The 57671-nt window shown below is 47.5% G+C and carries 56 protein-coding genes and 2 pseudogenes (1 of these 58 cut by a window edge); 32 read left to right on the plus strand and 26 right to left on the minus strand.

The window, feature by feature from the left end; translation table 11 throughout:
* Window positions 1-972 precede the first annotated feature (972 nt).
* From NST07_RS17960 to NST07_RS18000, 9 genes are all read left to right on the plus strand, one after another.
* Entirely contained in the window at window positions 973-1965 is a 993-nt protein-coding gene (locus tag NST07_RS17960; RefSeq protein ID WP_342479895.1) for a hypothetical protein, read from the plus strand.
* Window positions 1966-2164: 199 nt separating this feature from the next.
* On the plus strand, window positions 2165-2941 hold the full coding sequence (locus NST07_RS17965; protein WP_342479896.1) for a zinc-finger-containing protein: 777 nt from the start codon (window positions 2165-2167) through the stop codon (window positions 2939-2941).
* A 498-nt stretch (window positions 2942-3439) separates the two neighbouring features.
* Window positions 3440-4120 (plus strand): hypothetical protein, encoded by a 681-nt coding sequence (locus NST07_RS17970; protein ID WP_342479897.1) that lies wholly within the window; start codon window positions 3440-3442, stop codon window positions 4118-4120.
* A complete protein-coding gene (locus tag NST07_RS17975) occupies window positions 4117-5532 on the plus strand; it encodes a contractile injection system protein, VgrG/Pvc8 family (RefSeq protein WP_342479898.1) in 1416 nt (471 codons plus the stop codon). The genes NST07_RS17970 and NST07_RS17975 overlap by 4 nt, the downstream gene beginning before the upstream one ends.
* A 101-nt stretch (window positions 5533-5633) precedes the next feature.
* Window positions 5634-6878, plus strand: a complete 1245-nt coding sequence (locus tag NST07_RS17980; protein WP_342481957.1) for a pentapeptide repeat-containing protein — start codon at window positions 5634-5636, stop codon at window positions 6876-6878.
* Window positions 6850-7380, plus strand: coding sequence for a hypothetical protein (locus tag NST07_RS17985; RefSeq protein ID WP_342479899.1), 531 nt, complete (start codon window positions 6850-6852; stop codon window positions 7378-7380). The genes NST07_RS17980 and NST07_RS17985 overlap by 29 nt, the downstream gene beginning before the upstream one ends.
* A gap of 5 nt (window positions 7381-7385) precedes the next feature.
* A complete protein-coding gene (locus tag NST07_RS17990) occupies window positions 7386-7802 on the plus strand; it encodes a DUF4280 domain-containing protein (protein WP_342479900.1) in 417 nt (138 codons plus the stop codon).
* A 35-nt stretch (window positions 7803-7837) separates the two neighbouring features.
* Window positions 7838-10729, plus strand: a complete 2892-nt coding sequence (locus NST07_RS17995; RefSeq protein ID WP_342479901.1) for a contractile injection system protein, VgrG/Pvc8 family — start codon at window positions 7838-7840, stop codon at window positions 10727-10729.
* A 14-nt stretch (window positions 10730-10743) separates the two neighbouring features.
* Entirely contained in the window at window positions 10744-11262 is a 519-nt protein-coding gene (locus NST07_RS18000; protein WP_342479902.1) for an immunity 42 family protein, read from the plus strand.
* Window positions 11263-11454: 192 nt separating this feature from the next.
* On the opposite strand, the gene NST07_RS18005 is transcribed toward NST07_RS18000, so the two are convergent.
* Window positions 11455-11733 (minus strand): hypothetical protein, encoded by a 279-nt coding sequence (locus NST07_RS18005; protein ID WP_342479903.1) that lies wholly within the window; start codon window positions 11731-11733, stop codon window positions 11455-11457.
* A gap of 109 nt (window positions 11734-11842) precedes the next feature.
* Between NST07_RS18005 and NST07_RS18010 the strand changes: the two genes are divergently transcribed.
* Both NST07_RS18010 and NST07_RS18015 read left to right on the plus strand, forming a co-directional pair.
* Window positions 11843-13000, plus strand: coding sequence for a hypothetical protein (locus NST07_RS18010; protein WP_342479904.1), 1158 nt, complete (start codon window positions 11843-11845; stop codon window positions 12998-13000).
* Between the two features lie 22 nt (window positions 13001-13022).
* Complete coding sequence (locus NST07_RS18015) at window positions 13023-13517, plus strand: hypothetical protein (RefSeq protein WP_342479905.1); 495 nt, start codon at window positions 13023-13025, stop codon at window positions 13515-13517.
* Window positions 13518-14815: 1298 nt separating this feature from the next.
* Here NST07_RS18015 and NST07_RS18020 read toward each other — a convergent pair.
* Window positions 14816-15463, minus strand: a complete 648-nt coding sequence (locus NST07_RS18020; protein WP_341093530.1) for a FusB/FusC family EF-G-binding protein — start codon at window positions 15461-15463, stop codon at window positions 14816-14818.
* A 608-nt stretch (window positions 15464-16071) separates the two neighbouring features.
* Between NST07_RS18020 and NST07_RS18025 the strand changes: the two genes are divergently transcribed.
* Complete coding sequence (locus NST07_RS18025) at window positions 16072-16290, plus strand: SDR family NAD(P)-dependent oxidoreductase (RefSeq protein ID WP_341093531.1); 219 nt, start codon at window positions 16072-16074, stop codon at window positions 16288-16290.
* Between the two features lie 61 nt (window positions 16291-16351).
* A pseudogene (locus NST07_RS18030) lies at window positions 16352-16546 on the plus strand (SDR family oxidoreductase); the annotation flags it as partial.
* Window positions 16547-16847: 301 nt separating this feature from the next.
* Here the strand turns inward: NST07_RS18030 and NST07_RS18035 are convergent.
* Window positions 16848-17192, minus strand: a complete 345-nt coding sequence (locus NST07_RS18035) for a hypothetical protein (protein ID WP_341093533.1) — start codon at window positions 17190-17192, stop codon at window positions 16848-16850.
* A gap of 136 nt (window positions 17193-17328) precedes the next feature.
* Between NST07_RS18035 and NST07_RS18040 the strand changes: the two genes are divergently transcribed.
* Window positions 17329-17670: a ribosomal protein L7/L12 gene (locus NST07_RS18040; RefSeq protein ID WP_341378783.1), complete on the plus strand. Its 342-nt coding sequence runs from the start codon at window positions 17329-17331 to the stop codon at window positions 17668-17670.
* A gap of 84 nt (window positions 17671-17754) precedes the next feature.
* Here the strand turns inward: NST07_RS18040 and NST07_RS18045 are convergent, their stop codons facing one another.
* The 5 genes from NST07_RS18045 to NST07_RS18065 form a co-directional block, all read right to left on the minus strand.
* On the minus strand, window positions 17755-18393 hold the full coding sequence (locus NST07_RS18045; RefSeq protein WP_341093536.1) for an ABC-2 transporter permease: 639 nt from the start codon (window positions 18391-18393) through the stop codon (window positions 17755-17757).
* Complete coding sequence (locus tag NST07_RS18050) at window positions 18386-19255, minus strand: ABC transporter ATP-binding protein (RefSeq protein ID WP_341093537.1); 870 nt, start codon at window positions 19253-19255, stop codon at window positions 18386-18388. The genes NST07_RS18045 and NST07_RS18050 overlap by 8 nt, the downstream gene beginning before the upstream one ends.
* A complete protein-coding gene (locus NST07_RS18055) occupies window positions 19252-19632 on the minus strand; it encodes a GntR family transcriptional regulator (RefSeq protein WP_038592576.1) in 381 nt (126 codons plus the stop codon). The genes NST07_RS18050 and NST07_RS18055 overlap by 4 nt, the downstream gene beginning before the upstream one ends.
* Window positions 19633-19796: 164 nt before the next feature.
* Window positions 19797-20477 (minus strand): succinylglutamate desuccinylase/aspartoacylase family protein, encoded by a 681-nt coding sequence (locus NST07_RS18060; RefSeq protein ID WP_341093541.1) that lies wholly within the window; start codon window positions 20475-20477, stop codon window positions 19797-19799.
* 169 nt (window positions 20478-20646) lie between these two features.
* Window positions 20647-21945 carry an alpha-glucosidase/alpha-galactosidase gene (locus NST07_RS18065; protein WP_341378786.1) on the minus strand — a complete coding sequence of 433 codons (1299 nt, stop codon included), beginning with the start codon at window positions 21943-21945 and terminating at the stop codon, window positions 20647-20649.
* A 273-nt stretch (window positions 21946-22218) separates the two neighbouring features.
* On the opposite strand from NST07_RS18065, the gene NST07_RS18070 reads away from it, so the two are divergent.
* The gene (locus NST07_RS18070) at window positions 22219-23079 is read left to right on the plus strand and encodes an AraC family transcriptional regulator (RefSeq protein WP_341378788.1); all 861 of its coding nucleotides are present in this window, start codon (window positions 22219-22221) and stop codon (window positions 23077-23079) included.
* 56 nt (window positions 23080-23135) lie between these two features.
* Here the strand turns inward: NST07_RS18070 and NST07_RS18075 are convergent, their stop codons facing one another.
* Entirely contained in the window at window positions 23136-23396 is a 261-nt protein-coding gene (locus NST07_RS18075) for a hypothetical protein (RefSeq protein ID WP_341093545.1), read from the minus strand.
* Between the two features lie 369 nt (window positions 23397-23765).
* Here NST07_RS18075 and NST07_RS18080 point away from each other — a divergent pair, with 369 nt between their 5' ends.
* Window positions 23766-23987, plus strand: a complete 222-nt coding sequence (locus NST07_RS18080; RefSeq protein WP_342479906.1) for a hypothetical protein — start codon at window positions 23766-23768, stop codon at window positions 23985-23987.
* Between the two features lie 73 nt (window positions 23988-24060).
* Here NST07_RS18080 and NST07_RS18085 read toward each other — a convergent pair whose 3' ends face one another.
* Together NST07_RS18085 and NST07_RS18090 are read right to left on the minus strand one after the other, a co-directional pair.
* Window positions 24061-24384 carry a YolD-like family protein gene (locus NST07_RS18085; RefSeq protein ID WP_341093549.1) on the minus strand — a complete coding sequence of 108 codons (324 nt, stop codon included), beginning with the start codon at window positions 24382-24384 and terminating at the stop codon, window positions 24061-24063.
* A gap of 189 nt (window positions 24385-24573) precedes the next feature.
* Window positions 24574-24972: a hypothetical protein gene (locus tag NST07_RS18090; RefSeq protein ID WP_341093551.1), complete on the minus strand. Its 399-nt coding sequence runs from the start codon at window positions 24970-24972 to the stop codon at window positions 24574-24576.
* Between the two features lie 234 nt (window positions 24973-25206).
* On the opposite strand from NST07_RS18090, the gene NST07_RS18095 reads away from it, so the two are divergent.
* Together NST07_RS18095 and NST07_RS18100 are read left to right on the plus strand one after the other, a co-directional pair.
* Window positions 25207-25398, plus strand: a complete 192-nt coding sequence (locus NST07_RS18095) for a hypothetical protein (RefSeq protein ID WP_341093553.1) — start codon at window positions 25207-25209, stop codon at window positions 25396-25398.
* 360 nt (window positions 25399-25758) lie between these two features.
* Window positions 25759-26367, plus strand: a pseudogene (locus tag NST07_RS18100) (C45 family peptidase); the annotation flags it as partial.
* On the opposite strand, the gene NST07_RS18105 reads toward NST07_RS18100, so the two are convergent.
* Window positions 26310-26837, minus strand: a complete 528-nt coding sequence (locus NST07_RS18105) for a GrpB family protein (RefSeq protein WP_341093555.1) — start codon at window positions 26835-26837, stop codon at window positions 26310-26312. The pseudogene NST07_RS18100 and the gene NST07_RS18105 overlap by 58 nt on opposite strands.
* Before the next feature lie 167 nt (window positions 26838-27004).
* Here NST07_RS18105 and NST07_RS18110 point away from each other — a divergent pair, with 167 nt between their 5' ends.
* From NST07_RS18110 to NST07_RS18130, 5 genes are all read left to right on the plus strand, one after another.
* Window positions 27005-27175, plus strand: coding sequence for a hypothetical protein (locus tag NST07_RS18110; protein WP_341093556.1), 171 nt, complete (start codon window positions 27005-27007; stop codon window positions 27173-27175).
* A gap of 162 nt (window positions 27176-27337) precedes the next feature.
* Window positions 27338-28273 (plus strand): LacI family DNA-binding transcriptional regulator, encoded by a 936-nt coding sequence (locus NST07_RS18115; protein WP_342479907.1) that lies wholly within the window; start codon window positions 27338-27340, stop codon window positions 28271-28273.
* 55 nt (window positions 28274-28328) lie between these two features.
* The gene (locus tag NST07_RS18120) at window positions 28329-29588 is read left to right on the plus strand and encodes an MFS transporter (protein ID WP_341093559.1); all 1260 of its coding nucleotides are present in this window, start codon (window positions 28329-28331) and stop codon (window positions 29586-29588) included.
* An 18-nt stretch (window positions 29589-29606) separates the two neighbouring features.
* Entirely contained in the window at window positions 29607-30392 is a 786-nt protein-coding gene (locus NST07_RS18125; protein WP_342479908.1) for a GNAT family N-acetyltransferase, read from the plus strand.
* A gap of 86 nt (window positions 30393-30478) precedes the next feature.
* Window positions 30479-30826: a DUF4190 domain-containing protein gene (locus NST07_RS18130; RefSeq protein ID WP_342479909.1), complete on the plus strand. Its 348-nt coding sequence runs from the start codon at window positions 30479-30481 to the stop codon at window positions 30824-30826.
* 86 nt (window positions 30827-30912) lie between these two features.
* Here NST07_RS18130 and NST07_RS18135 read toward each other — a convergent pair whose 3' ends face one another.
* The 5 genes from NST07_RS18135 to NST07_RS18155 all read right to left on the minus strand — a co-directional run bounded on the left by NST07_RS18135 (window position 30913) and on the right by NST07_RS18155 (window position 37176).
* Window positions 30913-32121 carry a response regulator gene (locus NST07_RS18135; protein WP_341093563.1) on the minus strand — a complete coding sequence of 403 codons (1209 nt, stop codon included), beginning with the start codon at window positions 32119-32121 and terminating at the stop codon, window positions 30913-30915.
* A complete protein-coding gene (locus NST07_RS18140; RefSeq protein WP_341093564.1) occupies window positions 32118-33884 on the minus strand; it encodes a sensor histidine kinase in 1767 nt (588 codons plus the stop codon). The genes NST07_RS18135 and NST07_RS18140 overlap by 4 nt, the downstream gene beginning before the upstream one ends.
* A gap of 77 nt (window positions 33885-33961) precedes the next feature.
* Window positions 33962-34786 (minus strand): carbohydrate ABC transporter permease, encoded by an 825-nt coding sequence (locus NST07_RS18145; RefSeq protein ID WP_340898057.1) that lies wholly within the window; start codon window positions 34784-34786, stop codon window positions 33962-33964.
* A 17-nt stretch (window positions 34787-34803) separates the two neighbouring features.
* Window positions 34804-35694 (minus strand): sugar ABC transporter permease, encoded by an 891-nt coding sequence (locus tag NST07_RS18150; RefSeq protein ID WP_038592609.1) that lies wholly within the window; start codon window positions 35692-35694, stop codon window positions 34804-34806.
* Between the two features lie 117 nt (window positions 35695-35811).
* Complete coding sequence (locus NST07_RS18155) at window positions 35812-37176, minus strand: extracellular solute-binding protein (protein WP_341093566.1); 1365 nt, start codon at window positions 37174-37176, stop codon at window positions 35812-35814.
* Window positions 37177-37680: 504 nt separating this feature from the next.
* Here NST07_RS18155 and NST07_RS18160 point away from each other — a divergent pair.
* A complete protein-coding gene (locus tag NST07_RS18160) occupies window positions 37681-38904 on the plus strand; it encodes an IS110 family transposase (protein WP_342479910.1) in 1224 nt (407 codons plus the stop codon).
* Window positions 38905-39096: 192 nt separating this feature from the next.
* Here NST07_RS18160 and NST07_RS18165 read toward each other — a convergent pair whose 3' ends face one another.
* Window positions 39097-39969 carry a hypothetical protein gene (locus tag NST07_RS18165; protein ID WP_341093567.1) on the minus strand — a complete coding sequence of 291 codons (873 nt, stop codon included), beginning with the start codon at window positions 39967-39969 and terminating at the stop codon, window positions 39097-39099.
* A 121-nt stretch (window positions 39970-40090) separates the two neighbouring features.
* Between NST07_RS18165 and NST07_RS18170 the strand changes: the two genes are divergently transcribed.
* Window positions 40091-41032, plus strand: coding sequence for a zinc-binding dehydrogenase (locus tag NST07_RS18170; protein ID WP_342479911.1), 942 nt, complete (start codon window positions 40091-40093; stop codon window positions 41030-41032).
* Window positions 41033-41396: 364 nt separating this feature from the next.
* Here NST07_RS18170 and NST07_RS18175 read toward each other — a convergent pair whose 3' ends face one another.
* The 5 genes from NST07_RS18175 to NST07_RS18195 form a co-directional block, all read right to left on the minus strand.
* Complete coding sequence (locus NST07_RS18175) at window positions 41397-43595, minus strand: DEAD/DEAH box helicase (RefSeq protein ID WP_341093569.1); 2199 nt, start codon at window positions 43593-43595, stop codon at window positions 41397-41399.
* Window positions 43592-44911: an ATP-binding protein gene (locus tag NST07_RS18180; protein WP_342479912.1), complete on the minus strand. Its 1320-nt coding sequence runs from the start codon at window positions 44909-44911 to the stop codon at window positions 43592-43594. Before NST07_RS18180 ends, NST07_RS18175 begins: the two co-directional genes overlap by 4 nt.
* An 8-nt stretch (window positions 44912-44919) precedes the next feature.
* Entirely contained in the window at window positions 44920-46509 is a 1590-nt protein-coding gene (locus NST07_RS18185; RefSeq protein ID WP_342479913.1) for a TerB N-terminal domain-containing protein, read from the minus strand.
* A 195-nt stretch (window positions 46510-46704) separates the two neighbouring features.
* Window positions 46705-47916 (minus strand): MFS transporter, encoded by a 1212-nt coding sequence (locus tag NST07_RS18190; RefSeq protein WP_341093575.1) that lies wholly within the window; start codon window positions 47914-47916, stop codon window positions 46705-46707.
* An 80-nt stretch (window positions 47917-47996) separates the two neighbouring features.
* A complete protein-coding gene (locus NST07_RS18195) occupies window positions 47997-48764 on the minus strand; it encodes a DUF1836 domain-containing protein (RefSeq protein ID WP_341093577.1) in 768 nt (255 codons plus the stop codon).
* A gap of 115 nt (window positions 48765-48879) precedes the next feature.
* On the opposite strand from NST07_RS18195, the gene NST07_RS18200 reads away from it, so the two are divergent.
* Window positions 48880-50202 (plus strand): hemolysin family protein, encoded by a 1323-nt coding sequence (locus NST07_RS18200; protein WP_341097687.1) that lies wholly within the window; start codon window positions 48880-48882, stop codon window positions 50200-50202.
* Window positions 50203-50267: 65 nt separating this feature from the next.
* Here the strand turns inward: NST07_RS18200 and NST07_RS18205 are convergent, their stop codons facing one another.
* The gene (locus NST07_RS18205) at window positions 50268-50807 is read right to left on the minus strand and encodes a GNAT family N-acetyltransferase (protein ID WP_342479914.1); all 540 of its coding nucleotides are present in this window, start codon (window positions 50805-50807) and stop codon (window positions 50268-50270) included.
* Window positions 50808-50843: 36 nt separating this feature from the next.
* Window positions 50844-51197, minus strand: a complete 354-nt coding sequence (locus NST07_RS18210) for a VOC family protein (RefSeq protein WP_341093580.1) — start codon at window positions 51195-51197, stop codon at window positions 50844-50846.
* 145 nt (window positions 51198-51342) lie between these two features.
* Between NST07_RS18210 and NST07_RS18215 the strand changes: the two genes are divergently transcribed.
* On the plus strand, window positions 51343-52695 hold the full coding sequence (locus NST07_RS18215) for a TrkH family potassium uptake protein (protein ID WP_341093582.1): 1353 nt from the start codon (window positions 51343-51345) through the stop codon (window positions 52693-52695).
* 84 nt (window positions 52696-52779) lie between these two features.
* On the opposite strand, the gene NST07_RS18220 is transcribed toward NST07_RS18215, so the two are convergent.
* Window positions 52780-53058: a hypothetical protein gene (locus NST07_RS18220; RefSeq protein ID WP_038592629.1), complete on the minus strand. Its 279-nt coding sequence runs from the start codon at window positions 53056-53058 to the stop codon at window positions 52780-52782.
* Between the two features lie 163 nt (window positions 53059-53221).
* On the opposite strand from NST07_RS18220, the gene NST07_RS18225 reads away from it, so the two are divergent.
* The 5 genes from NST07_RS18225 to NST07_RS18245 all read left to right on the plus strand — a co-directional run.
* Window positions 53222-54454, plus strand: coding sequence for an aminopeptidase (locus NST07_RS18225; protein WP_341093585.1), 1233 nt, complete (start codon window positions 53222-53224; stop codon window positions 54452-54454).
* 32 nt (window positions 54455-54486) lie between these two features.
* Entirely contained in the window at window positions 54487-55716 is a 1230-nt protein-coding gene (locus NST07_RS18230; protein WP_341093586.1) for an aminopeptidase, read from the plus strand.
* 286 nt (window positions 55717-56002) lie between these two features.
* Entirely contained in the window at window positions 56003-56176 is a 174-nt protein-coding gene (locus NST07_RS18235) for a hypothetical protein (RefSeq protein ID WP_156130888.1), read from the plus strand.
* A 233-nt stretch (window positions 56177-56409) separates the two neighbouring features.
* Complete coding sequence (locus tag NST07_RS18240; RefSeq protein ID WP_341093589.1) at window positions 56410-57069, plus strand: TetR/AcrR family transcriptional regulator; 660 nt, start codon at window positions 56410-56412, stop codon at window positions 57067-57069.
* Window positions 57070-57181: 112 nt separating this feature from the next.
* On the plus strand, window positions 57182-57671 hold the beginning of the coding sequence (locus NST07_RS18245) for a choline esterase (RefSeq protein WP_342479915.1). Its footprint extends 656 nt past the window's final position; 490 of the gene's 1146 nt are visible here — the first part of the coding sequence; its start codon is at window positions 57182-57184; the stop codon falls past the right edge of the window.

Genomic DNA, 57671 nt, shown 5'->3' on the forward strand with positions numbered 1-57671 from the left:
CAGGCTTCAAAAAGGCTGCTGCACTTTATGAGCTTACTTCTATAGACATATGTACAAAATTCACTGTAAGGTTTAGTAGATGATACCCCTAATCTATTTGCGAAATATAAGCATCTTATATATTGTGTCACAAAAGGAGGGGTCCATTCACAGGGATAAGGGTAGGTAGAGAAGTCTATTAAGTAACCGGAGCGCCGTCAACAAACCTGGAAAGGCTGTAAGGAGCAGTGGAGATCGGACTTAAGTAGTGGCCAGGAGTAACGTCCACTTGACTACTAGTCGTCCCGCTTGAAGATTCGGGCGCCGTACCTTCACTTCACAAGAGTATTCAGGAGCGGAAGCAGAGCTCAGGAAGCGGCCCTATTAGTTTTCACGGTGGACTCAATCAGGGAGCACGAAATAGGATCGGTCGCATAGAACTGAAAAGGACCAAGTCGAAAAGGAGGCGGAATTGCTGCTGCGATATATTGCGAAGGTGAGAGAATGTCTGGCAGCTGAGATAGACGCCTGTGTCATTTTATTCATTTTCCGAGCTCGATGACTGCCATCTGCATTACCATTAGCGAAAATAGTCAACGATAAACGGCTAGGAGAAAATCTACTGAATAGCCCGGTGCTTTCAAGAGAAACCGGGGTATGGCGAACCGACAACCAGACGCTGACAACTGCGACGTAAAATGTCACCCACTGTACTGGGGGAAGAAAAAGTATTCGATGACACAGCATTCTAGAGAAGAAACCGAAATGGAAATAGATTCCTGAGGTGACTCCTCATTTGCATTCGCTTTTACCCTGAAGGCCGCGGCCGGGATACCGATTTCTTGTCGCAAAGGGGACCTACCGGTTTGTATAAAGATTTATCCATGACTAATACTAACTAAATAATCCCATATATGATCAAAATTAATGGTATCCACAATACGTATCTACTATAATTGTTTATAGTGTGGAATATGTGGGGGTGTTTTTTTAATGAAAATTAGCAAAGTTATTAGTTTACTTATACTGAGTCTGGCTATAAGTAGTTGCTCGAATAGTTCAAGCATAAAAAAAAATGTGGATACTGTTACAAACTCTTCAGATAATGTAGCTTCTTCAGGTCAAAATGAACTCTATCAGTACATAAGAGATCAGAAATGGGAAGAAGCAAAACAATTTATACTTAACGTAAATAATTTGGATATTAAGGATCTCGATCTATTAAGTTCTTATGTTGAAATTAGAATTGAATCTGCTAATTTAAGCAGTAGCACCGAAACGCCAAAATTATACGAACCTATATTGGCAAGGATTAATAAGTTAAATATTGAGGGCTACACCGGAGAATTTAAAGATCAAATGAATGCCTTTTATTTAGCTTTTCAAAAAGAAAGAATAGATTATTATGAACTTACTTCTAAAAAAGCTGAACTAGATAGAGAAGAACAAGACAAGATTAAGGCTAAAAAAGAAATTGCTGAAGCAATCAAATTAATTAAAAATAAGAAGTATGAACTCGCCTCTAACAGTATTAAACCAGGATATAACGATGAGACGTCAGCAATTTATAATTATGCAAACGCATTAGCAGAGAAAAAAAATGGGACAGATAAAACCAGCTTATTTCATTTCTATTTAATGAACATACCATCTGCATATAGTAAGCGTCTTTCCAAAGAAATCACTGAGTTAAAATTGAATTATCAATCGTTAGAAAAGTGGGATCAGGATTTAGTGGCACACAATAAAATCCTTGCAGATGCAAAAAAAGAAAATGAAGAAAAAGTAAAGAAAGAGATCGAAGAAGCAAATAGTGTTTCTCCATTTATTGGAATGACAAGAAACGAACTCAAAGAATCAAGCTGGGGTTTACCAACAGATATTAATAAAACAACTACAGTTAATAGAGTTTCAGAGCAATGGGTTTATAGGGATAATAAGTATGTTTACTTGGATGATGGTGTCGTGACTGCTATTCAAGAATGAACTATTGTTTCCGAGGCTTGATATTTTCATATATTAGAAGCCTTTCGTTGGTGAAGTGGGCATAGAACATTGTTCCTTTAATCTTTATTTTTTTCCTGTATATGAGATTTGATAATATTTATTAGCAGTAATGTTAGTTAGCTTAAACATGTATAGTTTGCCGTAGTTGCAGGGGAAGCATCAAACAGAGGTGATACTTTTGGAAATTAAACAAGGTTCAAGCCGCCTTCATTCTAAAAAGGCAAACTCTCCTTTGGAGGCTCAATTAGCAAAAATAATTAGGAACTGTGATGGAAAAGATAAAGCATTACTAAAAAGGTATGGATATGATTTTGTACATTATTGTTCGTCTAATTTTAAACTGCAGAAGATAAAGAATATTAGATCTTTACATATTTATTGTTATATTAAACTTTTAAAAGAATCAACTCTTGATAGCTATAATTTATATAGGAGCTTTTTCGCAATTAAAACCATTCATAAGAATGTTTTAAATCCAAGATATAACATAAACTTGTCGAAAGATAATCTTACAGAATTAGGATTCACAGAGTTATTGATTGATTCAAAAAAAGTATTGGTACAAATGATACTACCAACTTCAGAACATTATGAGTTTTTATGCTCATACTGTTTCTCAATTAATGAATACCAGCAAAGCAAATCTTACTCAAAATGGATATGTCCAAATTGCGGGAGCTATGTCGGGGTACATCAAGGCACCAAAATTCCTTTAGGTACGACAGCTGATTCAATTACTAGAAAATACAGAGTAATAGCGCATAACTATTTTGATATCTTATGTAAAAGGAAAATGGAAAAAACGGGCTGTTCAAAAAATGTAGCACGCTCTAAAGCTTACAAGTGGTTAAGTTCTAAATTAAAAATCGAAATGTCTCAATGTCATATTGGTTTAATGAACCAAGAAGCCTGCGAGAGGGTTATCGATTTATGCAAACCTTATTACCAACGGTGACTAGGATTGTCCATTGCTTCGGTAGCCAGATTCATAGGTATCATAAGGAAGCTAGCCTCATCGTACCCCATGAAACTTCAGGCATATTGCGTTCATCCTGATTGTAGTTGCTTTAGTTAGTCTTAACGATTTCGTAGTCAGCGCGTACAGTGGATCCACCAGCTCGGATACGGTCTCAAGCGGCGGAATTGTTCCTTGTACCATGGGTAGACCATTAATTAAAACGCATATCGGACGAGCCTCTGCAGAAACAGCAGGGGCTTTTTTCATGACAAAATATGAAAATTATGATACGAAAGATATTTTATAGGATAAAAGTGAGGGGAATCACATCTTTAAATTATATTTTGGAATGATTTTAAGAATCAATACCCCGCCTTCGTAAAGCACTTGATATACGTACTACATAATAGAATTCATGTTGAATCAAGCTTGAACCGATATATAGGTATGCTGGATTATTTTTCCTCATACATTTAAGAAGAAGGGACTAGCTCTATGAACTATATGGACGAGCAAATTCTTAGCCTCAGGAATAAGGTCATTGACCAGGCGACAACTGATAACGATCAAGCGAAATTGGCCCTACTCCCATTATCTGAATCAGAGCAGGACAACCCCGTTGCTGAAAAAAACATGGTTCTACGAATCGGCAAGGAGCATATCACGCTAGAGCCAAGAACGATTCTGGATGGGCATATTGAGGTTAGTGTACCGAAATCCTTTAGTCTTATGCCGCTGGAGAAATCCAAATTCAAATACCCTTCGGAGCATCGCCCCCAGGTGATCTACACCTCTTTGGATGAGACGATTAACATCACCTTGAGTCCTGCAGATACGCTCTTGGATGCCGACGAACTCCCTGAGTTTACGGAGCAGATGGCCGATGTCTTACGTTCTGTACAACCGATTCGTAATTGGAAAGGCACCGAACAGGTCATCAATCGTTCCGGACTGTCCATCGGAATCATCCGCTTTGTAGCAGCGGGTGTAGACGAGAATCTGTACAATGAAATGCTGCTGTTCATCCATGAAGGACATGTGATGATGGGCACCTTCAACTGTGTGGAGTCCAGTATGGAGACGTGGTTGCCTGTAGCGGAACATCTGGTGCAATCCCTCCGTATCCTTCCGCTTCTCTCCCCTCCTCCGCTTAAGAAAGGGGTGGCCTCGTTATGAGCCTGGGCTACGAACATATCCAAATCTCTCCCTATGCTCTGGTCAACCTGGAGCTGCTTACCTTGACCAAAAAAATCAACGAGCACACCCGGCTGTATTTTACAGGTGTCATCCCGGAAGACATGCAGGACAGTTATGTGGAATCGACGGGTAAGAACACCGTCATTGAAGTGAGCCAACGAGAGGAGTCCGGTGACAGCAAGCCGCTGTTTAGCGGGATTGCGCTATCGGTCGAGGTGAAAGTCGCGCAGGACGTGTACTATCTGGAGGTAGAAGCCATTTCCCATACCTACCGCATGGACATTCAGCGGCGTACCCGCTCTTTTCAGCATACGAAAATGACGGTCCCGCAAATGTTGAAGCAGATCGGGAAGGGCTACGAAGGCCTGGATGTGATTGACGGGGCTACAGGTGGAGCGAAAATCGGGCGGATTGCCATTCAGTATCAGGAGACGGATTGGGCATTTTTAAGACGCATGGCCTCCCGATATCATACGAGCTTGATGCCTGCGGCCCGCTTTGACAGCCCAAAATTTTATTTTGGCATTGAGGATAACCCTGCTCCGGTGGTGCTGGATCATACCCGCTATACAGTTCGCAAGCAGATGCTGCCGTTTCGTTACTTCCAGGAGAATGAGCAGGCGGAGCTGAACGAAAATGATTTTATTGTCTATGAGGTAGAGACGGACGAGGTATTGGATTTGGGCGCTCAAATGACCTTTCAGGGACACAGCTTGTATGTGACGGAGGCCTATACTGAAATGAGGCAGGGGCTGTTAAGACATCAATATACACTTGCTTCTTACCAAGGACTGTGGCAAAAAAGCTACTACCAGGAAAAGCTGGCAGGTGCATCGTTAAGCGGACGGGTTATGGAGGTGCGGCAGGATCAGGTGCGCATCCATCTGGATTGCGACGATAAGCAGGAGGTAGACACGGCGCATTGGTTCAACTACTCGACCGTGTATAGCGGCGGCGGACATACAGGCTGGTATGTGATGCCGGAAACTGATGATCCGGTGTCTCTTTATTTTCCCGGCAGCCGTGAAGAAGACGGGGTTGCCGGCAGTGCGGTCAGACGTGCGGACAGAACAAGTGCCCATAACAAGTTTTCTGATCCTCATTTGAAAATATGGCGTACACCGCACGGCAAGGAAATTCGGCTGGGACCGGACGAACTGGTCATAACCGGTAAGGATGGCTCCATTTTTATCAAGCTGGATGATCGTGAAGGTATTCATATCGTGAGCAGCAAGCAGGTCCATATTTCGGCTGGCGGCAACTTGAGTCTGTCGGCAGGGAAAACGATGAATCTGTCCGCAGGCCGCGAGCTGCGCATGGATTGCAACGGCAGCCATCTTCATTTGAGCGGCTCGGCAGGCATGAAAGGCAGCGAGGTGAAATCGAATTAGAGTGTAGTGCGGGAGCGCTATCCTGTCTGGATGTATACTTTTACGTTTATGGAGATGATGGGGTTGAACATAAAGCAAAATCAGGTGGTGGATGGATGCAGGTGAAGGAGCAAGCAGATGGAATGGACGAGCAGCGGGCGATGGTGAACGGGGCTTGGTCCAGTATCCAAAGAGAATGGGCGCTGGATTTGAATATGAAGAAGGAGCAACGGATTCAAGCCTTTATGGATGAATTTCGGGAGTATTGCGTGCTGCTCCGGCAAGAGCAGCTTGCGGGGCGAAAAGGAAACATCAGATATATCACCTATTCCATGCTGCGCACCGCATGGCTGGAAGAACATCCTGTCTATTGGGTGGAGGCAGCAGACGACTTATGGGTGCTTGATCCCAAACCGGTACAGTCCGTGTACGATGCAAGTTGGGTCTATGGCTATTGGACGGAATTGCGGGGGCATCTCCTAACCGAGGCACAAGCACAGCAAGTCGCTTTATCCGAGCTTGTGCTGGAGCAGATGATGCTGGGAGCAGCGGTGCATATCCATGCCATGTTGGTCAGTTTGATTCGTCTGGCACTGAAACGGGCGGTCGTTCTGCCGGAGTTTCAGCAGTTGGATCGTGAAGAGACGTTCGAGATTCGTGTTGGGGAATACATGGACTGGAGCGTGTGCGTGTACAAAGAAGAACACAGATTGCTGGATTCAAGCCTGGTTAGAGACTGGCTGGAGGAAGAACAGGAGCATGCTTACAGCTATCAGGCGCTGACCGGCGTCCAACTGCCGGGTGGAGATTACAGCCATTTCGATTTCCGGTATACCGCTTTTCGCCAGATCGGAATGGAAGGGAGCCGTTTGCATGCTTGTATATTAGTCGGAACGGTTTGGCAGGAAAGTCAGCTTGATGAAACCAACTTCACCTATAGCTTGATCAACGGAGCGGATTTTAGTGGCTGTTCCATGCAAGGCGCAGTATTGGAGGGTGTGATGGGCAATGCCGGGTTCGGTGAAGAGGATTGGGATGGCGAGCCGCTTGGTTATGCGGGAGTGAATTTTACAGGTACAAACCTGCAGAATGCTTCTTTTAAAGGAGCGCAACTTCAAGGCGCTGTCTTTGAGGCTGCCGTGTTGCACAAAGCGTCCTTTGTCGGGACCAATCTCACAGATGCTTGTTTTGTGGGGGCTGATTTGGCAGGGGCATCTTTTGCCGGGGCAATGGTGACAAGTGCTGATTTCACAGGAGCGAAGCTGCAAGGGGTGAGCTTTACGGATGAGCAGCGCAGCGATTCGAGGGGAATCCCCTTTGATGAAGGGAGTGGCTGCCATGAGAATCTTTCGATTAACAGTGGATGAACGCGTCAAACATCGGGTCGAGCCTGCTTCCTTAACCAAATTGCAATTGGATGCCCTCTGGGGGGCCGGGGCTCAGGCGGAGGATGAAACCCCTCTTTTTTTAGCTGTACATATGGATCAACGAACGGTATACCCGGATTTTCTGGAGTTTCCTTTGCCGTTGGTGTCCAACCGGATGAGAGCACTATTGGCACAATATATGCCGGGACTCGCATGGAAATCAGCCATATTAAGCGATATCCGGCAAGCCAGACAAGACGCATATTGGGTGCTTCGCCCTCCGGTGGTCGAGTGTCTTTCCCCACAAACATTGTGGTACCCCAATGGTACATTAAAGCATTTGGTGCTGAGACACGGGGACATTCAAGCGCCTGTTTTCCGAATTTCCGGATTGATGGAGCCTTACATATACATCCAGTTGGCGGTAGCGGAAAGCCTGTTGCGCCGTTCTTTTACAGGCATTGGGGTGCAAAGAGTCGAGATGGAAGTCAAGGAGAGGTGAAGAAGGTGATGGAAGTTCAAGTACAGCCGGGAACGGGGTCCAAGCAAAAATATGTAGTTGCAGGCGCCATTCTAAGCTGTAGCTATGGTACACAGCCCACTCGTTTGAAACGGCCGTTCAGCCATGGCGTCTACGTCAAAAACAAAGCGCAAATGAATATCGGAGACTACGTGCCGGGAGTGAACATCCAGTCGTTCGGAAATTGCTTCAGTCCGCTAAATCCGGCGGTGCAGGCCAGCCAAATGGTGGACATCTACGGCGTGAAAAAAGCCCCGTGTATGCCTGTGCTCACGATGTCGTGGCTGAACGGGAAAAGCGACATGATGATCGAAGGCCAGCCCGCATTGATGCAAAACTGCACCCATCAGTGTCTGTACTGCGGTCATATCCGGATTGAAAATGACGGGCAGGAGTTGGATTGACAGCTAGATTGTTGTGGAAAGGAGAATGAAACCTCATGAGTCTACTGTCAGCTGGGATCGGGTATGAAAGCCTGCACTTCGAGGGCCCCTTTCAGCCTCAGCTTATCGAGCGACTGCAAATCACAAGAACGATCAACGATCATGCGTATCTGCAGATCAGCGGCGTGCTCCCCGAGGAGCAGGGAGCGAAGTGTATCGGCAAGACCATGGACCAGGAGCCGATAGTCATTCACCAGTTGGATGAGCAGGGACAGTCCGTAAGACGGCTGTTCCATGGGATCGTTATGCGCTTGTCGGTTCATTGCACACGGGGCGTGTATACGTTTGAACTGGAGGCAACTTCGCATTCGTATCAGATGGATAGTAAGGTGAAAAAGCGTTCCTATCAGGATATCCACCGCACTTACGATGATCTGGTCACCACGCTGGTGCGCAAGTACAGGTACGGAGATGCCATTGATACTGTAAGCAATCATACCAAGCTGGACGCTTTTGTTTTACAATATGAAGAGACGGATTGGGCTTTTTTAAAGCGCCTTGCTTCCCGCTTCGGTTCCGTACTGGTGCCGGAGGTGACCGCAGCCTCTCCCAAGCTTTTTTTCGGCCTGCCGGAAGGCAAACTGCATAAGGTGGAACGGGCTGGGTTTTACCAGGTACGGAAAACCTTCCATGAGCTGGACACGGGACAACCGGGAGAACATGCGGGGCCGTATGTAACGTATAGGATCGAAAGCCTGCAATACTATGCGCTGGGCGACCGGCTCACGTTACCCGTCGGACCAAGGAAAGAGCTTGCTGTCGTTTCAGCAGTGACACGGCTGGAGGACGGCTTGCTGCGCACCCGTTATGATCTCCAGCCCGAGCAGGATATCCGGTATGCCCGCTATGGAAACGATAAGGTCGTCGGGATTATGCTGACAGGAAAAGTGCTTAAGGTCCAGCAGGATTACGTACAGCTCCAACTGGATATGGATCCTCAGCAGGACCCGGCTAAAGCCTGTTGGTTCCCGGTGGCCACCCGGTATGTGGCGGAGGGACATACCGGGTGGTACAATATGCCGGAAATTGGGGAGCCGGTAGAGCTGTATTTGCCCACGAACCGTGAGCAGGAAGCCTATGTGACCGATTCACTGCGTCAACATCGCCATGCCAATGGACAACCCGATGTGAAAATGTGGAGACATGCACAAGGAAGCGGCGTAGAGATGTCTGGGCAAGAACTGACCTTGTCCACCTCTAGTGAATGTTCGATCACCCTGCATAAAGCTGGCATCACCGTCAGCAGTCCGGGGAATGTACAGATTCAAGGGGCTAACATCAAGCTGGATGCAGGAGAGGAACTGTCGCTCCAAGCGGGAACGGCGCTATATCTGAAGGGCGGGGCCAGCAGCATGATCCTGGATGGCGAAACAGATATCCAGGCCCCGGTGATTCATCAGGAAGGTACGGTGAAGGCCCCGGTGTTCGTGGCCGACCTCCCTCCTGTACCGGAGCCGCCGCTGATGAGTATCCAGGCGTACCAGGCCGCCCAAGCCGCAGCTCAGGCTTCATCGAGCAGCCCGGCCGAGGCTCCTGCCGCGAAGATCACGAGCCCGGCAGCGCAGCAACAAGCGGAGGCCTTGCTGGGAACGGTGTCCAAGCTGTTAGGGGCGATTCCGGTAGTGGCCCGGGTAGCAGGTGTCTTCCTGAACGCTTTCGGATGTCCTGTGGGCAAGGCAGCAGGTATGATTATGCAGGCCACTGCAGCGATTCCTGTCCGGAGTACGGGAACGAGTCGAGCCGGGGGCGGAGCCGCTGGAGGGGGTCTGCATCCGCTGAAATATTTGGCGAGTCTGGCGCTGAAAGGGTTGATCAGCCAGTACGAACTTGAGCAGGGAAAGCAAGACTACTATAGCAAGTGGATCCTGGGAAACGTGTTTACGAGTGCGCGGAAGTTAGCGCATTCGGGCGGCCCATTAGAGCTCGTTCAAAACCTGCTGGCAGAATCGAAGGCGATGTATCTTGCCTATCATCAAGTACCCGCAGACCTGAGGCAACGCTGGTGGGGCAATTACAAGAGCTATCTCGCTCAGCAGCCACAACCAGAGACAGAGAAACCTAAGTCCTGGTGGGAAAAAATGTTTGAGCAATATGGAGAAAATGAGATTCTTACTGCAGAAGCCAAGCGAGAATCGGCGCAACTTCAAATGGAATTGGCATGGGATGTTGCCCAGGGGGCCAATGAAACCATTAAGGTAAACCAATCGTTGGGTTTGTATGAGCAACGCGATTATCATCCCAACCATCCGATCGCGGGCAAGGTGGGGGAAATCGCAGGCAACGTGGTCAGTTCGTTGCAAGGAATCGGGGAATTTATCGCGGGCGCTGGAGGAGAATTATTTTCCGTGGCTGTATCGTCTACGGGCGTATTAACGCCTTTCGGCGTACTTACAGGTGTAGCATCCACCGGCCTTATGTCTCATGGAGGGGTGTTGGCCTACAACGGAGCCTCCAACCTGGGAGAAAGCTCTGCAGAGCTTTGGCAAATGATAAAGGGGGAAGGGAAGCCTCCTAAGTCTTCAAGTGCGAAGCCGGAGAAGCCGGGTCATGCAGAGGGGAAAGGGGAAAGTACTGAATCACCTGCTTTAAAGGATAGTCCATACCATCCAGATTCTGTTGCAGAGAGGACTAAGCCACCATATAAAGCTAATCCTGCTCATGACAAAGGAAGTCCATACTACAATCCTAAGAAAACTCCAGAACCAGCTGACTCTGTAGAAATTTATAATAAATCTGTTCGAGGGGGGATGGGGACCTGGTATGGAGTGAATAAGGATGGAAAGATTTATCAGTACTTTAGTGATAATGCCCGTGGTGTTCATTTTGCGGGAGAAATCACAAAAGATAAATTAACAAAGTCTGTTCGACAACAATTAGGAATAAAGTAAAGGAGTAGCCCATCATGTTAATAGGGGATTCAAATAAATTTGCCATTCAGTTTGACCTTAATGCAGACTATGGTGGTTTTTGGATGTTCGGTAAGTTTTGCTATTGGATAGGTGGAATTCGTATTGGCGATTATGAGTCGGGTACATCATTACGAGATGTATTATTTTCACTTGAGTCCTTGGTTAAAGATAATAGCAATCGTTCCAATGAAAAACTATTTAATTTAGATGCTAAGGAGTGTTTCAATAGACTCAATGAAGCCCTGTATGGCGATTCTAACCAATATGACAGCATTTCTATCGAAGAGTCTTGGGCTCGGTTTAACGTCTGTCCGCTCTTGGATATTTTCAACGATTGGAAGATATTCTTAGTAGAGTACAAAGGTAGTGCACGTTTTTTAATAAGGAATTTGAACTCAGTAAAAAAAACAGATGACATTTTAGAATATATTGTTCAGGTGAGAGAATTTGAAACTGAATTATACAAAACTTATGAATTATTAAGCGAAATTTATGAAAACGAGATTAAATAGTACCAACATTACCTTGAAGAGGCTCAGGTATTTTCAAGGTTTCCTTTTGGTGGGGAGTAACCCATTATTCAACCAATAATACACTTAATTCATGTAATAGCATTACAAAAATTCATTCAATTCATTTGTGCGCACAGTGATGTATCTGCAAGGCGGGGCCAGCAGTATGATCCTCCAGGCCCCGGTGATTGATCAGGAAGGTACGGTGAAGGCCCCGGTGTTCGTGGCCGACCTCCCTCCTGTACCGGAGCCGCCGCTGATGAGTATCCAGGCGTACGAGGCCGCCCAAGCCGCAGCCCAGGCTTCATCGAGCAGCCCGGCCGAGACTCCTGCGGCGAAGATCACGAGCCCGGCAGCGCAGCAACAAGCGGAGGCCTTGCTGGGAACGGTGTCCAAGCTGTTAGGGGCGATTCCGGTAGTGGCCCGGGTAGCAGGTGTCTTCCTGAACGCTTTCGGATGTCCTGTGGGCAAGGCAGCAGGTATGATTATGCAGGCCACTGCAGCGATTCCTGTCCGGAGTACGGGAACGAGTCGAGCCGGGGGCGGAGCCGCTGGAGGGGGTCTGCATCCGCTGAAATATTTGGCGAGTCTGGCGCTGGAAGGGTTGATCAGCCAGTACGAGCTTGAGCAGGGAAAGCAAGACTACTATAGCAAGTGGATCCTGGGAAACGTGTTTACGAGTGCACGGCAGCTAGCGCATTCGGGCGGCCCGTTGGAGCTCGTTCAAAACCTGCTGGCAGAATCGAAGGCGATGTATCTTGCCTATCATCAAGTACCCGCAGACCTGAGGCAACGCTGGTGGGGCAATTACAAGAGCTATCTCGCTCAGCAGCCACAACCAGAGACAGAGAAACCTAAGTCCTGGTGGGAAAAAATGTTTGAGCAATATGGAGAAAATGAGATTCTTACTGCAGAAGCCAAGCGAGAATCGGCGCAACTTCAAATGGAATTGGCATGGGATGTTGCCCAGGGGGCCAATGAAACCATTAAGGTAAACCAATCGTTGGGTTTGTATGAGCAACGCGATTATCATCCCAACCATCCGATCGCGGGCAAGGTGGGGGAAATCGCAGGCAACGTGGTCAGTTCGTTGCAAGGAATCGGGGAATTTATCGCGGGCGCTGGAGGAGAATTATTTTCCGTGGCTGTATCGTCTACGGGCGTGTTAACGCTTTTCGGCGTACTTACAGGTGTTGCGTCCACCGGCCTTATGTCTCATGGAGGGGTGTTGGCCTACAATGGAGCCTCCAACCTGGGAGAAAGCTCTGCAGAGCTTTGGCAAATGATGAAGGGGGAATGGAAGCCAGGTGCTACGCCTCCTAAGTCTTCAAGTGCGAAGCCGGAGAAGCCGCCTAAGGCTGAGGAGTCGGGTGAAGTTCCCCAGTCCAAATCGAGCAAACCAAAAGAGAAGCCTCTCGAAGCTGAGGGGACGGGTGGAGCTAAAAAAACATTTGGAGAGAACGGCACTCAATTCGAAAGTAAGACAACATGGCAAAACGGTAAAACAGAAAGAATTGATGTTGAAAATCCAAATCCCGGCCAAAGAGATGGACAAATTCATTATCATGAGGCTAATAATACTAAGTGGTATCTTGATGTGGAAAATAAAGAGTTTTATAATCAAAAAACTGGTGAAAAGGCACCTAGTAAAATACAAAAACTTCTTAAAGATAAAGATGTTCAAAAGGCTATAGATAAAGGCCTTAAGTTTTTAGGGGAAGATAATATATTTAAATAAAATTTTGGGAGTGTAATAAAATATGGAGTATAACAACAGAAATATGTCTGATTTAAAAAGGGATTTATTCAGAAATTTAATAAGTACAACAAACAAAAACCTTTTTCAGTTGGAAAAGATAATATATCCCAAAATAGTAGAGGTTCGAGAGTGTTTTATTCTTGATATAGAGGGAGAATTAAAAATTGAAAACATAAATTGGGAAAGGGTAATGAAGTTTCATAAAGATAAAACAGGTTATGAGGCATCCTGTAATGAACTCCGTGTTAATGACTACATTAAGGATATAGATAAGACAAGGGATAATATTCTTATTTGTGCACTTCAGATAATGGAGGGGTGGGAAAATCAGTTGAGAAAATGTTTCCCTGGAAATAAATTTCTTATAGTTTTGAGTTATGATGACCAATATGCTACTTTACGCTTTTATAAAGAAAGACCCGAAGAGAAAAATTGGTTAAGTCATGATTTAGAAGGATATAAAGATCAAGCGATTATGGTAAAAGAAGTCTTGTGAAAGCAAATGTAGTATTAAGTACAAGCAACAGATGTTCTAAGTAAATAAAGTAGTTGACTGAGCATGGACTTGGTGATGTCCGGCTGCGTTCGCTGCTGCCGGTGCGCAGCCGGAAAAACAACTAGGAGCATGAGCTGAAACTTTTCCTGCAGCTCGACGTAGGAGCCACGCGGTCTGCTCCTGCAGTCTCCGGGTGGCTAATCGAGCGCCATTGTGTCACTGAACTGCAACTGCCCGGGACCGTCGGATAGGTATCAGTAGAAGCCTGTGGATCACCAGCTTGCCTTGTCAGTAGTACACGCAGCAGTAATGGAGGAGTCAAACTGGTGGTAATACAACTAAATTTGTTTCACTAATAATCAGGAGTGATCCTTTTGGAAGTTAAACAAGATCCAATCTCTTTTGATTCAGCTGAAAGGAAATGCCCTTTGGATGCTCAATTTGCCTCAGTGTCATATTGGTTTAATGAACCAAGAATCCTGTAAGAAGGTTATTGATTTATGCAAACCTTAGTTCGAATCTTAAATTAGTTTAAATCAGATGCTATAAGTCGGACGACGCGCATGGCCCGATCCTAGTATCTATTTTTTTGATTTGAGACATATGTACAAAATACGGGTTTTGTGAATAAGTATCAAGTAAATAAACCGGACCAGTCTAATTCAAGCAGTTTTTGCATCTGATCCGGCTTATTTATGCCTGTGGTATTATATAAAGATATTTACAACTCTTTATCATTTTTTTAGAATATTAATTTCTTTTACCTATGATACTTTTCATTTATTTAATGTGTTCATTCAAGACGATATTCTGTAATTAGACTGTACTTGGTTATGTAACTCGATTCGTCTGAATTATCAAATGAATTTCTCCGGATCTTACTTAATTCTGATCATGCAGTCCCAACTGCACGATTTGCTGTTAATTCATTTATTTCTTTACCTATGGATCCAATTAGTCCTGTTAATTAATTTGGCAATAAAATTTCATTTACACTGTTAGCTGCCTCATTATTAGGTTTACTGATTACATTTTCTCAGATTAGCCTATTTTTCAACTCATGTCACCTCCCTCTTTTATCATTAAATATTTACCATATAATAGCATTTTAAAACATGATCCATCTGAATATTTTGAATTCATGTCAGGTATTTTAAATTCTTCATCCTTCTGCTGCCTAAACCAAAATTTCATACTGGTTGTAGCATGAAATATCTGTTTACGCGATCTAATATGCACTCTTATACACGGAATAAAGTAAAACAGGCTGCCTCTTGGGCAGCCTGTCGTAGTTAATGTTATTTCCGAACCGAAAAAATGAACTTCTCCAATGATCCTATATCGGTAATGCTCTGATTACAAGCATCGCTCTCCAGACATACGTACTGGCCAATAGAAGAAATATTATCCGGCGAAGCGTTCGCTGGCTTGGTCTTAACCGTGAGGAATGCAAGCTCTTGATGACGATTACAGAACAAGCAGTACCCTTTCTTGTTAGTGGGCGTGATTCTTCCCTCGATACCAATGAACTGTCCTTCGAACGGATAGACAATAAATAATTTGTTCGTAGCTATGTCTACCCAACTCAGATACGTTACATATCGGAAGTCGATAGATCCTAAGTCAGGCACCTTCAGCTTCTTATTCTTAGGGAATAGTTTCTGAATCTGCTTCAACGTAATCGGTGGAAATGGCTCCAGACAGGGTTCTAATGCGCTCAGGTATCTCTGGAAATCATATGCACTTTCGAAGGTCGTTATTTGTTCGAGCATTTGCTGCTGATCATTTGTAAGATCAGGAATGGCTTCAATAATATTCGCTGCTGCACGATATCTTACAGTCTTCAAGACGTTTCGATCCGCGACGGTTCGCAGCGTTTTCTGCAGAAAATCCGTTTGTTTCTTAATGACGTTATATTGATGGTTTCTAATAAATGGTGTATTCATAGCTCTTCAGCCCCTTATTTTTTATATAAAAAACATAAGGTGCAAAGCCTATTATTAGAAACGATAAAGTTAAGGTTGGGCGATCGTATCCATCCTACCGCCCCCACGCAAAGTATCGCCCCAGATTAGGCTTTGCATGAGGACTTCCTAGCTAATGAGCAATTCTGCTTTGCCATCAGTAAAACCCCCAATCAAATTCACATGTGAAAAGTATATCAAGAAACACCAGGAGGTGCAATTTCTCTGTTTCCCTCTCACCTATTTTATTACTAACACATGTAGCGGTATCAAGATAAAAATACTCCCCGCTCTCTTGAAAATGTACCTGTAAGCTTCAATTCCTCTCCGCTCTGCATGCTCATACCTCAGCTCAAATGGAGATAAGCTCTTTACAATAAAGGGACCGTATAAATTATGCGGTCTTTTTAGCATGTTATCTGTAATAGTCAATGAGTGCGTCACTCAAGCTTAAGCAGTAAGCTCGTTCAGAAGGGATATATTGAACGTGTGGTATCTGAAACTGACAGGCGCCAGGTGCACTTGAAGCTTGGAATTAAGGGGCAAAACGTTGTCTCCGAAGAGGTTGGGCACGGGTCGTTGATGAGACCTTGAAGGCATATGGCCACATCGACATTCTCGTCAACAACGCCGGTGTTTCTGACCCGACTCCATTTATGGAACAAGCCGTGGAACGCTGGGAGAAAACGATGGGCATCAATGTAACCAGCATTTTCCTTGGACAAAACGCAGTCATTCCGCACATGATCGCGCCGGCGGAAGCGGCGCAGGTCCATACACTGCCAGTAAAGGTACCGTACGTATGTTGACCAAAGCTACTGCTGTAGATTATGCCAAGCGTAACATCCGCGCCAATCTTTACATCCAGGCTATATTGAAACTCCAATGACCGAGGATCTGCTCAAGGATGAAAAAATGAAGCAGTGTTTCTTCGCACAGACTCCGCTTATGCGCCTGGGCACAGCTGAGGACATCGCCAAAGGCGTTCTGTTCCTGGCTTCGGATGATTCCTCCTACATTACAAGTGTTGAGCTGCCAATTGACGGCGGATACTACGCCAAATAAATAATTATTGGGCGCGATTCTGTCCTCTACGGCTGCAGGTTCCGGCGGCTTACCTGGAGTCGAGCAGCGCCAAAGACCGCCAATAAGGTGAAGCTGGAACTGGCCGATGGGAGCATTGTGCTCACCTGTATGTCCCTCTCCCCAAAATGACGGAGAAATCTGTACGGATCAAGGGATGGCATTGAGCAGAACAATACGTTGCCCAGTATCTAATTAAATAATTAAATAGTCACATAGCAAAGTGTCCTCCTGGGACGAGTATCGTCTCCCCTGTAGGACACTTAAATCTTGTGATGCACCGCTATACCGCCAAATGTACTGCACCGTCTTTGTAAATATCTACTCTTTGCGCGCAGAGCAGCATGCCCAGTCCATTAGCTTGACCTTTTTCTCTTAAGTCCCTCTCTCTGCGTTCCCAGATTTCCCTGTCATGGATAATGTCATATAAATAGTAGCTCTCGGAATTAGCACCTTCCATCTCTTCCACGAAGATGAAGCTGCCTGGAAAAAGTGCCTTGAACCACTCAATAGCTTCCGTATGTGAGCTGAATACAGGGAGATCCTGTTCAAACCGCTCCGACAAATAACGTTGCTTCAGCCTGCCGATTCTTACGTAATAGTCATCAAGCGTTTGTGAAGTAATCATATCAAATCCCCCTTATGCTTCACTAAAAACTTTTTCCAAAAATATCATGTTCTTCAGCAGAGGGATATGATATTCTTCATTCTCGGGCACCAACAATCACTGGCACCACACCATTTATAATAGGGAGGCTATCTCTTTGGAAAACACGGATTGGATCTCACTCGCGGCAATGGTATTCACGTTGCTGCTCATGCTCAGGGTAATCAGTCTCAATAAGCGAGTCAACGAATTGCAGTCACAGCTGGAACGGATCGGCAGCCGGTCAGCGATGGATGGAGGTTTTATCAAGACGGGGATCGCTGCCCCGACGCCGCAATTTGTGCAGAATATGGATTTAATGCCGGATTTGGAGAACAGGCTGCGCCTGCTGCTGGCCGAAGGCAAGAAGATACAAGCCATTAAAGTACTTCGTGAAGCGCGGGACTTATCCCTAAAGGATGCCAAAAATTATATTGATGATATGGAGCGGGGGAAATAAGAAAAGCAGTACCCCCTGAATCAGAAACGGCTGCGCCTTCCTTAAAGGAATGGCGCAGCCGTTTCTTTGCAAGTATAAATAATCCTATATATCCTTACTCGAGAAGATACGTAACGAAATCAGATAAGAGCCAAATAGGATAATAATATAGGCCAGACCGCTGATAACCGGGATCAGAATGCTCTCGGTCTTGCCCGTGGTGACCCAGTTCGCCAGATCAGGTAACCATGTCATGAGCTTGGTCAAAGCGGCGAAATTAAGCATAATTAACATGATGAAAATAAAATTGACCACCTGAGTCCCTTTTTGGCCCAGCCAGTAGTGCAGCGGCAAGTACACTGCGGCTAGCAATGGGAAGCTCGCAATGCACAGGGCAAGCTCTCTCCAGGCAATAGGCTCTGTGGCCCGCCCGGCAATGAAAGCAACACCATACAGCAGCAAGGTACAAGCTAAACTGAGCAGGCAAGAAGGAAGCAGCACCAAATATTTGGCCATTACAATCTGCTGCCTCGGCATAGGAAGACTGATCAGGAATTTCTGATTGTTCTGCTGCACATCCACTGTACATGAATTGATTAAAATCAGCATGGCCGGAAACAAGGCGAACATGGTGTAGTTGTCAAAGTTGGTGTAGCCCATAATGATATAGTATGGAACAAGCAACAGCAGGAATTTTTGCAACAACATGAAGTCTTTACGGATTAGATACAGCGAGTTATACATGCACATCACATCCTTTAACAGTAAAATACATGATTTCCTCCAGCGTTGGCGTCTCACAAATTGCATTATCCTTGAAGAAGCGCTCCCCCTCTGCCCGGTTCCCGACCAGACCCTCGAAGCCGAGCGCACTTTCCCGAATCCCAAGGAACAAGCGGCGGACATCGCGGTCAAGCAGCTCCTTGCCGCCTTTGACCAGCAGATATTTCTCAGTCAGCGCTTCCTTCATCTCATTGAAAACTATCTTCCCGTCATTGATAAAGACGATATAATCGGCAATCCGGTCAAGATCTGTTGTGTTATGCGTGGAGAACAGAATCGACTTCTTCTCATCCTGGATATGTTCAGTGAGCAGATCCAGCATTTCTCTGCGGAACACAGGATCTAGACCCGATGTAGGTTCATCCATAATGAGTAAATCGGCTCCATGTGATAAAGCAATTGCCAGCGAGAATTTAATCTTCATTCCTTTGGACAAATCCTTAATCTTCTTGCCTGGCGGAAGCTTGAACAGCTCCTGGTATTTCAAGTATGTATTCTCATCCCAGCGGCTGTAAAAAGGAGCAATAATCTTCTTCATCTGCTTAACGGTAAGCTGCTCGTAGTAAATATTCTCATCTGACACATAACCGATTCTGCTCTTGATGTCCGGTTGATGCTCCTGGTTATCAAGCCCGAATAGGGTGATCTCTCCCTGATCCGGATGAACCATGCCCATGATCATTTTAATCAGCGTTGTTTTGCCTGCTCCGTTCGGGCCGATCAGACCGGTAATATACCCTTCCTTCATCGCCAGTGAAATATCCTGCAGCGCAAAACGGTCATAATGCTTGTGCAGGTGATTCAGCTCTATACAGTTACTCATCCCTTCTCCTCCTCATATAGCAGTTTCAGCATGTCCACAATCTCGGTGTATTGGAGTCCAAGCGCCCTGCTCTCATCAATGACTTCCTTCAGCTTAAGCTCCATAATCCGCAGCCGCTGCTCCTTGATAAATTCCTGATCAGCCCCGGACACAAAGGAACCCTTGCCGACGATGGAATTGATCAGCCCTTCTCTCTCCAGTTCCTCGTATGCCCGCTTCGTCGTGATGACACTGATCTGCAGCTCTTTGGCCAGCAGGCGGATAGACGGCAGCGGTGTCCCGGATACCAATTCACCCTGTAGAATCAGTTGGCGGATCTGCCCCACAATCTGGGCGTATATCGGCTCACCCGAGGTACTCGAAATCAAAATGTTCATGTTGCTGCACCATCATCCTTTTGTAACAATGTAGTTAGTGTATATATGTAATATATACATTATATATAAGCATGTCAATAATATCCTATTATAGGATGCAAACAGGCTGAACCCTCAATTGCTTGCGGGTTCAGCCTGAAGTGAACAGTCTCTTCTCATCATCTTCAACCAATAAATCCGGTTGTTCTTAAGAAATGGCACACGATGTCCAACTGGTACCCTACCCGTAAAGAGAAGTCCAGACTCCAGCAGGTCTCAACGGTGACCGCCTTCGTACCGAGAATTTCCTGAACCGCCTTCCGCGAGGTTCCATTTCGCTCACGCCGCCGGATATTGAAATGATAGGAAGACTTAGTTATGGACCGGTTCATTCGTTTAACGATTTGCTTAGCCACTCTAGCTGTACGGCTTCCTGGGCTAATAATTAAAGTCTGGCCAACCCGTTTGGGATTTTTTTGTGAAAGTCCGTTCGCTTCATGCAGATCCAGATACCACGAAGGGCCATGGTGCTGTGCCAGCTGAAATAAGGCTCCTGCCAGCGAATGGCTGGCCTTCGATTTACCACGGTAAGGAAAGGTCCGGTTTAAATCCGGCTTGCCTCTGATCTTCTTACGGTAAGCCTTTTTATTCACCAGAGGGACTATAATAAGTCTGCCTTTTAGGAGGATCAGTTCTCTGCGGGTGAACATTCCCGCCAGATTTTGCGCTGCACGGATGCTGGCCGGTTCATTCCCGTGTATTCCAGACACCACCATAAAGACCGGGCCGGGACGTGGGCCACTTACGACATAATAGGGAGTTGCATAAGACGTATCTGGCGCAAGCATACTTTTCTCGACGAACACCAAATCTCACCTCCGGAGCGGTTCCGTAAATGAATATCTATATATAAGTATTCGTATTGCTGCTTAAAGTTTGGACACTCCGGGAAAAACATCGTCCATTAGCCTCAGCAGGCTCCTGTCTAGACACAAAAAGCCCGGTTTCCCGGGCTCTGTTAGTCATACTTTTATGCTATTGATACTGCGGGAGCCAGTCGCCGTGGGCAGCTATCAATTCATCACACATGTTCACAATATCATCCATCGACAGCTCTGCCGCCGTATGCGGGTCTAGCAGGGCCGCGTGATAGATATGCTCTTTTTTGCCGGTGATTGCCGCCTCGATGGTCAGCAGCTGTGTGCCTATGTTCGTGCGGTTCAGAGCGGCGCATTGCGGAGGCAGATCCCCTACAAAGGTAGGTGTAACCCCGCTGCTGTCCACTAGACACGGAACTTCGACACAGGCCTCCCGTGGCAAGTTGGTGATCAGCCCTGTATTCATTACGTTTCCGCCAATCTTGAACGGTACATTTGTCTCGATTGCTTCCAGAATATAAGAGGCATATTCATGCGAGCGTTCATGCTGAAGCTCGTGGTTGCCGACGAGTTCCTCGCGCAGCTGCTGCCAGCGGCCAATCTGCTCCACACAGCGGCGCGGATATTCGTCGAGCGGAATCTGGAAGCGTTCGATCAGCTCCGGGTAGTTCCTTTTTATAAAATAAGGATGGTATTCCGCGTTATGCTCAGACGATTCTGTAATGTAGTAGCCGAACTTCTGCATCATTTCATAACGTACCATATCTGTGTGAGGCTCCAGCTGTTTCTCTGCCGCACGGCGCTTAATCTCCGGATAAAGATCCTTCCCGTCCTTCGTGACCTCCAGCAGCCAGGCCATGTGGTTGATTCCGGCGATCTTCGCCTGCACTCCCGTCTGGTCGATTCCAAGGTGGCCAAATAATCCGGGGATACACTGCTGCACACTATGACACAGTCCTACTGTCTGCACACCGCCATAGGTGTTCATTACATTCGTCAGAACAGCCATTGGATTGGTATAGTTCAGGAACAGCGCATCCGGGCAGACCTCGCGTACATCCGCAGCAAAATCCAGCATCACCGGGATGGTGCGCAGATTGCGGAAAATACCGCCGATGCCGACCGTATCCGCAATTGTCTGCCGCAAACCGTATTTCTTCGGAATTTCAAAATCGGTTATGGTGCAGGGATCGTAACCTCCGACTTGAATCGCGTTAATGACATACTTGGCGCCGCGCAGCGCTTCTTTACGGTCGGAGTAAGCGTTAATCCTGCATGTGCTGCCGCTGCTATTCTTAATGGAGTTAAGCATGTTCTCTGAGTCCTTTAGCCGCTGATGATCAATGTCGAACAAGGCAAGCTCGAAACCCTGCAGCGCCGCTGTCGCTATGCAGTCACCCAGAACGTTTTTGGCGAAAACAGTGCTTCCTGCACCGATAAATGTAATTTTGGACATGAACAATACGCCTCCTGTTGGTTGCGGTAAGAATGCCTGCCTTAAGCAAATAAGGAGTTTATGCAGTGGTGAATAGGGCAGATGATTGCAGTAATGGCAGTCATTATCCGCTGTTTCCTTGCTATATTCACTATAAATTAGAATGCCGGAAATGAGTATGGAGAAATACAAGTGAGATATGGATCTTTGTTGCATTTGGAATCGTGATGTAGTAGCCTGAGATTAATTGCAATATCAATATGACTCACTCATTTATGTATGGGAGGCCCTTCAATGAATCTCGAACATTCGTACTTCACTGCCAGCTTTAATCTCGTACCAGAAGAGCAAGACATGGCCGTATTATTCAGTGGTGAAGGCAGACCCGTACCCGGTCACAAGATCGGCCCCTCCGTGCATGATTATTTTTTGATCCATACCGTGCTGGATGGTGAGGGCTTCTTTCAAAGCGGGAATGTCTCGCTGCACTGCCGGACCGGAGACACGTTTGTTATTTATCCGGGGTCCCTATTCAGTTACCAGGCAGACAAGGACAGCCCTTGGCACTACGTATGGGTAGCCTTACAGGGTGAAGCTGTTGCGGCACTGCTCTCCGATGCCGGGATTACCAAGGAACGTCCGCTGCTGCATTCGGGGAATACCCGTGAGCTGCACAGCCTGTACGAACATATTCGCTTGGCCTTCCAGCAATCCCCTTATCCCCGCCTGGAAAGCCTGGAGGCCTCCGGCTGGACCCGGCTGCTGCTCCACCAGTTTGGTCTGGCCAACCTCAGTGTCCTTCCAGCCCGTCCCAAAGAAATGCCTGAGGTCATTGACCGCCAGATCGACCAGGCGATCCGTTGGATCTCGCTGCAGTTCCACCAGCAGATCAGCATCGACCACATGGCGGCGACGTTGGGCTATCACCGGGTGCATCTGTCCAAGGCATTCAAACAAAAGACCGGTTTGTCTCCCAAGCAGTATCTGCTGAAGATGCGGATGGACAAAGCCAGGGAACTATTGGGGGGAACACTCACCATCGATCAGGTGGCCTCATCTGTCGGATTCAACGACGCCCTCTACTTCTCTAAGCAGTTCCGCAAATACACTGGCATGCCGCCGAGCGAGTATCGCGCCGTTCTCCGTGAGAGTTAAGGGGAAATGCTGAACAACCCTGACGGAATTCACCGGCAGGGTTGTTTTAAAACCTATTACTTTCTTACCGTCTTGTCAACATATTGACCTGTCAATGGATCATAGTGAGGACGTTCCCCGGCGATCTTAAGCTCAATTCGTTGCACCGAATACAGCAGCTCCCCGAAACCGATAAAAAACACGCCAATCAGGCAGGACCAGATGAACAGATAGATACCGGCAGATAATGTACCCATATTCATGGCGACAGGAATCGAAGCAATCAATCCAAGAACAATTATACCGCCGCCTAAATATTTTAAATGTTCGCCTTTCATTGACTTCCTCCTATCTGCAGAACAGACTCATTATAATTTGTTGAAATTCATCCCGATTAGACCTGCGACAAAACTAACCAGCAAGTAGACAATGATCATCACAAGCGAAACTTTAAACAGGTTAACCGATCTTTTCATTGTTTACTTCACCTCCTGTTAGCCCGCCTAATGGGTTTCTTATTTATCCGATGAAAGAAAATGAAATCCTAAATTATTCCAACGGCTACTCGTGCTAATTGTAGTGTTTCAATACCTTCCCGTCAATGTTGCTCCTTGCAGCGTATTAGTTAATTGATGCAATTAGGGTGATGCGGTATACTGCTGTGTAGACTTTATACTAGTGCAGAAAAGATTAAGGAGGTTGTCTAATTGAAGGAGATTCGTATGCAATCAAAAGACCGCGCCGTAAGCTTCAGACTCATTGAAGAGTCTGGAGAATTTATAGTGTTTGACATGTCATTGTCTGGCCCTGCGCGGGATAGAACAATCTACAGCGGAACAAGTTTTGAAGCGGCCTGGAAAGCTGTCGAGGCTATAGTAGGGGTAACGGCTATACCGGACGAATTCAAACCATATGCAACATTGAAGTAACAAGCAGAACGCAATTTTTTATGACATGAACATATAAATTTTAAAGAAAGGGTCCCAGGATTGGGACCCTTATTTATGTAGTCGCTTGAATAACATCGTCAATCATAATCCAATCATATTCATACTCAATCTGTAATTTGACCTGTCGCATTTGCAGGTCCACTGACATGACAACGCCCCTGATCTTATGATCTTTCTCTGGATCGAACAGCGTGATCGTGATCTGTTCGTTGTAACGCTTGGAATAAGCAAGCACTTGATCTATCAGCTCCCATTCCTGAGCATCGAGCACGGGTTTGCTTCGCAGGCGCTGTCTTTCTTCATCCTGGATGATCCGGCGCTTGTGCTCCGGAGTCATCACCCGGCTGCAGTCGAATATGCTGTCAAATTTCTTCATGTTGTCTGACCTCCTCAGTCCCTATAAATAAGAACACTTGTTTGTATTATAACCATCTTAGAGAAATTAAAGCAACGGAAAAATCCGCCAGTTGAACACTGGCGGACTGAGAGCTAAACGTTATTAGATTGAATATTACACCAAGAAAGGTATGCCCGATTCACCGCGACGACCAGGTTATGGGGACAATTATTTCATGTTCTCCACCGGCAGATTCATAACGAAGTACTGAATAGCCAATTCTTTTTCAATCGTCTTCAATACATCTTCTTTCGTACTCTCGTACACAAACGTTTCCTGCTTTAAATAAGTCAATACAATATTGCAGCTATGGTCAAAACTGGCGAGAGCTTTGCTGTCTTTCTCTTCAAGCTCCAACCGCATTTGGGTAACCAGAATCAAATATTCTTCAATCAAAGCCATCCGGTACGCATCTTTCAATACGTCAGCTTGTCCCCAAGCATACATGCCCCCCTCTATTACTTCAGAAGAGTGCTCCACATACTCAAGACTTGAGTTCAATAGCAGCAATTCGATCCGTTCAAGGATTTCATGATAAATCCCTTTGATAACATTCCTTGTATCCACAGCCATTCACCTCTCCAACTCCATTTTTCTGAGAAAATCAACCTATCCGTCCTAACTGGAGGGTGCTTGGGTCTAGATTCACTGTAAACAGTTTCTTTAAGAATAACCCGGTTTCAAACTAATGTATATAATAATAATACAATATTGTAACCAATAGGTCTGTTAAATTCTTCTAATCCTGTTTAATGATAAGTAGAGATCATAATGCCACAGTTTCAAAAGGAAGTGAAACGAATGAGAAAAATAGAAATACAGTCGGCCTTGGAGCAAAGTATGAAGCAGCGTGTTCATCTTGTGAGCGGTGAAACTTTTACCGGCCTTTGTGAAATTGATCATCCTTCGGATTCTTTAAGCATTTCAACAAATAAAGGTATCCTTACGGTACCTTTTTGGACCATAAAACGTTTTGTTCACAGCAGAACATAGTCAAACCAGCCTTGCTTTTTTAAAAAAATCAACCCGCCAAGATACGGACTGGCGGATTGATTAATGTACGCATTTCATGCAATTATTAGCTGAATTTCAATCCCAAACTTATATCTATAATTTACCATCCAAATGCCATGAATACAAGAAAATTCAACTGTAGCCAAGCATATTGCACATAAAGGCGGGGAAATAACTTCACCTTGGAACCACAGCGTTCGATTCAGCAGCCGGCCATTGCAGCCAGGCAGCCTTGCGAACCGGTCCTATAGACAAAAGCCGTACATATCACATGCGGACGTATGATTTTGGCTGGGAGGATGCTCTCTATAATCAGCTTTTGCTGAGCACCACCCGTGTGACGGGCAAGCCGCCCATATCGGATTTTCACTTCAGCTCTTCGGCCGGTATGACGGCATGAATGACGAAGGTCTCAGCGTGACCATGACCTCCGGCAGAATCCGGCCAGAAATGACAGGTGAGGGTTTTGTGTTCCCGGGAGTGGTTCGGGCCCTGCTCGATGACTGCACTACAACCAGAGAAGCTGTTACCCTGCTGCGCAGCATGCCGATCTCCGATTACAGGAACTTTCTGGTTTCCGACAGGCACGGTTCAATGGCATTGATCGAAGTAGCTGGGGCACATAAAGAAATTAAGGTTTATGATGCCAGGGCGGCGAGCCTTCCCCAGCTTATCGTATCCACCAACCACTATACGCTGCCAGCCATGCAGCAACATAACCTTCAGCTGATGCATAACTCGCAAGCGAGACAAGAGGCGATGTACTCTACTCTCTGGAAAGCAGGAACGGACTACAATCCGCTGGAAGCAATGAAACAACTGGCAGAGCGGCAGCCGGCTGGCCTGTTATTCAGGTCCGGTTGCCGCTCTATTCATACTTTTTTCTCCGCTCACTGCATGGCTTTGTTTAGGATGGAATGTACAAAAGCTGTCTTGCCCTCCGTATAGGCTTCTCTGTCATTGCGGTATTGTTCTGCCAGGGCCAGCTTTACTTCCTCATACGCCCGAACCGCAGCAGGATGACTCCGCAGATAGTCCCGGAAAGCAATATGCTCCAGATAACCTTTACCGTCCTTGGGACATACATAAAGATGATATTGCATCAAACCGTCATCCTTCTCGCACTCAAATACCTCTCTGCCCTCAATCCCAAGATTTCCAAGATGCACATAACCAAATTCCCGGAACCTCTCGACAATACCAGGCAGTGCCTCATAGCTCTCCATCACAAGATCCAGGTCTATAATCGGTTTGGCCGCCAAACCTTCAATTGAGGTGCTGCCCACATGCTCGACAGCAATGACAAGATCTCCAAGGATCTCAAGCATCCGCTTTTTGATTCTGCTGAATTCGGCCTTCCAAGCGGGATTATAAGGAACCACTTCAATAGGAACAGGGCTTACAGCGATGACCGTCACCTTCTTTGCTGGGTTAGTTATTTTATTGTCAGCTTACTCTAAGCCTTCGCTCTTTGTAAATGATCCGGTACACACTCCAGAGAGGCTACGCACCCCCGATTTCAGATGGCTGGGATAAAATGCAAACCAGTTTCTCATACTATCTGTTAGCAGATGGAGGTGAAATCATGCCCAAAAATAGTGCCGATCCCAAACACGACCGTGCAAATAATAAAGCAGATAAGAAAAACAACCAGCAAAACCATGCACATCTTACTGAAGAACCCCAGATGTTAAACACCAATAAGGCTGAAGATTATGTTCCCAGTTTGAATGGTGTCACCAAAAATGAAACTTAAGCTGTAAAATTGTACAGCACACAGGCTGCTCCCCCGTCGCTGAATAACGGGGAGCAGCCTCTTCTTGTCTCCAAGTAAATATTTTTAGTTTTTCATTCAGTTGACTTGTCCCGTGGCTGAATGATAGGCTTTTCTTCTAAGCCTTGTTAAGGAGAATGCCCGATGAAAAAAGCGACCATGAAGGATATTGCCCGTCAGGCGAACGTTTCAGTAGCTACGGTCAGCTATGTGCTGAATAATGTGAAGAACCAGACAATCCCTGACCCGACCCGGCAGAGTATACTGCAAATTGCCCGGGAGCTGAATTATGTCCCGAATCTCGCGGCGCGTTCCCTGGTCAAACAACGGACCGGACTGGTCGGCATTCTGATTAACCGGACATCCGCTTTGCCCTATTGGAAACGCCAAAATTACATGTCGCTGGTGGAAAGTCTGGAAGCGATGCTAACAGAAGCCGGTTATCATACTCTGCTTGTCCGTTTAAATCCCCTTAATCCTGCGATGGATGTAATCCGTGAACGCAAGCTGGATGCTGTCTTTGTGCTGGACGTTATGGATGAGATGTTCTACCGGATATCCGCCAATTTTGTGGAAGGCGTTCCTCTGATTCTGCTCGACAGCATCATCGATGACAGTCTTTTTAATCAGGTTAATTATAACTATCCCCAAGCGTTGCAGGCCGCTGTATCTTCCTCCACAGCTCCCTCCTGTCTGGTCATGGAGAGTTATCATAACAAGGCGTTAGCGGAGTGGATCCTTGCTGGATCGGGATTGCCGCGGGAGCAAGTTCATATTGTCAACAATTCCCAAGAGGCACAAAGTGAACTCGTGAGCTTTTTGACCCTTAACCGGGATAAGCATATCATCGCCATCAATGAATATTTGGCAAAAGCTGTTGAAAAAACTGCCTTGGCCTCTTCAATTACAGCCATTTGCACCTGCGGAGTACCGGAAATCCTGCTGGACAGTACGACAGTCATTCAGTTTCAGAACGATAGAGCACTGACCGCCTACGAATTAATGACATCTGTTATTCGCGAACAGTACGATTCCAGTCTGACAGGCAGCAATCAATTTTTGGTTGAAGTTCTCCAATAAATTCTTTATAATAACTTAAACGTTTAAGTTAAGTGATTACGAGGAGGTTTTGTTGATGAATTCTACCAGCGCTGAGATCGTGAATGCCCCTATGCCCCAAGTGAACTATCCGGTTTTACGTAAAAACAAAGTTTTCCTGCTGTTGTTCACAGCCAGTACGCTTACGATACTGGGAAATGCCTTTCACAGTCTCGCTCTTAGTCTATGGGTACTGCAGGAGACTGGCAGTGCAAAAATGATGAGCATCATGACTGTCAGCAACCTTGTCATCTGTTCGTTGCTGGGCAGCGTAGCGGGCACCCTCGCCGATCGCGTCAACCGCAGAACACTGATTGTATGTGCCTATCTGGTACAGAGCATCACTGTACTGGGAATCGCTTACGCCCTTACCAGCCCTAATCTCTCCTTCGTCCTGATTGTTTGTCTTACCGGAATTGTAACCTCTGCCGGACAATTTCAGTCTCCTGCCTTTCAGGCTTCCCTGCTGACTGTTGTCGGCAAAGAACATATCCAGCAGGCAGCAGGCTGGATGACCTTGTCAGAGAACATCTCCCGTACTGTTGGTTACGCGCTCGGCGGAATCTTTGTCGCTGCCTTCGGTGGCGCTTGGGCGATCTTTGTAGATGGGATGACCTTTCTGTTAGCCTTCCTGCTGGTGCTAGCCTCAGGCTCATTCACTGGTGTTACAGCCGCACGTGGACCCAAAAAAACGTTCAAGCAGGATATTTTCAGCGGTTTCCGTTATATTTGGAGTAATCCATTTGCTAGAGCTGTTACCTTACTGCTTCCCGTACTCACACTATTTTTCCTCTCCTGCCTCATGCTGACACAAGTCATGGCCGTGCAGGTATGGAAGGCAAGTCCGTTTCAGTTCGGTCTGATGGAGAGCTGCATCCCGCTCGGGTACATGCTTGGATCGGGCTTGATATTGACTGCCGGGAACAGGATCAGGCACCGTGGTCTGCTGGTCGCTGTCAGTCTCCTGCTGCTGGGTCCGCTGTACGCCCTGCTGTCGGCTATTACCTCAATGATGCTGGCCATCCCGCTCATTCTGCTAATCGGCTTCACCTTCTCATTCAGCACTTTACTAATTAATATCATCCTGAGACTCGAGGTGCCTGAGGACCTGCAAGGGCGGATGTTCGGTGTACTGGGGTCCTTAATGAGTGTAGGTCCCCCTTTGGGACTTGCTGTCTTTTCTTCGTCAGCCGACCATTTTGGAGCCTCTGGAACCATGCTTGCTGCCGGTCTTATCCTTTTTCTGTTCGGCATCGGAGCTGTATCCCGACTTAAAGTAGTTCGTGAATATAAATAAGAACTGGAGTGAAGTTCATTGGGACATACTGAATTGATTATGAAGTACTTGCGTGAAAATCCGCTAAAAAATGTAACCCCGTTAAAGATGATGACCGCTTATCATCAGGTGATAGACAGCTATCTGGTTCAACAGCAGGAACACTGGGGTATTCTGTTGCTTCTGCCTGCAGACGCTTACTCTTTTGATCAACGGATATATCCGGATGCCGAGAAAATAGTGCTGATGGATTACAGTAGCCCCGAAGTGCTGCCCGAGCTGCTACAGCGATTGCCCAGAGAAACGAATCTAGTCTTCAAAATTCAGGAGCAGACACGGATTGCGATTGCCGGTCAATTTCCGCTGCACAAAGTACGATGCTTTTATTCCTATAGTTCTACAGCAGAGCAACGTTTCGATCCGTACGCCGAAGCTGTACTAAACGAACAGATGGATGAACGGCTGCTCCCATTATGGCGGGCGAATGATTACAGCAAGGAAGAAATTGAGCATTGTTTTGCAGACGGCGCTTTTTCCATATCTATATTCATGGGAGACACGCCACTCAGCACCTGCCTCGTATTCCGCAACGAGGAACAAATCTGGGAAATCGGGGCCGTGCGTACGGCCGAAGCCGGCAGAAGAAGCGGACTTGCACAGCGGGTCGTCCGCACTGCGGTATTCCATACGCTGCAGAGAGGTTATATTCCAAGATATCAGGTGGAGGATACCAATATCGCCTCCATTCGTTTGGCCGAATCCGTCGGCCTTACGCTAACTGTGAAGCTGGAGCATTGGCTAAATTATATAGAACAGCCGAAATGATCAAAAATTAATCACCGTAATATTCTGGAAATTGTTATATAATGCGAGGAGCAGCAATAACAATTTACTTATGAAGGAGTTTGTTCATGAGCTATCAACCGTTTGGACATCAGGACTATTACACGCCGCCACCGCCGCCGGCACAGACAAATGGTAAATCCATTGCCTCATTGGTGCTTGGGATTCTGTCCATTGTGTCACCATATATCGGGATTCTATTTGGGATTATTGCGATTATACTTTCTGCGATTTCCCTGAAAGAGATTCGTACCCGTTATGAAGAGGGAAGAGGTCTAGCCATCGCCGGCCTCGTCTGCGGGATTGTCGGGACGATTATTTACACCTTACTTATTTTACTGTTTTTATTCGCCCTTTTTGCTTTTAATGAAATAGATTCTGGTAGCACATTCCACTTCAGCACCAACAACATCTGATAGGCTGTAAGAAATGCAGGATTTTCGAGTAAATGGACTAAAAAGGAAGCTGAACCGGTTTCGATATTCGGTGTCAGCTTCCTTTTTTATTGCGGCGGGCAGCCTTTGGTCAGATGAATATTGATATTTTGCTGCTGGCGGTATTCAGTCGGAGTCAGTTGGAATCTTTTACGGAACATCTGAGTGAAATGGCGCATGTCCTGATACCCCACACGTTCTGCGATTTCAGCCAGCTTCAGCTTGGGGTTCAGCAGCAGCAGCTTTGCTTGTTCCAGCCGCAGTGAGGTGACGTATTCTTTGTACCCCTGCCCTGTCTTTTGCTTGAACAACTGGCTGAAGTACGCCGGGTTCAGGAACACGACAGAGGCCATCTTCTCCAGCGATAGATCCTCGTTGTAATGCTCCCTGATAAAATGCAGTGCAACGTCAATGGCCTTCTCTCCGCTTCCCTTCAGCGGTTCCGCCTCAAACGCTTGTGAAGCGGATGCTTCCCTCATCCGTTTCACGACCTGCGGCACGGTATTGAAATCATAACTCAAGCCGGAATGCAGGATTTGAAAAGGCATCTTCAGATAATGGTTGAGATGGGCACGAAGCTCCTCCCGAAACGGTTCAGTCCGCTCGTTCTCCCTCAAGGTAACCAGGCCGAGTAAACTCTGCCGGTCGAAATTGACGACAAAACCGTTCCCATGCAGCTCGATCAGCTCGGAAAGTACATTCTCCACGATAAAATGCTCCAGGCGCGCGCTTTTTTCCCCCGGGTCCAGCTGTACCATCACCAAGTAAAAGTTGTGATAATCTTCGATGAACGGACCAATATCCAAATTGCCGATATCAAGGCCAGAGGCCAGCCGCTGGAATACACCTTCCCGCAGAAATTTGAGGCTAGCCTTCAGCCTTTCCCCCTGCCGTGAAATGTCGTTGTCCTTCTGGATCTCCAGCGTCAGATTATTGATAATCTCCTCCAGCTTGTTTTTGCCGATCGGCTTGAGCAGATAATCCCTCGCTCCAAGACGGATCGCCTCCTGTGCGTAGGAGAACTCACTATGAGCGGAGATCACGATCCATTTCACATAGGGATATCTGCGTCTGGAAATTTTCATAAACTCAAGGCCATTCATACCCGGCATTAGGATGTCAGTCAACACGATGTGGATACGCTGTTCTTCCAGCACCTTGACGGCTTCTTCGGCCCTTTCAGCCACAAAAACCTGATACTCCGGATACAGATGCTTAATCGTGCGTTTGATGCCTTCGCGGATAACCCGTTCATCATCGGCTATGAGAATGTTCACTTGTATGTGTCTCCCTCCACTCTAATCGGAAGCATGATGGCAACCTGTGTCCCTTCTCCGGGTAAACTTTGAATCTGCAGACCGTAACTATCCCCTAACATATACTGCAGCCTGCGGTGGAGATTCTGCAAGCCGATGCCGCCTTTGCCGCCTTCTTTCGGACTGTCTCCGTTTAGCGAATCCTGCAGCCGCTCCAGCTGTTCCGCATTCATGCCATTGCCGTTATCTTCAACGAATAACTTCAGAACATTCCCTTCCTCACGGGTGTACACCTTCAGGATACCCTGACGGTTAAGCGATTCCAATCCATGCTTGACAGCATTCTCGATCACCGGCTGTACCGTCATCTTCGGAACGCGGATATTCAGCCAGCGCTCATCGACTTCGGCGACAATCTGCAGCCTGCCTTCAAGACGGATGGAAATGATCTTTAGATAATGGCCGATCTGCTCCATCTCTTCCTCAAGGGTAACTTCCGCGCCGTCTTCCCACTGGCTGCTGTAACGGAACATGGAGGACAATGAGAGTACAAGCTCTCCCAGTTGCTCATTCCCCTCCTCATCAAGCATCCAGTAAATCATATCCAGTGTGTTGTAGAGAAAATGCGGGTTCACCTGGGACTGCAGCGCATGCAGCTCGGCGTTCTTCTCACTGACGGAAGAGAGCTTGACCCGTTCGATCAATTCCTCAATCCGCCGGACCATCCGGTTGAAAGAAGCGACGAGAATATTGATTTCCTGATAGGAAGACACATTAACCACGCCCCGGAAGTTTCCGATTTCCACCTGTTTCATCTCCCGGATCACTTTCTTGAGCGGTGAGGATATGGTCTGCGACACAATCGAAGCAATCAGGGTGGATACGATAATCAGAATGGAAATAACAATCAGCAGATATCGCTTCATCTCGATCAATTCCACATTGAGATCTTTGTCCGGAGTGATGCTCATTACCCACCACCCGGAGAAAGACAGCTTGGAGGCTACAATTAAGCGGTCTCTTTCCTGCTGCACAATGACATCCTTATCCCCCTGCAGGGACGGCAAATTCTCCACGACTGGTGACGGGTCCGTAGCCGAGGATACAAAACGCCCATCCTGAGACATCAGATAAACCTGGCTGTGCGCTCCCAGCTTCAGATTATCCAGCGCATCAAGAACAGGCTGCGGGTTCGTTTCGTACAGAACGATGCCTATCGGCTTGTGTTCATTGAGATCATAAATTTGCCGCCCGAAAGCGAATACAGGACTGTCCTCGACCTCATCAATGAGCGAATGCTCGTACACGCCGAGCCAGACCATTTTCCCCGTAGAAGCCTTAAGCTCATGGTACCAGTCCTCGGTGTGGTACTCCGGGTCAACCACGTTCATGTAGTTGCCGTAATTATAAATTTTGCCTTTGTCCATGATGACATGGATGCCTACCAGATCGTCCCGCGAATAAAAAATCGAGCCAATGATATTTGTGATAGTCTGTTCATTGATAAAAGCCACTGCCGGTTCATCAGTTGTTTCATTAAGCAGGCGAACCATCTCAAAGTTATTGCTGAGTGATTTGGACAGGGAATCATACCCCTTGTAGAGCAGGGTAAACAGCCCGGCCGTTTGAGCGACGTTCTTCTGCGACAGATCACTGATCTTTTCATGCAGCTGAACAGTAGTCCGGTTATAGTACAGCAGGCTGACAATCAGCAGAATACTGGACATGCAAAAAAGAAACAGCAGAAACAACCGATGGTGGATGGAATGAAAGCCATTTCGCATAGGACTCTCCTCCTTTCAACATCTTGTGTCTGCCGTTCCCTATTATAAATCCAATACAAATTTAATTGCAACGCCCATTAACCCTTAACAGCTCCTGCCACCATCCCTTTTGTAATCCGGTTGGACAGGAAGAAGTAGATCAGGATGACCGGCAGCGCGCCCATGACGAGGAATGCGCCGATATTTCCATAGTTGACTGAATACTGGCTGACAAAAGTGTAGACCCCGAATGGCAAGGTCTTCAGTTTCTCGGAAGAAATGAAGGTTGCCGCCAGAATATATTCGTTCCAGATGTTGATGAAGGTCAGGATGCACACCGTCATCACCGGCGGGATTGAAACCGGAAGAATAATGCTGCGGAAGATGCGGTATACACTGGCTCCATCGATAAATGCAGATTCCTCAATTTCATGCGGAATGTCTCTCATGAACCCGGATAGGATGAACACGGCAATTGGCGTGGAGAATGCAATATAAGGCAGAATCAGTGATAAATGTGTGTTCAGGATATGCATATTTTTGAAAATGATCATCAGCGGCAGCAGAGTCGCCTGCATAGGGATCATCATACCCATCAGAAAGACCATCATTACAATGTTTCCATATTTCCAGCGGAACCGTGAAATCGCATAGGCAACCATGGAGGCCAGCACAATGACGAAAATCATCGTAACCGCCGTAACAAACACACTGTTGGACAAGTATTTCAGATAACTCCCCGAAGTATAAGCTTCGCTGTAGTTATGCCATTGAAACGATTTTGGAAAGGAAAAGAAGCTGCCATCCATAATTTCTTCGTTGGTCTTCAGGGAATACAGCAACAGCCATAACAAGGGATACAGCTGGGTCACTACAGGAATGGCGAAAAGAAGATACACGATTCCTTTTTTGAATTTTCGCATGATCGCGCACTCCTTTTCTAATTGAATTTCCGCTCGATTTTATTGAATACGGTATTGATGAATCCGGTAAAGACCAGGCAGACCACAACCAGGAAGGTGGCAATCGCACTGCCGTATCCATACTTGAAGGACATAAAGGAACTGTTATACATATGGGTAGAGATTACATCGGTAGCATGTGCCGGGCCCCCCGCTGTCATGACCATGACCAGATCGAAGGCCTGCAGTGAACCGATAAACGCCAGTACAATTGATATTTTAAAGATCGGAACGATCAGCGGCAGGGTGATGTAACGGTCCGCCTTAAATCCATCTGCTCCGTCAATTTTAGCCGCTTCATAAAGCTCATCTGGAATATTGGACACCCCGGTATACTGAATCAGCAGATGGTAGCCGAAGAACTGCCAAAGCGATACGAAATAGAGTGCGAACATGGCAATCTTGGGTTCAGTGAGCCAGTTATGTGTCCAGCTGTCCAGTCCCAGGGAGATCAGAACCCCGTTCAGCATACCTCCTGCGGAAGCCGGATTGTAGACCGTTTTCCACAATTGGCCGATAATGACGACGGAAAGAATAACCGGTGTGAAATAGATCGAAACCAGAGTATTTGCTCTTTTCAAATAACGGTTAAGTAAAATAGCCATAAACAGGCACAGTGGAATTTCCAGCATGGAAGCCACCGCATACAGCAGTGTTCTTCTTACTGATGGCCAAAAGACAGGATCATTAAAAAACATATCTTTAAAATTGCCGAAACCGATAAACTCTGCAGAAGTGAGACCGTCCCACTTCAATAAGCCTGTATACAATGAAACCAGTATGGGAACAAACACAAGGCATACATATAAGAGCAGACCTGGCAATACGAAGACGGCTATTGTTCGTCCTGGCACCTTTAGTACTTTCATCTTTCCCGCCTCCTAAACAAGCAGATTTCTTTTTCTATGTCCATCATAGATCGATGCGAAGAAGCTCTGGTCAGCTCGCTTCGCATCGATAGATCATGGGAATGTTTCTATTGCTTCTTATTTATTAGCTTCGAATGCGGTTTGATGTTCCTTGCCCACTGCGGCGGAATCCACTTTTTGCACAAACAGGTTCTGAATGCTGCTCAAGTGAACTTGCGCCGTTGCCGGATTCATCGTATTGTCAAACGCCAGGTCACCGCCTTTGACTTCATTGAACAGGCCTGCAATGTTAATCGCAAGATCGGAGTAACCGGCAGCTTTCAAATCGCCATCTACTTTTTGGCCCAGACCTACGGCATTTTTCAGTTCAAATTGCTTCTTAGGATAGTTGGATGCGAAGAAGTTGAGGAAATCCTTGGTTTCCTGCAAATGCTCGCTGTTTGCGGAAATGGCAAATGCGCTGCCTGGTGCAAGCATAAATTCATTAGGGTCGCCTTTACCGTTAACTGTAGGGAATTGGAAGGCCCCTACTTTGCCGGCTACAGATGAAGCATCAATGGCTCCGGTTTCCCATGAACCGATAGACCACATTGCCGCTTTACCTGTTTTGAAGATATTGCCGCCTGCATTGGCATCAATGGATGTTGCACCATCAGGGAATGCGCCGGCTTGGACCAACTGCTGGAAGGCGTCTACTGCTTCTACGAATGCTGGATCTTCGAACGTTTTCTTGCCGTCAAGCACCTCTTGCAGGAAACCCGGGCCGCCGTTGGTACGGAGCAGAATGTTCATGAACAGGAATGAGCCTGTCCAGGAGTCCTTTTCACCGATCGCTAGGGGTGTGATTCCTTTCTCTTTGAGAATCTTTACATCCTTAAGCATTTCTTCGAATGTGGTTGGCGGGTTTGCAATTCCGGCTTGCTCAAACAGCTCCTTGTTGTAATACACCACCTCGATATTGTTGCCGTCAGGCAGTGCGTACACATTATTATTGAAGCTGTAGTAATCGAGCAATCCAGTTTGATACGTATCCTTCAGTCCGTTCTGCTCCAGCATATCGTTCAGTGGTGCGAACAATCCGGCATCTACAAACGGCTTCATTTGTGCAGCAGGGTTAACAATGGTGATGTCTGGCACTTCTTTGGAGGCCGCTTGTGTTTTAAGCTTTACTTTTTGCTGGTCTGTGTTCAATGTATCCAGTTCAATATGAACGTTCGGTTTTTCTTTTTCATATTCGGCCACCAATTCGCGGATCATTTTGTAGGCAGGTGTTGCAGGGTCAGGATAGATGTTCTGGAAGGTAATCGTTACTTTTTTGCCGCTGTCTTTGGTAGCTTCCGCAGCGCTTTTGGTGCTTTCCGGAGCTGCGTTGTTACCCCCTTTGTCATTGTTGTTGTTGGAGTTGCCGCATGCCGCCAAGGTTAATGCCATAGCAGCAGTTAAACCGATGGAGAATGTCTTTTGCATTTTTCTGTTGACCATTTGTTTGTTGCCCCCTGTCTTCGTGATATGTTCATTATCTTTCGATTAAGCGCTTCCAACAAGGTGGGAACTGCAGAATAAAGGTTTGTTTTTTCTATATATAAAATAAAGCTGTTCAGTGAAAATAAAGTATTAGACTAGAGTTGTTGATTTAGACTGAACAATTAATATAAAGCAGCGGCAGACCAAGACTTGATAAATAAAGCCTTAGACTGCCGCTGTTGTCATTAAACTATCGTTCCCCATTAGCCAACCATGCAGCGCAAAATCAGCGCTGCACCACAGAGAATGAAAATTTTTGCTTGGTATTTTATACTGGAAGTACGGCTGGGAGAGGAAGGTCGATGAACTATGGTGCGTTTAGAGCCCATCCGTTAGTCTGACTCCAACGACCACGGTGCACCACTGAATGTTGCTCCCACTGGGAAGCACTCATAGTAGATTAATCCTATTCTGGTTGTTGCACCAGTCTCCAATCATGATGCCGTAGAAAGGTTGAATGGCATGGATGTAATTATTGAACGGGCGTGCGGTATGGATGTCCATAAAGACAATATTACTGCATGCATCATGACACCTGAAGGAAAGGAGATTCAAACATTTTCAACTAAAACTGTATTTCTTCTTAAGTTAGTGGACTGGATTAAGGAGCACAGCTGTACTCATGTCGCCATGGAAAGCACAAGTGTTTATTGGAAACCTATTGTAAATTTAATTGAGGCTGAAGAGATCGAATTTCTGGTTGTTAATGCCCAGCATATGAAAGCTGTGCCTGGACGCAAAACCGATGTTAAAGATGCAGAATGGATTTGCCAACTCCTTCGCCACGGACTGATTAAAGCCAGTTTCATTCCAGACCGTAATCAACGTGAGTTAAGAGAGCTTGTTCGTTATCGCCGGAGTATCATCGAAGAACGTGCCAGACAGCATAATCGAATCCAAAAAGTATTAGAGGGAGCTAATATTAAGCTTGGTTCCGTTGTCTCAGATATTATGGGAGTTTCCTCTAAAAAAATGCTTTATGCGATTGCTGAAGGTATAGATGATCCTGGGCAACTGGCCAACATGGCCCTTCGAACACTAAAACGAAAAAAAGATGAACTCGAACTTGCCCTCCAAGGATACGTAAGTCCCCATCAACGCCTAATGATAAAAACCATTCTAACTCACATCGACTTTCTAACTCAACAAATTGATATGCTGGATCAAGAAGTTGCACGGCGAGTAAATCCTTACCAAGAAGATATCGAACGATTAGACTCAATTCCAGGCATATCAACACGAATGGCCGAACAAATCCTGGCTGAAATCGGTACAGATATTAAAAACCAGTTTCCAAGCGCAGCTCATATGTGTTCCTGGGCAGGACTTGTTCCTGGCCATAACGAAAGTGCGGGCAAAAGGAAATCGGCTAAAACCAAAAAGGGCAATAAATATTTGAGATCAGGCTTAACCGAAGCTGCTCATTCCGTAAAAGGATCTAAGAATTACCTTGGCGCACTGTATAGGCGTACAGCAGCGCGAAAAGGAAGGAAACGAGCAGGAATTGTAGTCGCTCATGCCATGTTGAGAATCTCCTATTACCTTCTAACTCGTAAAGAAATGTATGTTGATCTAGGGGAAGACTACTTCAATAAGCAAAGGGAACAGTCCATTGTGCGACATGCTTTACGCAGACTTGAAGGGCTAGGCTACTCCATTACCATCACTAAACCAGAAGGCTCTTGATCTATATAAGCTACAATAAAAAGCTATTCAGGCGCTCTCCCCTTTTAAAAAAACGAACGAGCTGCGTCTTCTTTAGTGCTGCCTTTTCCGTACTTTTGCTGTTTATGAATTTTCATAGTAGTTTAATAAACCACCTATTCAATTATCAGCTATCAATAACTTTTTCGATTCCATCCTCTTGTAAGTGTCGGATTAGACAAATGCACAATCAGCTGGACATCCCAGGTTCTCGAAAACTGTGCGCGCGGCAGAATCTACCGGCAGGAAAACCTCAATTTGCGGATATAAGCGGCCGCCTGCAGAAATCGAAATCTGTCTGTAGCGTACGGGAATAAGGCCTCCGGAGCTTTCCATTCTGGCTAGAATTGTTTGTATTTGATCAACATTTCCCCCTACATCCGGCACACTCAGATATTCGCACGCGTTATATTTCTGAACTCTATCCAGCATTTTTTGATACCACGCATCATAACGCGAGAGTATGTGCTCACTCTTAAAGGCTTGTATTCCGTTTATAATGTGCTCCTCCCACTGCTTAAACGACGCCTTGTCAAACGTGGAGCGGGACCGGATAGGAAAACCAGTATTAAAATGTAAATCGACCCTATTCATTAAACCGTCATATGAACGGTCGAGAGGGATTTCGAACAATTGATGAAAAGGCTCATTTAATCCCTTGATGTCCTGAGTATGTGTTACGACCATGGCTGGAAAAGGAATACTCCTCATCGTTTGCTGAGCCCACTCTAATGCACGCTCCAACGACCGTCCATACAATTCGGTCTGAATTGGAAGAAAACCGGCTGCCATAAGCAAATCGTTGCGCTCGTCGGATGTACACTCAAGATATTCTGCAATATTTATTATCGTCTGGCGGGTCGGTATGCGGCGGGTACGTCCAACCAGCAGATTTTTATACGAAGGAAAAGCCTCGTCGTTCAGCTCTTGTTGAGTAAATCGTTTCAAGGACGGTTGAGGTCGATCGACAAGCTTTTGCTGGCGTTTTATCCGCAGGGCTTCAATTTCTCCCATTACGATTCTATGTCTGGAATTCTCCGTATCCATCTTCTCTTCCTTTCTCTTATGAAGTGTAGTTCTGCACTTGGGCCGAGCCTTCATTTAAAGTATACTCCTCATTGAAATGAAGGTCATCTAATGACCATAACCAACATGGAGGAAAACCGATATGATTCGTACTATTGTTGTTGATCCGCGTGCCCCGTCTCATTTGGCCTTCAAGGAAGTTGACGCCCCGCAGCCTAAGCCATGGGAAGCGCTTGTGCAAGTGAAGGCCGTCTCACTCAACCGCGGTGAAGTGAGTGACGCTAAAAATCAGGAAATATCTAGCCGTCCTGGCTGGGATCTCGCCGGGATTGTCATCAAGCCGGCAGAGAACGGCGCAGGACCGCAAAAAGGGGCCAGGGTTGTTGGTTTGCTCCCGATGGGAGCCTGGAGCGAGCAAGTGGCTGCTCCCGTATCGTTGTTGGCCGAAATCCCAGACAAACTCACTTTCACTATGGCGGCTACCCTCCCCGTAGCAGGGCTCACGGCTCTTTATGCACTTCGAAAAGGCGGCATGCTGCTTGGCAAACGAATTTTCATTACAGGCTCTAGCGGCGGAGTTGGGCTATTCGCCCATCAGCTTGCAGTCCAATCCGGCGCATACGTTGTAGGTACGGCAAGCACGGAAGAGAAGGCTGAGCTTGTTCGGGAGGTTGGATCCGACGAAGTGATCATTGGATATTCCGCAATTTCATCAGCCAGCAAATTTGGGCCGTACGATCTGATCATCGATTCAGTAGGCGGCAATACACTGGCGGCGTTGCTGCCGCAGCTAGCGCCCCAAGGGATTTGCGTTGCAGTAGGATTTTCTTCCTCAAATACCGCAATGATCGATATGAAGAATATGGTGACCAGCGGAGGAAGAACCTTGTACAGCTTCTTTTTAGGTGAGGAACTCACTCGTCAATCAGCCGCGGACGATCTGAGTTTGCTGGCCCGGCTGGTCACAGATGAGCGGTTAATCCCACGAATCCAAGTGGAGGCGCCCTGGACCGAAATTGACACGGTTGCCCGTAATCTTATGGAACGGAAATTCTCGGGCAAAGCCGTGCTTCACTTAGATTGATTATATAAGTTTGCAACTATAATCCCAGGAATCTAAAAACGAATCTGAAAAAGAAACGGCAGTAGTACACCCTTACTCGTTTGAGTGGGAGTACCGCTGCCTTTCAATGAACCCGGCTATTTGACCTTTATATTTCGGTTGGCTTAATGAAGTGCTCACCAGTCTAATACTTTATGTTTCAGTCTGACACTTTATTTCTTCGGACAAAAGCATGCATATTGGGATTTCTCTTCCCTATATTGGCATGCCTTTGCAGAAAAATAGCAGCAGCCCGGGATGGATCATCCGTGGCTGCTGCCGCATCATTAATGCTATGAAGTTTAGATTTCATAGTGCTTCCGCAATACAGATTGTAGTAAACGCTCTAGTTCTCCACCCGCCACTGCTTAATCACATTCAGAAGCCCTGGCACATCCAGCCCATCCAGTGAAAAGGCTTTGCGCAGCAGCTCATGGGGGATGAATTCATCATATTTGCCGAGATATGGCGCTTCATCCTTGCTCAGCAAGGAAAGCGGGTCCGTCGCAGCGGTTGTTTCAGCCATGATCTCTTCCTCCAGCGTATCCGCATCTACACTGCCGGCGACTACCATATAATAAGGCTCCATCGGTGTGATGGAACGAAGCCCCAGCCGGCCTTTCAGGTTATTCTTCAGCAGCCGTTCCAAAGTCCGGAACTGCCGGCTTCCCGCCCACGGCAGGATGAACATGGAATCGCCGCCTGCCGGCAGGACGGATCGCGTGAGCAGACCGCTCTCCTTGGCCAGGCGGCGGGCCCGTTCCAACCGGGCCGCTGCGCTTGGCGCCAGATACGGATACAGCGCCGTCGCTCCCAATACCTCACGGATTTTGGCCATGATCCGGGTATGCACATCACCGCCAGCACCAAGCCAGAGGGTATCAACCTTGCCGCGCGAGCCTTTGACATAGACGGCCTTATGTCGGTTGTCTACCTCCTCCACCTTCCACAGCTTGCCCGCCAGCGTGAAACAGTAGCCCGGTGGGGGTACGGTGGTAATGGAGCCGATTTCCTCGGTGCCATTATAGACGACATGCTCCTCATCGTCTTTGAATACAGCAAGAAAACGGAAATTGTTGACGATCTTCTCACCGGCCAGCCCGATCAGCAGTCCGCCTTCCTCCAGTGTCTCAATATGGCCCATGCCCACCATGTACTCCATGAAGGTATCGTAATCCGCCGGGTCAATTCCCCGGAAGGACGGCAGGCTCAGAACAGCTGCTTTCAAATCCTCCGGTTCGGCTTCCCCCATGCTCTTAAGAATGCTCATCGTCTGATGGTACAGGAGCCCAACCGGCAGCTGGCGCACATTCAGCGGCTCTACCCACTTCTCCCGCACATACAGCTCAATGACCGCAATCGCCCGCAGCAGCGTCCAGGGCATCCGCGCGGGCAGCTGCGCCTCCTCATCCTCCTCCTCCGGGGTGACGAAGATCATCTCCGAAGCAGAGTCACCGCGTCTGCCGGAGCGTCCCAGCCGCTGGACGAAGCTGGCGCAGCTGTAAGGTGCCCCGAGCTGCAGCACCCGCTCCAGCTCGCCAAGATCTATGCCCAGCTCCAGGGTAAGCGTAGCTGCGGCTACCGCCGGGCCGGGACCTTGCCGGAGCGCGGCTTCCGTCTCTTCGCGCAGCATCGCGGAGATGCTTCCATGATGCACATGGAACACATCCCGCTCGCCGCGTTTGGCTGCCATGCGCCGCATCTCCAGAATCGCCTCTTCGGCGTCCGTGCGGCTGTTGGTGAAGATCAACGCCTTCTTCAGATGCGTATGATCGTAAATGAACCCGTAATAGGCCTGGCGGGCCCGCTCCAGGTGTTCAGCCTGCACCTCATCCCGCGCATCAGGGAAGGAGAAATGCTCCACACTCAGCCGGAGCTTGCGCCCCCCTTGCGGTGCGGATACCTCCACGCTCTCCCGCGTTCCGGCGGCCAGCCACTCGGTCACGGAAGCATAATCGCTCAGTGTGGCCGAAAGGCCGATCCGCCGGGGATGGCAGCCGGCCATCCGCGAGATCCGGGCCAATTGGCTGAGCACCTGGATGCCGCGGTCCGCCCCCATAAAGGCATGCACTTCATCAACAATTATGAAGCGCAGATCATGGAACAAGGCGGGGATCGCATTCGGGCGGTTCATGAGCAGCCCCTCCAGCGATTCAGGGGTAATCTGCAGCACCCCGGAAGGATTCTGCATCAGCTTCGTTTTATCCGCTTGCGGTACATCGCCATGCCAATGCCAAACCGGGATATTGCCTTCCCGCAGCAAATCATTTAACCGTGTGAATTGATCATTGATCAGCGCTTTGAGCGGCGCAATATAGAGAATCCCCACCGAATCGGACGGGCGCTCATAGAGCTCAGTTAATGCGGGGAAGAATGCCGCCTCCGTCTTGCCTGAGGCCGTACCGGAGGCAATCAGCAGGTGGTGCGGGGTATCAAACAACACGCGGCAAGCATCTACCTGAGCCTCGCGAAGCGTCTCCCACCGGTTCTTATAAATAAACTCCTTGATGAAAGGAGCCAGCCTGTAGAACGGATTGTCGCTCATAGGTCAAACTCCGCAAGAAATCCGTCCAGTTCGTTTTGCTCAGTCTCCGCCGGGTTTGCGGTGCGCTCGCCCACCAGCTTCTCGAACGAAATCTCCGGATGCTGGTGAAGGGTGTGTAGCAGATCCATGAAATCACGCACGACCTCGCGCGGGGTCAGCAGTTCGTCAGCGCCCAGTCTGCCCACGGCTTCTTCCATGAAATGCACCAGCTGCTCTTGGGCAAGTCTCGCTTCATAGCCGTAATGCAGTGCGTGGATATCCCGCAGCTTCTGAAGCAGCACCAGAATTTCCTCATGGGACAGCATGTCCAGCGCAATAATCGGTCCGGTGAAATTATTCAGCTCGGCTGAGCCGTAACGGCCCGCCACCAGCCGTGAACGCAAAGCCTCGTAGCTGAACAATCCGCGCCGCCCGTCTTCAACGAACTGCGGGGTACCTCCAATAAAGATGCCCAGCCGTTCCGCTTTGCCCTGCATCGTATCATTGAACATTGTCAGCAGCTTTTCGTAGTTGCTCTGGCGGGAGATACTGTTGGTAATCTTGTAGAGGTTAACACCCTCATCTATAAAGAGCAGCAGACCTTTATAGCCGATGGCACCTGTAAATTCGGCCCATAGCTTCATATAATCGTACCAATTGTCATCATCAATGATGACGCCTACGCCAAGTGCCTTGCGCGCCTCGGTGCGGGTGGCGAATTCACCACGGAGCCAGCGCAGCGCATCCTGCTTCAGCTCATCATCGGCAAGCTTATGACCGTTCCAGTAAGCCGCCAGCACCTTGGCAAAGTCAAAGCCATGCACAAGACCGCGCATCTCAGAGGCTACTGTATAAATTCGCTGCTCCACCTCTTCGCCAAGCTGCAGAGAGTCAGGTCCATACCCCTTCTCCTGCATCACCGCCTGCTGAAGCGTCATAATCCACTTCTGCAGCATGATTTCGAGTGCTCCACCGTCTGGACGGGTCCGGGTCGACAGGAGGCTCATCAGCTCCCGGTAGGTTGCGAGGCCTTGCCCCTTCGTTCCTACCAGCCGCCGTTCCGGCGAAAGATCGGCATCCGCGACCACAAAGTCCCGGTCCATGGCGTAGTTGCGGATAATTTGCAGCAGAAAGCTTTTGCCGCTGCCGAATTTACCGGTAATCAGCTTGAAAGCCGCTCCGCCTTCAGCAATATTGTCCATATCCCTGAGGATGGCTTCCACCTCGGGACGCCGGCCGACAGCAATATGTTCCAGTCCGATTCGCGGCACTACACCCGCCGTGAGCGAGTTTACGAGTGCGGTTGTCATCCGTTTCGGTATTTTCAGTTCATTCATCTAGGGATTCACCTCTTCAAATATTGCAGCACGGGCATAAATTCCTCAGTCAATTCCTCACCGTCGATCAGCAGATCGCCGAGCATGTCCATGGCAAGTTCGTTAATTTCGTCAAACAGCAGCTCCGGCATCGTCCCCCCGGCAGCGGCCAGCTTCTGCACAGCCTTCATTCCATCCTCATCCGCGAGCGCGGACACCGCTTGCCGCTGCAGAGGTGTCAATACGAAAGCAAATGCCTCCCACTCATTGTCTGTACTGCTCGCGGCAGCGGGCGATACTGGAACACTTAGGGTCTCGGGAACAGCATAAATCTCTTCTATAGGATCCTCTTCTATAAAGGAAGGGACAGCGTAATCAAGCTCCGAATCCCCGGAATTCTCTGAATCCTCCAACTCTGCTGAATCCTCAGGCTCCTCTATAGTGAGCAGCGTCCGGACAATCTCGGAATCGTTCTCCAGCCGTTCAAGCTTCCTCTTGTCAATAACGACAGCCGGACCTTTCCCGGCTTGCTCTGCCTTGCGGAATTCCCGTTTCAGAAAACGGGTCACCAGCTCGTCCATATCCGCATCGACCTTAACGTCTTTCAGCCGTCCGCGGAAGCCCATCAGCTCACGCAGCTTGTTCTCGGTGAGCCGGAAAAGCCGCGTAATCAGGCTGCGCAGCGGCGGAGATTTACTGATCCTTACGACAGGCACAAGTACGGAGTAGCCGTAGAGCGATATATCATAAACTGCACTACGGAACAGGTAACGCTCCCGCAGTACCGGCGGGCCGGGCGGGAACATCTCCACCAGCTTGGACCCATGTTTGCGGGCTACATAGGCGTCTATTAATGCAACCACTTGAGGAATATAACACTCAGCCGCCGCTTTGCCTTCACCGGTGTAGAACTTGGATTTGCTGATATCGTAATCCGACATGACCGTCAGCACTGCAAAGGTCAGCTGCTCCGGTGCAGTAGTCAGGCACCTCATCAGCTCCAGCTCTGCCAGATCTCCGGCAAGTCCGCGCGTACGGGCAACGATGCCTGACAGCGGCACGTCTAATTTATGCACGAAGATGAAATCGGCAATCCAGCCGCCAAGATATTGATCCAACCGCTTGTATTGATCCCTGTAAGCTTCCCATAGCAAGGACAGCTGTCTGTACCCTTCCTGTGGTTCTTCCCAGCCTACTCCGTTAATCAGTTCATAGACATGCAGAAAAATATAAGAGAGATCAGTCTTCGGATATCTGCCATGTCTGACTTCATCCCGCCAGAAGAAATACCATCTGTATTGCGCTCCCGTCATATGCCCGTATGTAGGCCAATAACTCTTAAATGGAACAAACAGTGTCGCGGCTTCCCTTTGTTCCGCCAGTTCACGTGCCCGGTGTACAAATTGGCTTTCCGTAGTAGTTACCGGTTCCTGCTTCTCTTCCATATCCCAGAGCTGAAGCTGTACCGTCTCCTTCGGCGGTTCTTTCTTCTTCATCTTGGCGGCGGCTGACTGCGGCTGCACATTCCCGGTAGCTTCCCGTGGCGGAATCGGCACATTACTCTCCGTGCTTTCCCAGACCAGCTCTGTAAAGTGCGGCAGCTTCCCTTCATTATTCATTCTTCCATCGCTCCAATCCTGAAACGTAATCCGAGAAGACCCTGCTCCTGCTCTTATGAAAAAACGGTCCTGTTCACATGGTGTGAAGGAACCGTTTTGTTCTTCTCGAATTATCCGAAACCGCTGTACATTTCACATCTAATATTAGCATTGTTGCAGGATTAACATCAAGTAGATCCGGCAAGGAATACTCTCTTAGAGCAGCTCAGTTCCTTTCGTTTCCTTACCCAGAAACAACACTGCCAGCGCACCGATAATAATGGTTACGAAGAACAGCATAAAGATTGAACTGATGCCGACCTTATCGCCTACCAGAAAACCTACCAGCAGCGGTGCGATCACACCGCCGATCCGGCCAAAGGAGGTGGCCAGCCCTGCTCCCGTCGAGCGGATTGATGTCGGGTACAATTCAGGGGTATAAGCATACATGCCGCCCCATGCGCCAAGGTTAAAGAATGAGAGGCAGATCCCTGCAGCCATCAGCATGCCCTCCGTTGTCGCATTTCCGAACCAGGCAGCGCTGACTGCTGTGAGCAGCAGGTAGATTACCAGTACAAACTTGCGCCCGAACTTTTCAATGAAATAAGCGGCTGTGAAGTATCCGGGCAGCTGGGCAAGCGTCATAATCAGTACATACTCAAAACTCTTAACAAGGCTGAAGCCCTTAATCACCATTACCGTAGGCAGCCACAGGAACATGCCGTAATAGGAGAACACCACCGTGAACCATAAAATCCACAGCATGATCGTTGATTTACGGTACTCCGGCGACCAGACGATAGCAATGCGTTTACTCAGCGAAACCGGAGCTTTCCTAATTTCCGCAAACCGCGGGGAATCATCTATGGCACGCCGCAAATATAGCGCATAAAGTGCCGGTACGGCACCTATGCCGAAGGCGATACGCCAGCCGTAATCCGGAATAACAAAGTAGGCAATCAAAGCCGACAAGATCCAGCCTACCGCCCAAAAGCTCTCCAGCAGCACAACCGCCCGGCCTCTCTCTTTTGCAGGCATGCTTTCCGACACCAGCGTTGAAGCAACAGGCAGCTCTCCGCCCAGCCCGAACCCGGCTACAAAGCGCAGTACACATAATATCCCGAAGCCTGTAGCAAAAGCCGATAAGCCGCTGGCCGCCGAGAAGATCAACAAGGTCCATAGCAATACTGACTTGCGTCCGAAACGGTCGGCCAAAATCCCCGCCGCTGCCGCCCCTGCTGCCATGCCCACCGAATTAATACTGGTCAAAAATCCAATCTGCTCCGGTTCAAGCGACCACTCCTTGGCGAGCGCTGCAACCACAAAAGAAATCATTCCGACATCCATCGCGTCAAACATCCAGCTTAATCCCGCACTGAACAGCAGCTTCCTTTGCTTCGGATTTCGCAGTAGCGTCATTTGATTCAAGATCAAGCACCTCTTCCCTTACTCCGACTATTCTACCCTGATATTGCTAGTTTCTCTTACACATTCTAAGAGTGCTGCTTCTAAAAATCAAGGAATAAAGCAGCATTAAAGTATTGCCGGGCCAGGGCTTGAAAATAACAGGTTTGTACAGAAATTGCCGAGATCATCAGCATATTTTGCACAGCATCCCTTTGCGGTCTTGTCAGATGGCTCAGCCGGTTCATCAATTTATCCATTGCACTTCTTAGTGAGCTGTCCGTTTTCCAGGAATAATCTCTGTTTGCACTGCGTTCAGCCATCCCTTGAGCCTGCAGCGCAGGGCTGCGCTTAATCTCTTCGAACAGCTCCGCATACCCGTGATACAGCTGCGCCGGTTCAACCAAATCATCATCATCCCGTTCCGGTTTCAGGAAAAGCAGGCGGAATAGCTGACGTATACTTTCGAAATCAAGTGCTGCTTTTAGGTCATCAATGATAAATAGCAGCGCAGCCTGATTAACCGAATACTTTTTCCCTTCCCTCGGTGAGCCGAGATATTCCTTAAAGTCGCGCTTCACCCAATTTTGCATAGCGCTGGCACTCAGTGTGGAATACTCTATGAGATGTCCAAGAGCAGCAATGTCCGAGAGCGAGAACCCTTTGACGTTCCCTCTTTTTATGATCTTTTGCAGGATCGGCGGGATATCCGTAGAGAGGAACGCAGGCAGGGACATCCCCTGTTTCACCTCTTCGTGATGAAATTTCGTCCAGACCTCCTGAAGAATATGCAGCGGTTTTTGCTCTGAGCTTCCGGTCAGCGAGAGCAGCAGTCCAGACATTTCTTTTCGGCTTAAAGTAAAAGCTTCCATAGATGGCACCCCTTCGCCATTTGATATTTTAATGAAAAGTTCGTACAATAGGTTCAAGTGAACTCATAATATGAGTATAACCTATTTTAATAACGAGAGGGATGGTAAAGATTTTATGGGTATAGGACTTAGTTTGATGTTGGTGGCCATTTTGATTATTTTAACCGCTTTTTTTGTAGCCACGGAATTTGCAGTAGTAAGATTGAGAGGCAGCCAAGTAAGTCAAATGGTTCTCGAGGGAAAGAAGAATGCTTTAGCTGTACAAAGAGTTGCAGCGAACCTTGACGGTTACTTGTCTGCTTGTCAGCTTGGGATCACAATCACTGCCCTCGGTATCGGGGCGTTGGCAGAACCTGCATTTGAGCAGCTGCTGATTCCTTTATTCGATTTGGCTGATATCAGTCACAGTGTGAGCGAACCTATTGCCTTTGCATTGGCATTTATTATTGCCACATTCCTGCATGTCGTAGTCGGAGAACTTGCACCGAAGACGGCCGCTATCAACATTCCGGAGAAAATCGGTCAAATTACAGCCCCGCTGATTATTTGGTTCTACAAAATATTGTACCCTCTGATCTGGCTCATGAACGGTTCCGCCAATCTGCTTGTCAGCTTGTTCGGGATGAAGCCAGCCAGCGAGCATGGCGATGCGCACAGTGAAGATGAGATTCGTCTGATTCTGTCCGAAAGCTATGAAAGCGGCAAAATCAACAAAGCCGAATATGGCTACGTGAACCGGATCTTTAATTTTGATGAGATGCTGGCCAAAGAAATTATGGTGCCGCGGACAGACATGGTGTGCTTGTTCACCGACCACTCGCTGGCGGAGAATTTCAACATCATCCGTAAAGAGCAGTACACCCGATTCCCTGTCGCTGACGGCAGCAAAGATAATATTATCGGGATGATCAATACCAAACAGCTGTACCTGCAGTATGACAACAACCCGGATTTCGATTTCAAAAGCCTGATATTGCCGCTTCTGACTGTGTCTGAGGTAACCCCGGTGAAGAACTTGTTAACCCGTATGCAGGTAGAACGTGTGCATATCGCCCTGCTGCTTGATGAATACGGCGGAACATCCGGTCTGATTACGATTGAAGATATTCTCGAGGAGATTGTCGGGGAGATTCGTGACGAATTCGACGGGGATGAACGCAAGAATATCGAGAAGCTCAGCGACGTCAATTACTTGTTCGACGGCAAGGTTTCTCTCCTGGAGATCAAGCAGCTGACAGGTCTTGACTTCCACGATGATGAAGTAACAACCATTGGCGGCTGGTTATACAGTCACCTAAGCGAGCCCACTATCGGCAAAAGCATGAATTACGAACATGTTACGCTTACCGTCCGTGAGATGAACAAAAACCGCATCCGCAAGGTTGAGGTGCTTATCGGGGATAAGGACTCCCTGGAATCTGGGCAGAAAACGGAATAATAGCTAAATATATATCAATAAGGCAAAGGCGCTCTGTCAGGGAGCGCCTTTTGTTGTAGCTGAACTTAGTTAGACAAAATCCTGCTCATATAATATTCGTCCACCCAATCCCCGCTGACCATCAGTGATTTCTTCTTGATGCCTTCAATTTCAAAGCCGCGCTTGGTGTATAATGACACCGCTCGATCATTATGTGTCATAACGGTCAGCTCCAGGCGCACAATGCCGACGCCGGTTGCCCAGCTCTCCATCTCCCGGAATAAGCCGCTGCCGATACCCATTCCCTGATAATCCGCCAAGATGCCAATCACAATATACGCGCTATGCTTATTACGTCTTAGGCTTCCTCCACGGACGGATAAGTAACCCGCCAGCCTGCCATCTGCCACGGCGCCGAGCAGAATCGAAGTTTCGGCTTTGGCGAAGCTCTTAATCATCTCTGTTACTTGCTGCAATCCAGTCTGCCTCTCATCAGGCTCCAGCAGCATAAATGAAGATTCCTCATCCAGCCGGTGCTGCAGACTCAGGAGTTCAGCAGCATCCCCGGGAACCAGCTCTTTCAGCGTTATATTCATCATTTCCCCCTGCTCGATCTTGCTCGGCATAACACTAATTGCTGATGTACTTCTTCCACACATCGCTTAACAACGGCAAATCATTAATACATTTTCGTCAGGGTCCTTGAAGTTAAACCAGTGATCATTCTCAATGTCAGTCAGGATCTCCGCACCGCTGGCTTTGACAAAATCATAAGCAGCATCGATGTCCTCCGTATTTAAATGAAAGGACGGCACCTTCAGAACCGACTCGGCCGTGAAAATTCTGCTGTCCAGCACAATACCCGGTCCTTGCATCGGCACCACATACAGATGACCGAACAATACCTCACCGTCTAGCGGAAGCCCCAGCAAGCTGCAATACCAGTTCTTTGATCTTTCAATATCACTGACCGGAATGAAGACGGCGCCAATCTGATTCAGAATCGGACTTGTCACAGCAAGTACAGCCTCCTCTATGCTTTCTCAGAATAGGTATTACTTTTTAGTAATTCGATAAAATATGCCAATTTCCTCCCCCCGCAAGTTGATCGATTGGAACTTATGATATAATCTGGACAGATGATATCAAGACGTCAGGAGAATGAATTTGGCTAATCTATTCCTCGGGCACCTAAGGCTGACGCCACCAAAAATACTATCGCTCGGATTCATGCTGCTGATTGCGGCAGGAACAGTACTTTTATGCCTCCCGGCAGCTTCGACAGGAGACCGAATCTCCTTTATCGACGCCCTCTTTATGGCAACTTCAGCGACCTGTGTCACCGGTCTCGCTGTCATCGACACCGGAACACAGCTGACGGTGTTTGGACAAATTGTCCTCCTGGTGCTGTTCCAGTTCGGCGGTCTCGGATTTGTGACCATGGCCACGCTGATTACACTTGTACTCAATAAACGGATCTCACTCAAAGAAAGGCTGCTGCTACAGGAATCCATGAACCAGAACTCCATGCAGGGCATAGTCAAGCTGATCCGCCGGGTACTGATCTATTCCCTGGTCATACAGCTTAGCGGATCAGCCCTGCTTGCCGTAAGATTCATGCTGGATATGCCTTTCGGAAAAGCGGTATATTACGGTTTGTTTCATAGCATTTCTATCTTTAACAACGCCGGATTTGATCTCTTCGGAGATGTGCACGGGCCATTCAGCGGTCTTACCCGCTACGTGGAGGATCCCATTATCAACATCACTTCCATGCTGCTCATTTTCCTAGGCGGAATTGGGTTTATCGTGTTATCCGACGTAATCGACTTCCCCAAACGCAAACGTCTGACCTTGCATTCCAAGGTGGTTCTCTCCACTTCAGCCATCTTGATTCTGGTCGGGGCGGCAATTTTTTTCTGGCTTGAACTGAACACCACGCTAAAACCGCTGCATGCCGGCGGCAAAATAATGGCCTCTTTCCTGCAGGCGATTACCCCCCGCTCCGGCGGGGTGACAACCATTGAGATTCCGCTCTTGCGGGAATCCACTCAGTTTCTGATGATTCTGTTGATGTTCATTGGTGCGGCGCCTGGATCAACCGGTGGTGGGATTAAGATTACTACCTTTGCCATACTGGTAAGTACAGCATATGCCAAACTGCGCGGGAAGGAAGACATCGTCATGTTCCGCCACCGGATCTCCAAAGAAAACGTGTACCGGGCCATCACGATGACACTGCTCTCATTGATGCTGGTAGTCATTGCCACCATGCTGTTGTCCGTGACGGAGAGTGCGGATTTCCTGACCGTGTTGTTTGAGGCGGTGTCCGCTTTTGGGACCTCAGGCATTACAATGGGGCTGACTACGGAGCTGACGACTATAGGGAAGGTTATGGTGATCATTCTGATGTTTGTCGGACGTACCGGACCGCTGACACTTGCCTATGCGCTTAAACCGAAGAACAGCAAGGAGCTCTACCGTTATCCTGAAGGCAATATTACGATCGGGTAGAGCTTTCGAACTTATACCTATATAAATATAAAATGCGACCGTTCGCCGGCAGTGGATGCCTTCGTCGGTCGCATTTTTGCGATGCTATTCTTCTTCCTGAATGTCCTGGGTATCCAGTGCGGCATCCAGCAGCTGATTAAACAGATCGTCATCATTCTCCAGCAGCGTGTCAATCTCCAGGAACTGCTCTTCGCTCCCCGGTTCGCCGGCAAAGCTGAAGCTGTAATCCCATTCGCTTCCCCGTTTGCTGAAGAACGTAATTTCATACGGAGACTTATGATTGTCGAGCGTGAACACCGTCCTCCCGACATAGCTCTTATCTTCTTCGCGTTTCAATTCCGCTTTTATAATTTGTACGTTCATGCGCTTTCCTTCCTTTCATCTGATCGTCCACACTCTCCCAGTATAGCATTGAAATGAAAGCAAATCCCTCTCTTTCCGCTGCAATTGACTTTTTTCATCCGGCGGTTAATAATTTAATACAATGCTCATACAGCACTAAAATATAGTAAATGGAGGAAACCCAATGCTCAATTTAGAAGCGAAGCTTAGCAAATATGCAGATCTGGCAGTCGAAATCGGCGTCAACGTTCAACCGGGTCAAATACTGGTCGTCAACGCTCCCGTTTCAGCAGTAGAATTCGTACGGCTTATTACGGCCAAAGCCTATGCCATAGGGGCAAGTCTGGTCAAAGTAAACTGGAGTGACGAGAGCATTACCCGCCAGCAGTTTGAACATGCCGCACCGGAAGTCTTCACGAAGGCTCCAACGTGGTACGCGGGAGAAATGACCGAATTCGCCGAGAATGGAGCCGCTATTCTGACAGTAATCGCCGAAGATCCCGACGCACTAAAAGGCATTGATCCGGAACGTATCGCCAATTACCAAAAAACACGCGGTGCTGCGCTTACGAAATACCGTGATTACCAAATGTCCGATAAAATCAGCTGGAGTATTGTTGCCATCCCTACACAAGCTTGGGCCGACAAAGTGTTCCCTGATGTTCCGGCCGAAGAACGTGTGGATAAACTATGGGAAGCTATCTTCCACACTGTCCGTCTTGACCGCGAAGATCCGGTTGCCGCCTGGCAGGAGCATCTTGATACACTAGAACAGAAGGCTAATGTGCTTAATGCCAAGAAGTATAAAAGCCTGCATTACATAGCACCCGGCACAGACCTGACTATCGAACTGCCAGAAGGTCACATTTGGGCGCAAGGAGACAGCATCAATGCCAAAGGCCACACTTTTGTCGCCAATATGCCAACAGAGGAAGTGTTCACAGCACCGCTTAAGACAGGTGTTAACGGCACGGTCAAAAGCACCAAGCCGCTCAGCTACGGCGGCAACATTATTGATGATTTCTCCATCACCTTCGAGAACGGCCGCATCATCAGTGTAAGCGCCGGTAAAGGCCAGGATTCACTGGAGTATCTGATCAGCCTGGATGAAGGAGCCAAATATCTCGGCGAGGTTGCTCTGGTGCCTCACCAGTCCCCGATCTCCGAATCGAATATTTTATATTTCAATACCTTGTTTGACGAGAATGCTTCCAACCACCTGGCTATCGGTACAGCTTATGCCTTCTGCCTTGAGGGCGGTAAAGAGATGACCCAGGATGAGCTGATCGCCCATGGCCTGAATACCAGTGTCACCCATGTTGATTTCATGATCGGCTCACCTGACATGGATATTTACGGAATTACAGCTGACGGTACACGGGAACCGGTATTCAAAAGCGGAAACTGGGCGTTTTAAACACAGACTACAGATAGCGGAGGAGCAAAATCATGTTGAGTTTCAAGCAAAAGCTGGAGAATTACGCACTGCTGGCTGTAAAGATCGGAGTCAATATACAGCCCGGGCAGACGCTCGTACTCAATGCAGACATCGTTGCCGCAGAGCTTGTCCGCCTGATTGTGCGGAAAGCTTATGAGGCCGGTGCTAAGCTGGTCAAGGTCAATTATACCGACGAGTTCGTCACACGGACCCGCTATGATCTGGCCCCGTCGGCCAGCTTCCTTGAACCGCCGAAATGGCAGGCGGATGAGCTGGAGGATCTGGCACGCAACGGCGCGGCCATCCTGACGGTAATCTCCGCCAATCCGGATCTTCTGAACGGTGTAGAAGCCAGCCGGATATCCGATCATCAGCGCACCGCAGGCCAGGCTATGGCCCCGTACCGTGAAATGATGATGAACAATTACATCAGCTGGAGCGGCATCGCTTTTCCGTCTCCATCCTGGGCGGCCAAGGTGTTTCCCGATGCACCGCCGGAAGAACAGGTTGGCCTGCTCTGGGATGCGATCTTCAAGGCGGTGCGTGCAGACCAAGAGAACCCCGTTGAGGCTTGGAGCCAGCATTTAGGCGGCTTAAAGCAGCGCTGTGATCTTTTGAACGCCAGAAAGTACCGCAAACTGCATTATACCGCTCCCGGAACAGATTTGACTATCGAATTACCCGAAGGCCATATCTGGTGTCAGGCCGGAGCCGTGAATGGACGCGGGGTCTCTTTCCTGGCCAATATTCCGACAGAAGAAGTATTCACTGCCCCGCTCAAGACTGGCGCTAATGGCAAAGTCAGCAGCACGAAGCCGCTCAGCTATGGAGGCAACATCATCGACCGGTTTACGCTTACCCTGAAGAATGGCAAGGTCACTGACTTTACGGCAGAAGTCGGCCAGGATGCACTGGCTTCCCTGCTGGCCATGGATGAAGGAGCCGCTTACTTCGGTGAAGTAGCGCTGGTCCCTTACCACTCTCCAATCTCGGAAAGCGGCATTCTCTATTACACTACACTGTATGATGAGAATGCTTCATGCCATCTGGCACTTGGTGCTGCTTATGCATTTACCTTGCTGGAGGGCATCTCTATGACCAAGGAACAGCTTGCTGACAAAGGGATGAATCAAAGTCTGACCCATGTGGACTTCATGATGGGTTCCCCGGAAATGAATATAGACGGAATTACAGACGATGGAACTGCTGAACCTATCTTCCGCGCAGGTAACTGGGTTTAAGCAAGTTCTTAGGCCATTATGTCCTTTCGATGAATACCTTATTGCTACACCCCATTACTCTCTGTAGAGAGGGTAACGGGGTGTTTTTGCGCTTGCCTGAAGATAGTTAAAGGCATAATTAACCCAAATTTAAAGTTTTGTTCAAATAATATTCACAATATTGTTGAAATTAATTCACAAATATGTCACAATACAATTAAGGATTGTATTTCCAATCCAGTTTAGGTGTTGGATGAAGCCAATCAGTGCTGAATGATACTCACAAAACTTTTAGGAGGTCATCCTGATGAAAGAGTCGATATCCCAAGAGCTGGAACGGCCGGAGCATGAACGTCCAAGTGTTCAAGCCCCTACAGACTCAAGCATTATCGCATCCAATGCAATCAAATACACAGCTTACATCATGCTACTATTCGGTTTCTTATACTTTCTGATTGCATACCTGGCTCCTATGCTATGAGGTTGCTTCATTATATAGCTTTAATAGAAAGCGCTTACGGCTTTTGAGCTCCTGCTGGAGTCCATTAGCCGTTTTTATTTTTGCGTTGTTACATCTTACTGTCATCCAATATGAACCAAGTTCATATGGTTTTAATCTTTTATATTGATATTAATATTTCAATACTACTTGACATGTGAATAAATTATCGGTATGGTGTGAATGAATTCACACTTCACAATAAGGAGTAATCTATGCCAAAAAATACTTTCTTTCGTTTAGATGAAGCAAGGCGCGAGGAAATATCTAATAGTGCTATGCATCTTTTTGTTGATAATCTTTACGAGGATATAACTATGAAGATGGTTTTGGATAGTTTGTCCATGCACCCCGGAACATTTTATCGGTATTTTGAAGACAAAGATGACCTTTATTGTCTGTTAATACGTAATGTGACCCAGAAAAGAGCTGCGTATTTTAATAACAGTAATGAAGATTCCCTTTTCCGGTTTTTCCTTACTGGCTTATTTGGTAACGTTAATGGCATTGTGACCGAGCCACTGAATGAGTTGGAAATCAAACTCACTGCAACACTTTTTTACATTCCCGAGAACATTTTACTTAAAATATATCTGAATGTGCTAAAGGGCGAGTCATTCCCCTTAATCAAGGACATTTTACGCCGAATGAGAGTTGATGGATATCTCCGACCTGATATTGACGACGACCTGATTTCTTTTATGTTTGAGTCAATGCAGTTTAATTTAGTCATGTTTTTTAGGGAATTCGATATTAAGGACTCTATGCTGCAACATAAGATTAGCAAGTACTTTGCTGACTTTATGGGTCATGGGCTGCTTGAAGATCATAAATATTCTGAAATTGTTAGCGATATCAAGAAAGCCAAGGAGTAGATATGATTCACTGAAGATAGGATGTAATAGTTTCACAGTTTTGATAAGCGCTCATAACGCAATGTATGTATTTCACGCTCGCCACTTTTCTTAATTAAGGGGGAACAAGAAATTGAAAACTTATGACGCATTTCCAGAACCAATTGGCGGCTATACTGTCGGTCGAACCCAGATGGATTTTGAGTACACGGCATCAGATCACTCAAAAAGAGAACTGACGGCGTTTGTGTACTATCCGTCCGACAGTAGCGAAGGTAAGACTACATCAACGTACATGTTTCCTGAAGTCTACGAAATGTTTAATGAGCAGCCACTTGTCACTGCGTATCTTAAAGGGAAGGATGTTTTCTCTATAGATATCCAGACCCAGTGTTACGACGACCTTGCTCTCTCCGGGATGGAAAAGCGGTACCCGGTGTTATTCTATGTTTGCGGCGGGGGCGGTTCTCCAGAATGGGGTACAGTGATCTGTACAGACTTGGCAAGCATGGGATATGTTGTGGTAAGCATCGGCCATCCGAATAGCACGATGTATAAGCGTAAAGATGGGCGCCTGTTTAATGTATCAAAGGATTTTTCGGATGTCATTATGGCGTTTTCTG

This window comes from Paenibacillus sp. FSL L8-0340, assembly GCF_038593145.1.
Taxonomy (GTDB): domain Bacteria; phylum Bacillota; class Bacilli; order Paenibacillales; family Paenibacillaceae; genus Paenibacillus_AQ.

What these genes read in the sequence shown, in the direction of transcription:
- NST07_RS17960 (WP_342479895.1), top strand. Translation starts at nt 973, where the DNA reads ATGAAAATTAGCAAAGTTATTAGTTTACTTATACTGAGTCTGGCTATA.
- NST07_RS17970 (WP_342479897.1), top strand. Translation starts at nt 3,440, where the DNA reads ATGAACTATATGGACGAGCAAATTCTTAGCCTCAGGAATAAGGTCATT.
- NST07_RS17975 (WP_342479898.1), top strand. Translation starts at nt 4,117, where the DNA reads ATGAGCCTGGGCTACGAACATATCCAAATCTCTCCCTATGCTCTGGTC.
- NST07_RS17985 (WP_342479899.1), top strand. Translation starts at nt 6,850, where the DNA reads ATGAGAATCTTTCGATTAACAGTGGATGAACGCGTCAAACATCGGGTC.
- NST07_RS17995 (WP_342479901.1), top strand. Translation starts at nt 7,838, where the DNA reads ATGAGTCTACTGTCAGCTGGGATCGGGTATGAAAGCCTGCACTTCGAG.
- NST07_RS18000 (WP_342479902.1), top strand. Translation starts at nt 10,744, where the DNA reads ATGTTAATAGGGGATTCAAATAAATTTGCCATTCAGTTTGACCTTAAT.
- NST07_RS18015 (WP_342479905.1), top strand. Translation starts at nt 13,023, where the DNA reads ATGGAGTATAACAACAGAAATATGTCTGATTTAAAAAGGGATTTATTC.
- NST07_RS18020 (WP_341093530.1), bottom strand. Translation starts at nt 15,463, where the DNA reads ATGAATACACCATTTATTAGAAACCATCAATATAACGTCATTAAGAAA.
- NST07_RS18035 (WP_341093533.1), bottom strand. Translation starts at nt 17,192, where the DNA reads ATGATTACTTCACAAACGCTTGATGACTATTACGTAAGAATCGGCAGG.
- NST07_RS18045 (WP_341093536.1), bottom strand. Translation starts at nt 18,393, where the DNA reads ATGTATAACTCGCTGTATCTAATCCGTAAAGACTTCATGTTGTTGCAA.
- NST07_RS18050 (WP_341093537.1), bottom strand. Translation starts at nt 19,255, where the DNA reads ATGAGTAACTGTATAGAGCTGAATCACCTGCACAAGCATTATGACCGT.
- NST07_RS18055 (WP_038592576.1), bottom strand. Translation starts at nt 19,632, where the DNA reads ATGAACATTTTGATTTCGAGTACCTCGGGTGAGCCGATATACGCCCAG.
- NST07_RS18065 (WP_341378786.1), bottom strand. Translation starts at nt 21,945, where the DNA reads ATGTCCAAAATTACATTTATCGGTGCAGGAAGCACTGTTTTCGCCAAA.
- NST07_RS18070 (WP_341378788.1), top strand. Translation starts at nt 22,219, where the DNA reads ATGAATCTCGAACATTCGTACTTCACTGCCAGCTTTAATCTCGTACCA.
- NST07_RS18075 (WP_341093545.1), bottom strand. Translation starts at nt 23,396, where the DNA reads ATGAAAGGCGAACATTTAAAATATTTAGGCGGCGGTATAATTGTTCTT.
- NST07_RS18085 (WP_341093549.1), bottom strand. Translation starts at nt 24,384, where the DNA reads ATGAAGAAATTTGACAGCATATTCGACTGCAGCCGGGTGATGACTCCG.
- NST07_RS18095 (WP_341093553.1), top strand. Translation starts at nt 25,207, where the DNA reads ATGAGAAAAATAGAAATACAGTCGGCCTTGGAGCAAAGTATGAAGCAG.
- NST07_RS18110 (WP_341093556.1), top strand. Translation starts at nt 27,005, where the DNA reads ATGCCCAAAAATAGTGCCGATCCCAAACACGACCGTGCAAATAATAAA.
- NST07_RS18115 (WP_342479907.1), top strand. Translation starts at nt 27,338, where the DNA reads ATGAAAAAAGCGACCATGAAGGATATTGCCCGTCAGGCGAACGTTTCA.
- NST07_RS18120 (WP_341093559.1), top strand. Translation starts at nt 28,329, where the DNA reads ATGAATTCTACCAGCGCTGAGATCGTGAATGCCCCTATGCCCCAAGTG.
- NST07_RS18130 (WP_342479909.1), top strand. Translation starts at nt 30,479, where the DNA reads ATGAGCTATCAACCGTTTGGACATCAGGACTATTACACGCCGCCACCG.
- NST07_RS18140 (WP_341093564.1), bottom strand. Translation starts at nt 33,884, where the DNA reads ATGCGAAATGGCTTTCATTCCATCCACCATCGGTTGTTTCTGCTGTTT.
- NST07_RS18145 (WP_340898057.1), bottom strand. Translation starts at nt 34,786, where the DNA reads ATGCGAAAATTCAAAAAAGGAATCGTGTATCTTCTTTTCGCCATTCCT.
- NST07_RS18150 (WP_038592609.1), bottom strand. Translation starts at nt 35,694, where the DNA reads ATGAAAGTACTAAAGGTGCCAGGACGAACAATAGCCGTCTTCGTATTG.
- NST07_RS18155 (WP_341093566.1), bottom strand. Translation starts at nt 37,176, where the DNA reads ATGGTCAACAGAAAAATGCAAAAGACATTCTCCATCGGTTTAACTGCT.
- NST07_RS18160 (WP_342479910.1), top strand. Translation starts at nt 37,681, where the DNA reads ATGGATGTAATTATTGAACGGGCGTGCGGTATGGATGTCCATAAAGAC.
- NST07_RS18165 (WP_341093567.1), bottom strand. Translation starts at nt 39,969, where the DNA reads ATGGATACGGAGAATTCCAGACATAGAATCGTAATGGGAGAAATTGAA.
- NST07_RS18170 (WP_342479911.1), top strand. Translation starts at nt 40,091, where the DNA reads ATGATTCGTACTATTGTTGTTGATCCGCGTGCCCCGTCTCATTTGGCC.
- NST07_RS18175 (WP_341093569.1), bottom strand. Translation starts at nt 43,595, where the DNA reads ATGAGCGACAATCCGTTCTACAGGCTGGCTCCTTTCATCAAGGAGTTT.
- NST07_RS18180 (WP_342479912.1), bottom strand. Translation starts at nt 44,911, where the DNA reads ATGAATGAACTGAAAATACCGAAACGGATGACAACCGCACTCGTAAAC.
- NST07_RS18185 (WP_342479913.1), bottom strand. Translation starts at nt 46,509, where the DNA reads ATGAATAATGAAGGGAAGCTGCCGCACTTTACAGAGCTGGTCTGGGAA.
- NST07_RS18195 (WP_341093577.1), bottom strand. Translation starts at nt 48,764, where the DNA reads ATGGAAGCTTTTACTTTAAGCCGAAAAGAAATGTCTGGACTGCTGCTC.
- NST07_RS18200 (WP_341097687.1), top strand. Translation starts at nt 48,880, where the DNA reads ATGGGTATAGGACTTAGTTTGATGTTGGTGGCCATTTTGATTATTTTA.
- NST07_RS18205 (WP_342479914.1), bottom strand. Translation starts at nt 50,807, where the DNA reads ATGCCGAGCAAGATCGAGCAGGGGGAAATGATGAATATAACGCTGAAA.
- NST07_RS18215 (WP_341093582.1), top strand. Translation starts at nt 51,343, where the DNA reads ATGAATTTGGCTAATCTATTCCTCGGGCACCTAAGGCTGACGCCACCA.
- NST07_RS18220 (WP_038592629.1), bottom strand. Translation starts at nt 53,058, where the DNA reads ATGAACGTACAAATTATAAAAGCGGAATTGAAACGCGAAGAAGATAAG.
- NST07_RS18225 (WP_341093585.1), top strand. Translation starts at nt 53,222, where the DNA reads ATGCTCAATTTAGAAGCGAAGCTTAGCAAATATGCAGATCTGGCAGTC.
- NST07_RS18230 (WP_341093586.1), top strand. Translation starts at nt 54,487, where the DNA reads ATGTTGAGTTTCAAGCAAAAGCTGGAGAATTACGCACTGCTGGCTGTA.
- NST07_RS18235 (WP_156130888.1), top strand. Translation starts at nt 56,003, where the DNA reads ATGAAAGAGTCGATATCCCAAGAGCTGGAACGGCCGGAGCATGAACGT.
- NST07_RS18240 (WP_341093589.1), top strand. Translation starts at nt 56,410, where the DNA reads ATGCCAAAAAATACTTTCTTTCGTTTAGATGAAGCAAGGCGCGAGGAA.